The organism is Bacillus sp. FSL R9-9492 (assembly GCF_038007365.1).
Classification (GTDB): domain Bacteria; phylum Bacillota; class Bacilli; order Bacillales; family Bacillaceae_G; genus Bacillus_A; species Bacillus_A mycoides.
This window is the reverse complement of the sequence record NZ_JBBOXC010000002.1, coordinates 1-57,671: the sequence shown is the minus strand read 5'-3', so window position 1 is coordinate 57,671 and position 57,671 is coordinate 1. Positions and strand designations below refer to the sequence as shown.

53 protein-coding genes and 5 pseudogenes (1 of these 58 running past the window's edge) are annotated in these 57,671 nt (G+C 31.5%); 39 read left to right on the top strand and 19 right to left on the bottom strand.

Annotated elements, in window-relative coordinates:
- The 11 genes from MKY70_RS28695 to MKY70_RS28645 form a co-directional block, all read left to right on the top strand.
- On the top strand, nt 1-117 hold the 3' end of the coding sequence (locus MKY70_RS28695; protein ID WP_241139179.1) for a nucleotidyltransferase family protein. The gene continues 519 nt to the left of window position 1, outside the view; 117 of the gene's 636 nt are visible here — the last part of the coding sequence; the start codon falls outside the window, past its left edge; it ends in the stop codon at nt 115-117.
- The gene (locus tag MKY70_RS28690; protein ID WP_241139178.1) at nt 107-577 is read left to right on the top strand and encodes a (2Fe-2S)-binding protein; all 471 of its coding nucleotides are present in this window, start codon (nt 107-109) and stop codon (nt 575-577) included. The genes MKY70_RS28695 and MKY70_RS28690 overlap by 11 nt, the downstream gene beginning before the upstream one ends.
- 226 nt (nt 578-803) lie before the next feature.
- Nucleotides 804-1,850: an XdhC family protein gene (locus MKY70_RS28685; RefSeq protein ID WP_341026528.1), complete on the top strand. Its 1,047-nt coding sequence runs from the start codon at nt 804-806 to the stop codon at nt 1,848-1,850.
- A 4-nt stretch (nt 1,851-1,854) separates the two neighbouring features.
- Nucleotides 1,855-2,121 carry a phosphopantetheine-binding protein gene (locus MKY70_RS28680; RefSeq protein WP_241139176.1) on the top strand — a complete coding sequence of 89 codons (267 nt, stop codon included), beginning with the start codon at nt 1,855-1,857 and terminating at the stop codon, nt 2,119-2,121.
- Nucleotides 2,122-2,123: 2 nt separating this feature from the next.
- Nucleotides 2,124-2,591: a peroxiredoxin gene (locus MKY70_RS28675; protein WP_241139175.1), complete on the top strand. Its 468-nt coding sequence runs from the start codon at nt 2,124-2,126 to the stop codon at nt 2,589-2,591.
- Nucleotides 2,592-2,649: 58 nt separating this feature from the next.
- The gene (locus MKY70_RS28670) at nt 2,650-4,989 is read left to right on the top strand and encodes a xanthine dehydrogenase family protein molybdopterin-binding subunit (RefSeq protein WP_341026526.1); all 2,340 of its coding nucleotides are present in this window, start codon (nt 2,650-2,652) and stop codon (nt 4,987-4,989) included.
- Nucleotides 4,967-5,728 carry an FAD binding domain-containing protein gene (locus MKY70_RS28665; RefSeq protein ID WP_088031205.1) on the top strand — a complete coding sequence of 254 codons (762 nt, stop codon included), beginning with the start codon at nt 4,967-4,969 and terminating at the stop codon, nt 5,726-5,728. The genes MKY70_RS28670 and MKY70_RS28665 overlap by 23 nt, the downstream gene beginning before the upstream one ends.
- Nucleotides 5,709-6,860 (top strand): acyl-CoA dehydrogenase family protein, encoded by a 1,152-nt coding sequence (locus MKY70_RS28660; protein ID WP_341026525.1) that lies wholly within the window; start codon nt 5,709-5,711, stop codon nt 6,858-6,860. Before MKY70_RS28665 ends, MKY70_RS28660 begins: the two co-directional genes overlap by 20 nt.
- A gap of 4 nt (nt 6,861-6,864) precedes the next feature.
- Nucleotides 6,865-7,821 (top strand): 3-oxoacyl-[acyl-carrier-protein] synthase III C-terminal domain-containing protein, encoded by a 957-nt coding sequence (locus MKY70_RS28655; RefSeq protein WP_176280901.1) that lies wholly within the window; start codon nt 6,865-6,867, stop codon nt 7,819-7,821.
- Between the two features lie 12 nt (nt 7,822-7,833).
- Nucleotides 7,834-8,802, top strand: coding sequence for a hypothetical protein (locus MKY70_RS28650; protein WP_341026522.1), 969 nt, complete (start codon nt 7,834-7,836; stop codon nt 8,800-8,802).
- A gap of 25 nt (nt 8,803-8,827) precedes the next feature.
- Entirely contained in the window at nt 8,828-9,994 is a 1,167-nt protein-coding gene (locus MKY70_RS28645) for an AAA family ATPase (RefSeq protein ID WP_341074695.1), read from the top strand.
- Nucleotides 9,995-10,154: 160 nt separating this feature from the next.
- Here the strand turns inward: MKY70_RS28645 and MKY70_RS28640 are convergent, their stop codons facing one another.
- From MKY70_RS28640 to MKY70_RS28600, 9 genes are all read right to left on the bottom strand, one after another.
- The gene (locus tag MKY70_RS28640) at nt 10,155-11,339 is read right to left on the bottom strand and encodes a hypothetical protein (RefSeq protein ID WP_341026519.1); all 1,185 of its coding nucleotides are present in this window, start codon (nt 11,337-11,339) and stop codon (nt 10,155-10,157) included.
- Complete coding sequence (locus MKY70_RS28635; protein WP_088031199.1) at nt 11,336-11,575, bottom strand: acyl carrier protein; 240 nt, start codon at nt 11,573-11,575, stop codon at nt 11,336-11,338. Before MKY70_RS28635 ends, MKY70_RS28640 begins: the two co-directional genes overlap by 4 nt.
- An 18-nt stretch (nt 11,576-11,593) precedes the next feature.
- Nucleotides 11,594-12,574 carry a YpdA family putative bacillithiol disulfide reductase gene (locus MKY70_RS28630; protein WP_149191271.1) on the bottom strand — a complete coding sequence of 327 codons (981 nt, stop codon included), beginning with the start codon at nt 12,572-12,574 and terminating at the stop codon, nt 11,594-11,596.
- A gap of 6 nt (nt 12,575-12,580) precedes the next feature.
- Nucleotides 12,581-13,540: a hypothetical protein gene (locus MKY70_RS28625; protein ID WP_088031197.1), complete on the bottom strand. Its 960-nt coding sequence runs from the start codon at nt 13,538-13,540 to the stop codon at nt 12,581-12,583.
- Between the two features lie 81 nt (nt 13,541-13,621).
- Nucleotides 13,622-14,632: a BtrH N-terminal domain-containing protein gene (locus tag MKY70_RS28620; protein WP_341074691.1), complete on the bottom strand. Its 1,011-nt coding sequence runs from the start codon at nt 14,630-14,632 to the stop codon at nt 13,622-13,624.
- Nucleotides 14,616-15,182, bottom strand: coding sequence for a hypothetical protein (locus MKY70_RS28615; RefSeq protein WP_341026515.1), 567 nt, complete (start codon nt 15,180-15,182; stop codon nt 14,616-14,618). Before MKY70_RS28615 ends, MKY70_RS28620 begins: the two co-directional genes overlap by 17 nt.
- A gap of 126 nt (nt 15,183-15,308) precedes the next feature.
- Nucleotides 15,309-16,031, bottom strand: coding sequence for a hypothetical protein (locus MKY70_RS28610; RefSeq protein ID WP_149191268.1), 723 nt, complete (start codon nt 16,029-16,031; stop codon nt 15,309-15,311).
- Nucleotides 16,015-17,034, bottom strand: a complete 1,020-nt coding sequence (locus MKY70_RS28605) for a hypothetical protein (RefSeq protein WP_201035013.1) — start codon at nt 17,032-17,034, stop codon at nt 16,015-16,017. The genes MKY70_RS28610 and MKY70_RS28605 overlap by 17 nt, the downstream gene beginning before the upstream one ends.
- Before the next feature lie 16 nt (nt 17,035-17,050).
- Nucleotides 17,051-17,986 carry a 3-oxoacyl-[acyl-carrier-protein] synthase III C-terminal domain-containing protein gene (locus MKY70_RS28600; RefSeq protein ID WP_088031192.1) on the bottom strand — a complete coding sequence of 312 codons (936 nt, stop codon included), beginning with the start codon at nt 17,984-17,986 and terminating at the stop codon, nt 17,051-17,053.
- A gap of 166 nt (nt 17,987-18,152) precedes the next feature.
- Between MKY70_RS28600 and MKY70_RS28595 the strand changes: the two genes are divergently transcribed.
- From MKY70_RS28595 to MKY70_RS28525, 15 genes are all read left to right on the top strand, one after another.
- Nucleotides 18,153-19,076, top strand: coding sequence for a 3-oxoacyl-[acyl-carrier-protein] synthase III C-terminal domain-containing protein (locus tag MKY70_RS28595; protein WP_201033394.1), 924 nt, complete (start codon nt 18,153-18,155; stop codon nt 19,074-19,076).
- A gap of 113 nt (nt 19,077-19,189) precedes the next feature.
- Nucleotides 19,190-20,365 carry an LL-diaminopimelate aminotransferase gene (locus tag MKY70_RS28590; RefSeq protein ID WP_341026512.1) on the top strand — a complete coding sequence of 392 codons (1,176 nt, stop codon included), beginning with the start codon at nt 19,190-19,192 and terminating at the stop codon, nt 20,363-20,365.
- 93 nt (nt 20,366-20,458) lie between these two features.
- Complete coding sequence (locus MKY70_RS28585; protein ID WP_088031189.1) at nt 20,459-20,833, top strand: carboxymuconolactone decarboxylase family protein; 375 nt, start codon at nt 20,459-20,461, stop codon at nt 20,831-20,833.
- A gap of 13 nt (nt 20,834-20,846) precedes the next feature.
- The gene (locus tag MKY70_RS28580; protein ID WP_341026511.1) at nt 20,847-21,791 is read left to right on the top strand and encodes a hypothetical protein; all 945 of its coding nucleotides are present in this window, start codon (nt 20,847-20,849) and stop codon (nt 21,789-21,791) included.
- 29 nt (nt 21,792-21,820) lie between these two features.
- Nucleotides 21,821-23,275 (top strand): class I adenylate-forming enzyme family protein, encoded by a 1,455-nt coding sequence (locus MKY70_RS28575; RefSeq protein WP_088031187.1) that lies wholly within the window; start codon nt 21,821-21,823, stop codon nt 23,273-23,275.
- A 9-nt stretch (nt 23,276-23,284) separates the two neighbouring features.
- Nucleotides 23,285-24,628: an ATP-binding protein gene (locus tag MKY70_RS28570; RefSeq protein WP_341026507.1), complete on the top strand. Its 1,344-nt coding sequence runs from the start codon at nt 23,285-23,287 to the stop codon at nt 24,626-24,628.
- A gap of 24 nt (nt 24,629-24,652) precedes the next feature.
- Nucleotides 24,653-26,488 carry an excinuclease ABC subunit UvrB gene (uvrB, locus tag MKY70_RS28565; RefSeq protein ID WP_149191262.1) on the top strand — a complete coding sequence of 612 codons (1,836 nt, stop codon included), beginning with the start codon at nt 24,653-24,655 and terminating at the stop codon, nt 26,486-26,488.
- A gap of 23 nt (nt 26,489-26,511) precedes the next feature.
- Nucleotides 26,512-29,355 carry an excinuclease ABC subunit UvrA gene (uvrA, locus tag MKY70_RS28560; RefSeq protein WP_241139314.1) on the top strand — a complete coding sequence of 948 codons (2,844 nt, stop codon included), beginning with the start codon at nt 26,512-26,514 and terminating at the stop codon, nt 29,353-29,355.
- A 28-nt stretch (nt 29,356-29,383) separates the two neighbouring features.
- On the top strand, nt 29,384-30,250 hold the full coding sequence (locus MKY70_RS28555; protein WP_088031183.1) for an amidohydrolase family protein: 867 nt from the start codon (nt 29,384-29,386) through the stop codon (nt 30,248-30,250).
- A 5-nt stretch (nt 30,251-30,255) separates the two neighbouring features.
- Nucleotides 30,256-31,521: a diaminopimelate decarboxylase gene (gene lysA, locus MKY70_RS28550; RefSeq protein WP_088031182.1), complete on the top strand. Its 1,266-nt coding sequence runs from the start codon at nt 30,256-30,258 to the stop codon at nt 31,519-31,521.
- Between the two features lie 17 nt (nt 31,522-31,538).
- Nucleotides 31,539-32,273, top strand: coding sequence for a hypothetical protein (locus MKY70_RS28545; protein ID WP_149191259.1), 735 nt, complete (start codon nt 31,539-31,541; stop codon nt 32,271-32,273).
- A 5-nt stretch (nt 32,274-32,278) separates the two neighbouring features.
- Nucleotides 32,279-33,430, top strand: a complete 1,152-nt coding sequence (locus MKY70_RS28540; protein ID WP_088031180.1) for an acyl-CoA dehydrogenase family protein — start codon at nt 32,279-32,281, stop codon at nt 33,428-33,430.
- A gap of 31 nt (nt 33,431-33,461) precedes the next feature.
- On the top strand, nt 33,462-33,716 hold the full coding sequence (locus MKY70_RS28535) for an acyl carrier protein (RefSeq protein ID WP_088031179.1): 255 nt from the start codon (nt 33,462-33,464) through the stop codon (nt 33,714-33,716).
- Between the two features lie 37 nt (nt 33,717-33,753).
- Nucleotides 33,754-34,173, top strand: coding sequence for a holo-ACP synthase (gene acpS / locus MKY70_RS28530; protein WP_187770560.1), 420 nt, complete (start codon nt 33,754-33,756; stop codon nt 34,171-34,173).
- Between the two features lie 23 nt (nt 34,174-34,196).
- The gene (locus MKY70_RS28525) at nt 34,197-34,919 is read left to right on the top strand and encodes a winged helix-turn-helix domain-containing protein (protein ID WP_176280899.1); all 723 of its coding nucleotides are present in this window, start codon (nt 34,197-34,199) and stop codon (nt 34,917-34,919) included.
- Nucleotides 34,920-35,795: 876 nt separating this feature from the next.
- Here the strand turns inward: MKY70_RS28525 and MKY70_RS28520 are convergent.
- The gene (locus MKY70_RS28520; protein ID WP_088031176.1) at nt 35,796-36,182 is read right to left on the bottom strand and encodes a RidA family protein; all 387 of its coding nucleotides are present in this window, start codon (nt 36,180-36,182) and stop codon (nt 35,796-35,798) included.
- 212 nt (nt 36,183-36,394) lie between these two features.
- Between MKY70_RS28520 and MKY70_RS28515 the strand changes: the two genes are divergently transcribed.
- The 7 genes from MKY70_RS28515 to sbnB are packed head-to-tail and all read left to right on the top strand — an operon-like array spanning nt 36,395 to nt 43,750.
- Nucleotides 36,395-37,903, top strand: coding sequence for an AMP-binding protein (locus MKY70_RS28515; RefSeq protein ID WP_241139313.1), 1,509 nt, complete (start codon nt 36,395-36,397; stop codon nt 37,901-37,903).
- Between the two features lie 5 nt (nt 37,904-37,908).
- On the top strand, nt 37,909-38,145 hold the full coding sequence (locus MKY70_RS28510; RefSeq protein WP_149191255.1) for a hypothetical protein: 237 nt from the start codon (nt 37,909-37,911) through the stop codon (nt 38,143-38,145).
- Between the two features lie 3 nt (nt 38,146-38,148).
- The gene (locus MKY70_RS28505; RefSeq protein WP_240381052.1) at nt 38,149-39,414 is read left to right on the top strand and encodes a DUF6421 family protein; all 1,266 of its coding nucleotides are present in this window, start codon (nt 38,149-38,151) and stop codon (nt 39,412-39,414) included.
- On the top strand, nt 39,407-40,630 hold the full coding sequence (locus MKY70_RS28500; protein WP_241139312.1) for an argininosuccinate synthase domain-containing protein: 1,224 nt from the start codon (nt 39,407-39,409) through the stop codon (nt 40,628-40,630). Before MKY70_RS28505 ends, MKY70_RS28500 begins: the two co-directional genes overlap by 8 nt.
- Nucleotides 40,623-41,648 (top strand): TauD/TfdA family dioxygenase, encoded by a 1,026-nt coding sequence (locus MKY70_RS28495; RefSeq protein WP_240381054.1) that lies wholly within the window; start codon nt 40,623-40,625, stop codon nt 41,646-41,648. Before MKY70_RS28500 ends, MKY70_RS28495 begins: the two co-directional genes overlap by 8 nt.
- A gap of 1 nt (nt 41,649) precedes the next feature.
- Nucleotides 41,650-42,675 carry a hypothetical protein gene (locus MKY70_RS28490; protein ID WP_088031170.1) on the top strand — a complete coding sequence of 342 codons (1,026 nt, stop codon included), beginning with the start codon at nt 41,650-41,652 and terminating at the stop codon, nt 42,673-42,675.
- A gap of 52 nt (nt 42,676-42,727) precedes the next feature.
- On the top strand, nt 42,728-43,750 hold the full coding sequence (gene sbnB, locus MKY70_RS28485; RefSeq protein WP_201033382.1) for a 2,3-diaminopropionate biosynthesis protein SbnB: 1,023 nt from the start codon (nt 42,728-42,730) through the stop codon (nt 43,748-43,750).
- A gap of 221 nt (nt 43,751-43,971) precedes the next feature.
- On the opposite strand, the pseudogene tnpB reads toward sbnB, so the two are convergent.
- Nucleotides 43,972-45,054, bottom strand: a pseudogene (tnpB, locus tag MKY70_RS28480) (IS200/IS605 family element RNA-guided endonuclease TnpB); the annotation flags it as partial.
- Nucleotides 45,055-45,638: 584 nt separating this feature from the next.
- On the opposite strand from tnpB, the gene MKY70_RS28475 reads away from it, so the two are divergent.
- A complete protein-coding gene (locus MKY70_RS28475) occupies nt 45,639-45,908 on the top strand; it encodes a hypothetical protein (RefSeq protein WP_088031166.1) in 270 nt (89 codons plus the stop codon).
- 491 nt (nt 45,909-46,399) lie between these two features.
- Here MKY70_RS28475 and MKY70_RS28470 read toward each other — a convergent pair whose 3' ends face one another.
- On the bottom strand, nt 46,400-46,642 hold the full coding sequence (locus MKY70_RS28470; protein WP_240381055.1) for a DUF3937 family protein: 243 nt from the start codon (nt 46,640-46,642) through the stop codon (nt 46,400-46,402).
- Between the two features lie 590 nt (nt 46,643-47,232).
- Here MKY70_RS28470 and MKY70_RS28465 point away from each other — a divergent pair.
- The gene (locus tag MKY70_RS28465; protein ID WP_193648235.1) at nt 47,233-47,457 is read left to right on the top strand and encodes a hemolysin XhlA family protein; all 225 of its coding nucleotides are present in this window, start codon (nt 47,233-47,235) and stop codon (nt 47,455-47,457) included.
- 149 nt (nt 47,458-47,606) lie between these two features.
- On the opposite strand, the pseudogene MKY70_RS28460 reads toward MKY70_RS28465, so the two are convergent.
- Both MKY70_RS28460 and tnpA read right to left on the bottom strand, forming a co-directional pair.
- A pseudogene (locus MKY70_RS28460) lies at nt 47,607-47,936 on the bottom strand (RNA-guided endonuclease TnpB family protein); the annotation flags it as partial.
- Between the two features lie 5 nt (nt 47,937-47,941).
- Nucleotides 47,942-48,343 (bottom strand): IS200/IS605 family transposase, encoded by a 402-nt coding sequence (gene tnpA / locus MKY70_RS28455; RefSeq protein ID WP_241139311.1) that lies wholly within the window; start codon nt 48,341-48,343, stop codon nt 47,942-47,944.
- A 323-nt stretch (nt 48,344-48,666) separates the two neighbouring features.
- Here tnpA and MKY70_RS28450 point away from each other — a divergent pair.
- A pseudogene (locus MKY70_RS28450) lies at nt 48,667-49,423 on the top strand (SDR family oxidoreductase).
- Nucleotides 49,424-49,470: 47 nt separating this feature from the next.
- Here the strand turns inward: MKY70_RS28450 and MKY70_RS28445 are convergent.
- Both MKY70_RS28445 and MKY70_RS28440 read right to left on the bottom strand, forming a co-directional pair.
- Nucleotides 49,471-49,683, bottom strand: coding sequence for a DUF3006 domain-containing protein (locus tag MKY70_RS28445; protein WP_088031164.1), 213 nt, complete (start codon nt 49,681-49,683; stop codon nt 49,471-49,473).
- Nucleotides 49,684-49,685: 2 nt separating this feature from the next.
- Nucleotides 49,686-50,558 (bottom strand): annotated as a pseudogene (locus MKY70_RS28440) (ComEC/Rec2 family competence protein); the annotation flags it as partial.
- A 583-nt stretch (nt 50,559-51,141) separates the two neighbouring features.
- On the opposite strand from MKY70_RS28440, the gene MKY70_RS28435 reads away from it, so the two are divergent.
- A complete protein-coding gene (locus tag MKY70_RS28435) occupies nt 51,142-51,420 on the top strand; it encodes an AbrB/MazE/SpoVT family DNA-binding domain-containing protein (protein ID WP_088031163.1) in 279 nt (92 codons plus the stop codon).
- Between the two features lie 296 nt (nt 51,421-51,716).
- Here the strand turns inward: MKY70_RS28435 and MKY70_RS28430 are convergent, their stop codons facing one another.
- Nucleotides 51,717-54,761, bottom strand: coding sequence for a Tn3 family transposase (locus MKY70_RS28430; RefSeq protein ID WP_341026496.1), 3,045 nt, complete (start codon nt 54,759-54,761; stop codon nt 51,717-51,719).
- Between the two features lie 85 nt (nt 54,762-54,846).
- Nucleotides 54,847-55,737, bottom strand: coding sequence for a tyrosine-type recombinase/integrase (locus MKY70_RS28425; protein WP_341026495.1), 891 nt, complete (start codon nt 55,735-55,737; stop codon nt 54,847-54,849).
- Nucleotides 55,738-56,102: 365 nt separating this feature from the next.
- Here MKY70_RS28425 and MKY70_RS28420 point away from each other — a divergent pair, with 365 nt between their 5' ends.
- On the top strand, nt 56,103-56,432 hold the full coding sequence (locus MKY70_RS28420; protein WP_098009161.1) for a PadR family transcriptional regulator: 330 nt from the start codon (nt 56,103-56,105) through the stop codon (nt 56,430-56,432).
- A 1-nt stretch (nt 56,433) separates the two neighbouring features.
- Nucleotides 56,434-57,192, top strand: coding sequence for an NADH dehydrogenase subunit (locus MKY70_RS28415; RefSeq protein ID WP_341026494.1), 759 nt, complete (start codon nt 56,434-56,436; stop codon nt 57,190-57,192).
- A gap of 244 nt (nt 57,193-57,436) precedes the next feature.
- Here the strand turns inward: MKY70_RS28415 and MKY70_RS28410 are convergent.
- Nucleotides 57,437-57,671, bottom strand: a pseudogene (locus MKY70_RS28410) (transposase); the annotation flags it as partial.

Below are 57,671 nucleotides of genomic sequence, written 5' to 3'. Positions count from 1 at the left end.
AAGATATCGGTTAAAAATATAGATAATTCAAATGATTTTCCAATAATAGATATTGATACTCAAGAAGACTATTTAAAATTTATAAAATTAAAAGAGGGGTATGAATGTGACCAATAAAGTCCCTATTGAAATAATGGTGAATGGGGAAAAAATTAATACTGCTGTTTCTTCTATTCAACCGTTAGTACATTTTTTAAGAGATAATTTAAAACTAACAGGTACTCATATAGGCTGTGATTGTGTTTCATGTGGTGCTTGCACGGTGCTACTGGATGATGAACCCGTAAAATCATGTGCTATCTTAGCAGCACAGTGTAACCAAAAACAAATAACTACAGTAGAAGGTTTGGAGACAGATCAGGGATATAGTATATTACAGAAAAGTTTCCAACAGCAATATGCTCTCCAATGTGGATATTGCACGCCAGGTTTTTTGATGATTGGTACTTTTATTACTAAAAATTTTACAGAATTAAAGGATGAAGAAATCGCAGAGCTATTAAGAGGGAATTATTGTAGATGTACTGGCTATACTCCTATTATCAAAGCAATAAAAGAAAGTTTAGGGAAAGAATAGATAACACTCTTCCGAAAGTGAGGATGCTGACAGATATATAGTATAGAACTTAAATATATTCTTGCTACAGGATGTGTATGATAACGAGAGTGAAGTTTGTATTTTAAAACTTAAATAAATACGGGACCGTTAAAGAATGAATTATGCATTTAATACTATTTATGTTTTGTTCTAATAAAATAATTTCATGTATTTATCTAATGAAAAATTTTTAAGGGGTTAATAGATGGAAACCATAGAGAAATTATTAAGTGAAACAATAAAGGGACGAAAAACTGCATTAGCTACAGTTATAAATACTAAGGGTTCAACGTACCGTAAGCGGGGAGCTCAAATGGTTATTAATGATAAAGGAATAGGATATAGCCAGTTAAGTGGGGGGTGCATAGAAAATAACATAATTGATAAATCCTTAGACGTAATGAATAATCAAACAGGTTTTGATATTGGCAGTTATTTAAATCTTTCACAACCAGATCCTATTTTTGGTTTTGATAAAGGTTGTAAAGGCGACATGGATATTCTGATTTTAGATACTAAGCAATTACAACCACATCTTCATACTATATATAATAGTTTAAATAAAAACGAGACTGTACTAGTTGGTACCATTATTAATCATATTGATTTTAGGCTAGTAGGGGAGAGTTTTATCAAATATGAAAATTCGGATTTGAAAGTTCTGAATAATTCTGATTTACTAGATCCCAAAATCAAAGAGACTTTGAATAATGTAGAAATTAAAACAGGTTTGTATCATGATGAGAACAATAAGGTAGGCATATTTATTCAAGCGTTTTATCCCCAAAAAGAAATAATTGTTATGGGGGCAGGAAATGATGTATTTCCTATTATGGAAATAGCAAAAAAATTAAATTTTGAACTAAGAATAAATGATTTTAGGGAGAGCTTAATTAAAAGATTTACTAACAGATGCAAAGAAGTTACTTTACTTTCTAATAACATAGAGAATGTTGAATCCTATTTAACGAATATGAGTAAGAATACACCAGTTGTTATTATGAGTCATAATTTTTCGTTTGACTGTTTATGTTTAAAAAGTGCTATTGATCTAGGGTTTAAGTACATTGGTGTAATGGGACCAAGACATAGATTAAATAATTTAATGACAGAAATTGATGCTACGGAAACCAATTCTATTCATTGTCCAATTGGGATAAATATAGCTGCACAAACACCTGAAGAAATTGCAATAAGCATTTTAGGAGAAATTATAAATTACTATAATGATCAAACAAATACATGGAGGTAATAAAATGGATCAAATTAAAGAGAGAATAGTAAAAACTTTAATTGAAGCTTCTGAAGGAGCATTAGATAAAGAAACTATTATGGAAGTTAAGGATGATATAAGTGCTTTATCTTTAAATTCGTTAACTATTATTAAATGGTTGGTAAGTATGGAGGAGGAATTTAATATTGAGTTAGATATGGAAAAGGTATTACTAGAAAATAAATTAATTTGGTCATTTGAAAAAATAACAAAGTATATAAATACAAAAGTTAATGGGGAGGCTGTTTAATTATGATACTGGAAAATAGAATTCTAGATTTTAAACTTTTAACTTCGAATGGGAAAGAGCTACGTTTAAATGATTATTTAGGTAAATATATTGTTTTGTTTTTCTATCCTAAAAATGGAACACCTGGTTGTACAAAAGAAGCTTGTTCATTTAGGGATAATTATAGTGAGTTTCAAAAACTCGAGGATGTAGAGCTATTTGGAATTAGCGCAGATAATTTAGAATCTCATCAAAAATTTAGTGATGATTACAAATTACCATTTCAGTTATTAAGTGATGAGAATTTTGAAGTTGCTAAACGATATGGTGTGTTTGAAGAGAAAAAGTTTCTTAATAAGGTTATTAAATCAATTAATCGAACCACATTTATTTTAGATAAAAAAGGTATTATCCAAAAAATTTTTACGGATGTTAATCCAAGTAATCACGCAAAAGAAGTGTTGGAAGAATTGGAAAAAGTTAGAAAGTAAAATACGTGGTTTTACTTTCTAACTTTTACAAATTAAATGGGGGGAATGAGGTGGTTATTTGAATACTAAACCTCTGCGGAAAGAAGATAATAGATTTATTACTGGTAAGGGGAGATACGTATGCGATATTAACCTTCCTGATATGCATTATGTTACTTTTGTCAGAAGTACAGTCCCGCATGCGTTTATTGAAGAAATTGATAAAACAGATGCCCTCATAGAAGGGGTAATTGGTATATTTACAAGTGAGGATTTAGATCCTAACCTGGGGGAGATTTCAATTGTATGGCCTGTAGAGAACCTGAAAAATCCAGGACATCCCTTGTTAGCAAAAGAAAAGGTAAGATTCGTAGGAGAGCCTATTGTCATAATAATTGCTGTAAGTAGAGAAATAGCTTTATTAGCAGCTAGTAAAGTTAAGGTAAGATATAAAAAGTTAAAAGCTATTACAAATCTATTGGAAGCAATAGATAACAAAGGTGTATCTGTACATGAAAATATTAAGGAAAACGTAGCTTACAATATAAAAAAAACATTTGGAAATAAGAAAGAGATTGAAAATGCAGTACATTCTTTTGAACAGAGAATCATAATTCCAAGGGTAGCACCTCTACCAATGGAGACTAGGGGAGTAGTAACTTACTATGATGAGTATCAGGATACGCTAACAATGTGGACTTCTACTCAACTTCCCCATGCTTTACGATTATCTTTATCAATTGCTTTAGGACATCCGGAAAATCGTTTGTATGTGAAATGTCCTGATGTAGGTGGGGCATTTGGTTCAAAAATGAATGTTTATAGGGAAGAAGTTCTGTTAGCTTACTTTGCTAAGAAAATAAAAAGGCCTCTTAAGTTTATAGAGACAAGAAATGAAAATTTTTGTACGACTACCCATGGTAGAGATCAAATACATGATGTAAAGGTCTACTATAATCCTGCAGGAAAAATCCTAGGAATAGATTTATTATTACATGCAAATATGGGAGCATATTTGCAAGTAGCTACACCGGGAATGCCTATCTATACTTCAAAGATGTTATCAGGGTGCTACAATATTCCTTATATAAATGTTGATATAAAAGCATATTATACTAATCAAGTAGCCATAGATGCATATAGGGGAGCAGGAAGGCCTGAAGCAATCTATTTATTAGAAAGAATTATAGATATCATAGCTCTAAAATGTGGTATAAATCCTGTAGAAATAAGAATGAGAAATTTCATCAAATCCTATGAATTTCCTAAAAGTGTAGTTACTGGATTGACTTATGATAGTGGTGACTACCATAAATCTTTAATAAAATTAATAAAAATTAGTGAATATGAAAAATGGAAAAAAGAGCAGTTAATGAGAAGGGAAAATAAAAGTAACTATCAGTTAGGTATAGGCCTTTCGAGTTATGTAGAATTTTGTGGAACTGGTCCATCTAAGGAACATAAGGCAATCGGTTTGATGACGAGTGGTTTTGAATCTGCTGTTGTTAGGATTCATCCTTTAGGTACTGTAACTGTTATTTCTGGATCATGCCCGGCTGGTCAAGGACATGAAACTGCATGGTCATTAATAGTATCACAAGAACTAGGAATAAATTTTGAAGATATTGAGGTAATTACCGGTGAGACAAGCAATGTACCTTGGGGGGGAGGGACTTATGGTAGTAGGAGTGCTGCTGTTGGTGGAAGTGCTATATACAAGGCGTGTCAGCAAATTATTAATAAATCAAAGATATACTTATCTGCGATTTGGGACAAAGATATTCGTTCCATTCAATTTGAAAAAGGATTATTCTTCATTAATGAAAAACAGACTATGAGGATTGAAGAAGTGACACAAAAATTATACTTAGCCCATGATCTTCCAGAAGGTGTTGATCCAGGTTTAGAGGCAACGGTATTTTTTGAACCCTCTAGCCTTACATTTCCTTTTGGTTCGCATTTATGCATTGTCGAAATTAATATTTTAACTGGTGAACCCAAAATATTAGAGTATTTTGCAGTGGATGACTGTGGACATATACTTCATGAAGAGCTTGTTGAAGGGCAGATTAAAGGAGGTATAGTCCAGGGGATGGGACAAGCACTATTAGAAGAAGTATGTAATGACGAAGATAATGAAGTCCCTTTTTCACAATCTTTTCGAACATACCAATTACCAAGAGCGATGGATATTCCTAAAATCACACTAGAAAAGACAATCACCCCATCTCCCGTAAACCCTTTAAAAGTTAAAGGAGTAGGTGAAGCAGGTACAATAGGAAGTCCACCGGCTATAATAAATGCAATCGTAGATGCAATATCTATATTTGGTATAGAGCATATTGATATGCCTGCAACATCAGATAAAATTTGGTCATTAATACAGGAGGCTAACAATGGTGGAATACATGGCACCTAAAAGTCTTGAGGATGCAATAAAAGCATTAACTGTAAAAAAGGGAAAAAAAGTAATATTAAGCGGTGGACAAGTTGTAACAAACCAAATAGTAAAAGGAACTCTCTTCCCAGATACAGTTTTAGATATAACAAGAATTCCGGAACTTAAAGAAATTAGAGTAGAAGAAAATGGCGTGTTTTTAGGGGCGTGTCTTACACATACCGATATTTTAAATAATCACATAGTAGTAGAATCTCTTCCAGCTTTTTATCAAGCAGCGGGCACTATAGGAGATTTACAAGTCCGGAATAGAGCAACAATTGGTGGAACAATTTGTGATGCTAATTTGTCAGGAGATTATTGGGGGGGATGGTACCTTACTAATGCTTTAGTTTGGATAAGATCTAAAAATAACTTGAAGAAGGTACCTATAAAAGAGTTAGTAAAGGGACAAAATAAATTATATTTAAAATCAGATGAACTTATTTTGGGAATAGAAATTCCTAAAATACATAATAGTCTATATATTAAATTTTACTTAAAGAGTAGGCAAATGCTTGGTGTCACCATTGTTAATGAAAAAGCTGCTATTACAGGAATTAATGAGTATCCAATAATAATAGATTTATATAGAACTAATATTACTGAGTTATTTGATTATACTAGCATCTCGAAATATAAAAAATATAAAATTTCTATGGTTCAACATATACTAAATCAGTTTAAAGGGGGGCTTAAGGATGAAAATAGACTTATTTAAAAAATGGTTAAACCCATATGCTACAGTTGTAAGAGATCTGGCTTTAGAAAGTGATAGGGCTGGTAAACCTGTTAATACTTTTGTTGAGGATTCCTATTTCAAGCCTCTTCATTTTTTTAAAACACCTTCTAGATATTGGGATGGAATTACTTTAAAGGATGGAAATAAAGTATTCGGTACAACGGCATTAGAGAATGTCATCTTTGTAGAAGAAATAGCTTATGGAGATCCAAGTTTATATTTATCCCTTCCAGGTCCGAATCTTTCGGGAACAATAGTGGATAAAATAGGAACGCAAGAACAAAGGGATAATTTTTTTGAATATTTCATCAATAATAATTCTTGGTCAGCTTTTGCATTAACAGAGCCAACCGCGGGGTCTGATGTAGCCAATATGCTAATGACTGCAGAAAAAGGAGAAAACAATACTTATTTATTAAATGGTCAAAAAAGATATGTAGGAAATGGGGCTATTGCAGATTATATGGTTGTTTTTGCTAAAAAGACAAAGAAAGATTTACCAAAAAATAAAAGTATTTTTTTAGATGCTTTTTTAATTAATAAAAATAATAATTTATCCAATATTAAACAGAGTGTCGATAATACACTCGGATTAAAATCGGCTCGTTTAGGAAAGATTGAGTTTATTGATTTTCTAGTAACGGAGCAAGATATTTTGGGACATGACAAGAGTTCGTTAAAAAGAGGGATAAGAGGAGCGATGGAAACATTTTTACACATGAGACCGGCAACAGCTGCAATTGCTATTGGATTAAGTAAAGCTATTATAGATTATGTACAAACATGCGTGAATCATGAATATAATAAATTTATTTTAGACAGGTTGAAATGGGAAGTTGAAAGAGGAAGAGTATTAACATTGCAGGCAGCTATTACATGTGATGCTGGTAATTTTAACTCATATTATTCATCAATGGCAAAGCAGTATATGAATGGTGTAGTAGTAAAGGTAGTTAGAGAATGCTCAAAATTAATGGGGGACTACGGATTGATAGAGCATCCTCTTTTGGAAAAGTGGTTAAGAGATGCAAGAATGATAGAGTTTATGGAGGGTTCAACCAATATATTGAAAATGGATATCAAAAATAAAATGATGAATGGTAGGTTGTAAGACTATGAATCCTATTGCCTTATCACATATATCTAGTTATATACCTAGTAAGAAAATTGATATTCCTGAAGTTGCAAGAATGATAAATGCTGTTGATTATCCGTTTAGTAAAAGCGATATTGATAGATTTGACAGCAATTTAGGTTTTAAATGTGTACCAATAGAGGAAAAATTAAGTTTGGAGGAGATGCTTTACAAGGCTTGTACTCCAACAATATGTAAATTACAAAAAGAGGGTAAAGCGATAGATAGAATAATATTGACTAGGACTTCTCAGATATATTGGCATGAGCAAAATATATTTCGTAAACTGATGCATGATTATGATTTATTGGACATACCCACATTTTCTGTTGCTCAACAAAATTGCGCTTCTATTCATACTTCTTTATTACTAGCACAACAATTACTTAATTCCAATGAAGAAATGGAAGGGATATTATTAGTAAGTGGAGATAAAGCCTTTCATCCAAGCCTACGACGTATCCCTGATTCATTATTAGGTGATAGTGCTAGTTGTTGTTATTTGAGTAAAAATCTTAAAGGGAACCACCATACAATTCAAATTATAAAAAATAATGTTGATGCGGTAACGTATAATGGCGTGAATTCTACCCCAAATCAGTTAGAATGGTTTAATACAACGTACTATTTTGCTATTAGACAAATAGTGAGGGAAGTATTAAAAGAGGCAAATCTTACATTAGAACAGATCAGCCTTATAATTGGGAGCAATGCTAACTATAAGACGTGGCTAAAAGTATCAGAAATACTTGATTTTCCTATAGAAAAATTCTATACGGACACTATAGATAAGGTAGGACATTTATACTGTTCAGATATTCTATTTAATTTACAAATGATTGATATAGAAAAAAAAATAAAACCAGGTTCTTATTATCTAACTATTACAGTGGGGCTAGGAGGTACATATGGTTGTGCTTTACACCAGTATCTATAAGGAGGTCATAGTGTGAATAGTTTTTTTTTATCAATTTTAAATGTTGAAAATCCCTTATATGCTAATAAGGCAGACTATTTGCAAGATTTTAATAAAAAGCAAACGAACGTAGACAGCGCTTTGGATTGGCTGTTCGAGGATAATATTCATAACATACCGTCAATTCATGATTCAAAAAAACAAGAAGAGTTTCTTTCAAAAACAATCAAAGTACCTACATTCAATGCTCCTCATTCAGATATTTTACTAAAATTAATAAGTGAATCTAATATACCCGCTGATGAAATAGATGTATTATGTTACTGTCATGAAACGTTAGAACAAAGTCATAGTATGTTACCTGTACTTAAGGCTAAGAAGGAATTAAAATTAAAAAAAGCTTTGCCATTTTCAATTGGGCAAGCAGGCAGCTTAAGTAGTATTATGGCTATGGACATAGCGAAAGCTCTATTGAACAATGGGTATAAAAATTTTCTGGCTACTATTGTAGATTCGATGCATGCTCCTTTTTCACGTTCTGCTTTTAATGGCTATACAAAAGGGGATGTGGCAATTTCTTTGCTATTAAATAACCAGAATGGTGATTACAAAATTAAATATTTTAAAGTATATCCTACCTGCCATAATATAAGTCCTGCGCATTGGAGTATCAATGATTATTTAACTGCTGAGGATTTACTAGTTGCAAAATATAGAGAATTATTGGATGATATTAATAATAAAGAACATTCAATTAAATGGATAGTATATCAGAACGTATCCAATAGATTAGATAATATGTTTAAAGAGATAGGATTTAACAAAGGATTAAATTCTTGGAATCGAATAAAATCTCAAGAGATAAATCTATTAAGTAGTGATGTTTTTTTATCACTACTAGATTTAGAGTCTAATAAGAAATTAAAACCAGGAGATGATATATTGCTTGTATCTGCAAGCATTGATCATGGGATTGCAGGGGTAGTTTTAGAAAAAATGTGAGAGAGTTAGAGTGGGGGAAAAAGTAATGGTAAAAATATTAACAGAATTCCTTAGACCTAAAAGTATGGAAGAGGTCCTAGGACAGTCGCATTTAAAAAAGAAAAATCATCCTATTATGAAAATGCTAGAGAATAAAAATCTTAAATCTATCTTACTATATGGTCCCCCAGGTACAGGTAAATCGAGTTTAGCAAAGATTTTAGCAAAATCATCGGATCTGACTTTTGAAGAGATGAATGCAACAGTAAATTCAACTGGTGATATTCGAGAAGTAATCGAAAAGCACTCCAGTTCTTTTGTGCTGATATTAGATGAGATTCACTATTTAAATAAAAGGTTGCAAAGTATTTTATTATCGTATATGGAAGAAGGGAAAGTTATTTGTATTGGTACAACAACTGAAAATCCATATAAAACAATCGCGGATGCTATTCGGTCCAGAATGTTTTTAACAAAAGTATATCCTCCAAACAGAACAGAAGTGAAGTTATTAATCCAGAAAATAAAAAAAATTTTTAATAATATTGAGATTGAGCCTGAAGCAGAAGAATTAATAATGGGTGCGTATGAGAATGATGTTAGAAAGTTTATAACGACCTTAGATTTATTATTTAATATAGAAGAGAATATTATAACCTTAGAGGATGTACAATCAGTTTTAGGAATTACTCAAGGGGATGATCCTTCAAAGTTAATGTCAGCTTTTATTAAATCTCTACGTGGGAGTGATGAGAATGCTTCACTCTACTATCTATGTCGTATGATACGCGTTGGAGTTCCAGGTAGCCAAATATTTAGAAGGCTGTCTATTTTTGCAGCTGAAGATGTAGGACTTGCAAAACCTGATGTTATGCAGTCTATTGCAAGTGCGCAACAATTATATAATAATCTAGGCGATGAAGAATACGACTCAATATTAATATTAGCAAATTTGGTAGTGTATCTTTCTTTAATTCCAAAATCAAGAAGTATTGTTGAAGCTGTACAAACAACATTTAAGGAAATTGAAAGTGGATATTTACCGAGTGTGCCAGAATATTTGTTGAACTATTATAAAGGAAATAAAAAAGCGGGGGAAATAGACACTCCTTTTCTGCCTGAATCGTGTAGAAACAGAGTATTTTTTACGCCATGGGATGTGGGACAAGAGGCAAGTGTAAGGAAGTTTTTGGAAAAGAGAAGGAATAGCTAGATAGATAATTATTAAGGAGGAAATTTTTTAGTTAAGTACAAACATAACAAATACCAATCTAAACTTAGATTGGTATTTGTTATGTTTGTAAAAATATATTAATGCTCATTTTTATATTGAGAATGATAAGGTTGTAATGATAAATATTTAAAATGCATTATTATCCCTTTAAATACTTTGAAAATAATTCTTTAATTTTTTCGGGCCATAGTTGGGTATCTAAACCATACTGAGCCAAGAATGCAAATATCCATCTCTCTAAACCAAATGCCATACAACTCGTAGAGGCAAATTCATTATTATTTTTAATTGAAAAAGCTTGTCCAAAAACATTACCATGGTAATTAGATGAACTTACTGAAATAGAACTATTTAGATAAGGAATCTTGAATTTTAACTCATACTTCATATCCAGATCTCTTTGGAAAAAAGATTTAACTTTATAATCATTTGTAAAAAATGGATCATTAGCATTTTCAAGGAAAGAATCAATTTCCCATATGTTAAGAAATTCTTTCAATAATATAATTGATTTTTCACGCATTGATTTTACGTGTTCGTCACTACCGATAAAGATAATTTCTCTCATTGAAAAATCAAGTAATCTGCCAAAATCTGAATGATTATTTGATTCATATCGGCTACATCTTCCAACAGATGTTATTGTACTCCCCTCATTAGGGACTTCTTTATTTTCTAAACTTTGATAACAATGGTAGCAAACAGCTGGATTTTTAACAAGGCTAGTTGTTCTGACGTCATTAGGTTTAATCATATCTGCATTCAAACCATCGTTCGCTCTTACATTTTTTGTGAACTTATCTATATTCGTTAACTCTTCTTCTAAATGTTGAGTAAATAGTACATGATGCGGGAAAGAAGTGAAGTGATTGGTTTTATTTAAAGTATCCATTGAAATTAATGTAGGATAATATTCATTTACAGCACCTAGTGGTTTTGCAACATAATCAACAATTAATTGGTCTAAAAAAAGGATTAAGTCTGAGAAAGGGGGACGGAATGTGAAGATTCCCTCATGATTTTTCACAATAATATTTTGATCTATAAGTTGTGTAAATATGTCATTTATATAAGGTGGTTGTACCGAATGCTCATGAATAATTTGACTTTTAAAAGGAAGATTCCTTCCTCCTGAAATTCTTTCTGTTAACTTGTGGACTAGTTTTTCTAGATGAATAGTAATTTTTTCAGTATGATCAATCTTAATTTTATCATGATCAATTTTACAAGAGATAATATTATTATTTAAAAAACGAAGCAGGTACTGGAATTGTTGGAATTCTTCTTCATTTTTTGTGAAATTATCAATAATTAGCTCATTCATTTCAAAACAACTCCTTTTTTATTTTGTACAAAAGTTATTATTTTATTAATAGTAGTAAAATTATCTAGTGTTAATTCTTCATCAAATACTTCAAATTCAAAATAAACTTCTAAGTCTACAATAAAATGCATAAATGCAATAGAGTTGAAACCAACGAATAATAAGTCTTGATCATCGTCTGTATTACTATCAATGTGAATTTGTTTTTGAAGCAACTCAATAATAGAATCTCGCATAAAATCTTCTCCCTAATTTTAAATATATAATTTATTTTTATTTAAGATACTCTGAATTATTTTTTCGCCATGAAAGCGTCCGTCTGAAATAGTGATAGTATTAACATCGGATCCTCCAGCGACCACACCACAACAATATATACCTTGGATATTTGTTTCTAAAGAGTCTTTGTTGTATTTTGGTATATTTGTAACTTCGTCGAACTCAACCCCAAGTGATTGGAGTGGAACATAGTTAGGTTGGAATCCAATGAGCTTTAACACAAAATCATTTTTAATATGTTTTACGCCATCTGGAGTATTGATAGTTACAGTATTTTCTGTAACCTCTTGTATGTTAGAATTAAAATAGGCAGTAACTTTTCCTTCATCTATAGCCTTTCGTACAGATGCCAACATCCACCTTTTTGGTGTATAACTGAGATTCGATCCTCTGTGGACAAGAGTAACCTTTGCATCCACAGTTAGTAAATCCATTATGGCCTCCAAACCAGAGTGTCCTGTTCCAACAACAACAACATTTTGATTAGAATATGGATGAGATTCTGTAAAATAGTTTTTTACTTTGTTCAAGTCTTCTCCAGGGATATTTAAATTTCTAGGATTATCAAAGAAGCCTGTGGCAAAAACAACATTTTTTGTATGATAGATTCCTTTATCCGTACGGATTTCATAAGACGTTTGAGTCATTTTATTAACTGAAGAGACATCTAAAACCTCTTCATATTGTTTAATATTCAAATTAAAATATTTGGAAACCTTATAGTAATATCTCATCGAGTCTTGTTTTGTTGGGGGACCATACTTTAAAGAGAAAGGAATAGAATCTATTTCAAAATCTTCAGGAGGTCCAAAAAGCGTAACATATGTAGGGAATTTAGAAATAGTATTTACAATACAGCCTTTTTCAATAACTAGGTAATCAAGTTTAGATTTATGAGCTTCTACAGCTGCAGCAAGACCACAGGGGCCAGCTCCAATGATAATAAGATCCTTCATTTATAATTACTCTCCTTTAGTTAGTTGTTCATATAAGGGTAATATTTCTTTTTTTATTTGGATGATTTCTTGCAAAGTATTTAATGAACGACTAATTAGTGTATCGTTTTTAGTCAGATGGGCTTTTAATATATAATTTGCAACCAATTTCCATTTGTGATCTAATTCGTGGAATGCATTTTCTAATACAGGATGTCCAAAATAAGTATTAATAAAATCTGCATGTTGAGCTCTATAAGATCCCATATGCTTTAGTTTAGAAAAAAGATTTATTACCTTTATATAATCTTGCAAATAGTCATCTCTTTTCTCCAAATCCGTATATAAACTTTCAACTCCTAATAAGCCAGAAGAGTTAGAATTTTTTTGTGTCATATGTTTGTAGTTTGATTGAATTAATTCAGTTAGTGTATTTTGGTTAAAAGTATGTTCAATTTTTTCGATGCTAGCAATAATCATAGGGTGTTCTATATGGAATGCCTTTTTTATAGATTCTTCAATAATATTACGATTAACTTTAGTAAAGGAAGGTGTAGTGAAAAAATCTACAATATGATACTCCTGATTAATAGGATCATATCCTCTAATAAGTAAATAGTGATTTTCATGAAACTTTTGAAAGCATATATTATCATGTGGCAAGTCAAACCTATCAATAAAAACCATTGGTAATCTAGTTTTACTAAGAGAGGAAATAATTATTTGATGATAGTCTACTATAGGTTCCTCTATAGCCGTAAGTTGAATATTAAAATAATCATTAAGAAGTCTATTTCTTTCAAATGGTGAATTAAATAGACTTAATGAGAAGAAAATCAGGGGATCTTTTTTATAATTAAAACGCCAAAAAGATCCTGTTACTTCTTGAAAATTAACTTTACCCAAACCTTTTAAGGCAGCCATACAATATACTGTAATACAATCTGCGAGCTGATTATCCATATGTGCTATTTTTAATTTCTTCATTTTATACTCCTTTTACAGCTTAGTCATATTAGATAGTTTTAATGAAGAGGGATAGAGAACTAAGTAATCAAATATATAGTACTAATTAATACTACTGGATAATTTTATAAGCTGTTTAATATATTGTTCTTCTTTTTCTTTCAATTGAGATACCCTATCAAAAACCTTTTGTGAGAAGTGATCATTACGTACAACATTACGAAGTGCTAGGTTAGCACAAATCTTGTATTCTTGTGCTAAATCTGTAAGGATTTGTACCAAAGTAGTTGTTTCTTTTGAGGTATCATATTTCTCGAGAAATTCTCCAAATACATATCGAGAATTTCCCAATTCATTAAAGTCTTCATAGAGCTCCTCGAGAGTTACTTGACGTAATTCTTCGTCCATATCTTGATTGATTGAATTTAACTTATGATAAATATCTTTAAAGACGTCTAATCCTTGTGAGAAGATATAGGATTCATCAAAAATCTTATATGACACGGGCAAACCAACTTGGTCAGTAGAAAGAAGGCTCGTTAGGTTTATATTTATAGATTTTTGATATGATTGCTTAGCAAAAGACTTATAATTTTTAGTACTTAAAGAATAATACTGATAACTTGATGGTTGTAACAGTTCTTTAGATCCTTCGACAGCTTTTTGAAGATCTTCTTCACTCAGATCGCCTACGAAATGATAGTAATGATCGATTAATTTATAATTAGACTCTTCTTTTTTCCAAATTTCCATCCAGTGAAAATTATGTTGAACTTGGTATCTAGATGAGTAAGGGAGAAAGAAAGTATCGACTGGCGCAATTACTTGTATCCCCTTATCGAGGGTAGAATCTAAACTTTCCCTGTAATCATTAAAGTTGGAAAATGTTTTATGTTCAGGTACTAGGTTAGAAAATTCAGAAATCTCTTCGTTAAAAAAACTCATTCTAGGTATAAACCTTACCGAGTTATCTGGACGTTTAATAGTATAGAGTTGACTAAGAAACCACAGGCCTTCAATTTCTACCTCTTCATGAATTACTCCTGTAACCGTCATAGTTAAGCAATTATGATAGGGATGAGTAAATAGTTTGGATTTATTCAATTGTTTCACCTCTTAATGTAATTGAGAATATATGGATAAAGGGATTGCTACCTAATTTAATTTCATCGAAAGCAATATTAGAAGGCAGTTGTTCCTGATGACAATATATCTTGGGTTGTAAGCTGAATAAATCAAGATTTTTGTTTCTAGTAAAAGGACATTCTAAAATAATTGGATCCCCAAACCAGGAGGTTTCTGAAACAAATTCTGTTAATGCTAATTTAAATGTATAAACTGTTTTGTTATTAAATAGGAGTTGAACATCATCATAAAAGTTACCATTATTTGAAGAACCAAGTATATAGAGGTCAGTAAATTTCCCTTTAGGAACTTGAATAGTTTGATAATCTAAAGTTAAATTATCGAAACCCTCACTAGTCTTCGTTGGAAAAAGAAATGAAGTATTTTCCCAATGGAATTTTTCTCCGTATTTAGGGAGATGTTCTGCTGGATAAAATGAAATTCCTAAGCTAAAACTACTATCACTAATAGGTTCATTTTCACCAAGAATACCATGATTATTAAATAAATCACTTAAATTAAGGTGGTAATCTTTCAATATAAATCCCTCACTTTTTACAATAGTTATTAACATGAGCTTATAATACTTTTGTCTATGTGGACCATAAATCATTTGTTAAGAAAACGTTAGCGTATTATTCAATTAAGAAATGTAAAAGTAATTCTATTCGAGTATATAGACATCTTCTGTATATTTTCTTAGGCGATGTTTATAAGAAAGTATTTTCTTTTGGAAAGATTCGTCATCTTTTTGATCTAAAAGATGTAAGGGCATTTTTAGGTTTAATAATCGATCTGGAATTAATAATCGAGTCATTCCTGGTGGGGTAATATAATGATAGTCTCTCAATTCCTTAAATTCTTCTAATGTAAAAGGCTGAAAAGAAAGATACTGTTTACCAGGTTCTAAAAAGTCTGGCGGTTCTGGAAGTCTTTCAATTTCATCTTTATTTAAATAACTTGAAGATATTTTGTGAAGTATTTCTAAACGTAATTTTAAAGATTTTGGTCCTAGAAATACTGTAGTTTGATTAGAACGAAATAAAGTAAACATCGGAACCTCTTTAGCATAATAATTATTATTAATGATTTCTATATAATCAGGTATGACATGTGTCCATGATAGAATTTTAAGTTTAGGATGATCCAAGTCTACTTTTTGTACTATAATGTTATTGATATTCATCTCTATTAAAGATTTAGCCCTGTGTAATCCATCTAATATTAAATAGGTATTATCATGACAGACAGTTACCATAGGAGGATTATTTAAATATTTTAGGCTATGAATGTCATTTGTAATACGTTTCAATCTATGTGGGTCGTGATCTTCATGAAATCGTAAAGAATCTATTGGAATTAAATCTAAATTATTTAAGATAGACAAAATTATCAGCTCTCTCTTTTTTTAATAGTAATAGTCCAATATGTGAAAGCGGACCAACTTGTAGTAATAAAATGTTATCATTAGCATCTAAAACGCCAGTTTGTTCAGCTTGCTCTAATGAAACTAAACAATCACTAGTCAGAAGATTACTGCTAGTAGCAATGGTCCTTTTGAAGAGTTTTAGTTCGTTTTTTTGAGTATACATTTCTAATGCTTCAATGAAATATTCACTCAAATTTTGTGCGATTATCCATTTTATGGCATGGGTATTAATAAATTCATCTAATAATTTGCTTGTAATAGAAATCAATTTTTCTTCAAATAAATTATAATCTGTTATACTCCACCTTAGCGGTGTAGGAGTTGAAGAAAAAGAATGTAAAGTGTAGTCAATAATGCGATACTGTCCATTGTCTTTACTAAAAATACAGGAAGCAGAACTATCTCCCTTAGGATAAGAGTTGAAAAAAATTCTAGGGTGGGGTGGACATACTTGATCAGTAGTAGTAATGATAGAAAATGTCTTTTTTGAATTTTGCTTGTGCAAAGTATCTAACAGAAATATAGAACTAGTAAAAGCAGCAGAACCTTGGTGACTTATCGAGAAGGGTATAGAACCTTTTAACTTCAGTTTTTTTTTCACTTTTAAAGCAGGAGTTAAATAGATACTAGGCTCGTTTGTATCATGACAATATGCAAAGTATAAGGGGTCTCTTTTTGATGTTTTACCCACTAATTTTTTTGTTGCTTCTAATGCCAAATCAGAAGAAGTTTCATTTAAAGATATTGGCAGTGAATTATTTGGAAGAATAAACTGTAAATTTGTTCCATCATAATTATTATCTAATCCGTATTCTTTGTTCAAAGAATATAATGGGAATTTCCGTTTTTGAGATTCAAATTTCTTAATAATATTCTCTTGATTTATAAGATTATTTTTTTGTATTTTGCGAGAATTGGGAACATAAGTTGTTATGTTCGAAATGAATATATTTGAGTTCATGAATTACACCTCTTGATTAACATTTGAATAAGGTACATCCAAAAGTACCACCTATTCCAGCAGTTAATGTTACATAATAATCTCCTGGATGAATTTTTTTTGAATATATTGCATGGTGAAGATTAAGAATAGGATCAGAATTATGTGCATGTCCAGTATTAGATAAAGTAGGGAAATAGAATTTCTCAATAGGTATTTTTAAAATTTTTCCTATGTTACTCCAAGTTGGGAAGTTTATATTACTTGGAATAATTAGAGTGATATCATCTGAATTGAAATTAGCGTCTTTTAAAAGGGACTTTAGATTTTTTATTATTCCTGTTGAGACACTTTTTAGAAACCAATCAAATTCCTCTGGAGCAGATGCTTCCCCATTAAAAATAGTAGCATCTACATTAATATTAGATGCGATGATTTGATTTTGCTGTGAACCTTTTGAAACCAAGACGGCACAAGCAGCATCTCCCATTACAGAACTTTCCTTGAGATACCTAAAGTCTTCTACAAATGTTTTATCACTTGTTAAAATTAAGACACTTTTTGCGTGATTATTATTTAGTAGCCATGTATGGGAGAGAGATAGTAAAAAATCCATTCCTGCACAATTCAGATTTGCTACTGACATACTGTGTGCATTATGAAAGCCAAATTGATCTTTAATAGCTAGAAGTGGTTCAGATAGAAAAGGTGAAAATTGCAAGATTGTATGGGTAAATAAAATTAACCCAACATCTGTTGAATCAATTTTATTGTGCAACATAAGGTTCTCTATAGCCGCAATTAACATCTCATTAGCATTTTTTTCAGTTTCAACAGCTACTTCTTTTAAGTGATGAGTATTCATTAGTACATCAAGTTCATTTTCAGATAAATATAAGGTACTTGCTAATTCTTTTAAATTTACGCGATTGTTAGGAACGTAAATACCGATTCCCTGAATGCCTATCCTCATCTAGTTCCTCCTAATAGTATTTATTATTAAAGCTAAGGTACAATAAATACCATATTTAACTACATCAATCTAAAGTTAATGACATGTTAAAAATACTGAATATTCTTAAAAAAATACATTTATTGAGTTATTATAAGTTTAAATTTTATTAAAAGAGGTGTATTTAATGTATTTGCATAAGATTTCCACGTATAGACCAGAAAAGAGAGTAGATATTTATGATATTAAAGAATCAGTTGGACTAAGTGATAAAGAATATGAGAGAATAACGGATTTTCATAAGTTAAGATATATTATGGATTCTGGTACAGAGACGTCATATAGTATGGTGAAAAAATCAGTTAAAGATTTATTTGAAACTAACAAAATAATCCCTGATGATTTAGGGGGAATTATATATGGACATGCCATGCAAAGTCATCCTGATGGTAACGTGTTTTTAGAGAAGTTAAAAAAAGAATTTGATTTAGGGGATATCCCAGCATTTACAATTTCAGATTTGAATTGTGTAACACCAATAACAGCTATTGAAATAGCGACTAAATTACTTGAAAATTCCAACAAAAAATATATTTTGCTACTATTTGCTGAGAAGATGTATACTGATTCAATGCGAAAAATTGAGGACATGACTGTATTCTCCGATGGGGCAGCAGCATGTTTAATATCTTCTCAGGGTGATAGTAATAAAATCATATGTGTTAATCAATTTGTAGACTCTAAAGTATCAAGTTTTGGGGAATGGGATGATCAATCATACCGTTGGTTTCAAATGTCATATTTTTTGGGTATAAAGAAAATACTTAAATTGACAGAGAAAAAATCCAATATTAATTTACAAGATATTAAACTCATAATCCCGCATAATGTGAATTTTGATACTTGGGAGTTAGCCTCACGTTCTTTAAACATCCCGTTTGAAAATATATATACAAACAATATAGCTAAATTAGGGCATGTTAGCGGTTGTGACTTATTACTTAATCTTCAGGATTCCTTATATGAATTTGATATCCCAAAGGATTCATATTATTTAATGTTAAGTGTGGGCCTTGGAGGTGCTTATGGTAGTGTTCTAATGAGAAAATAATATTAATATATAAATCACGTGGGATTAACATAGATTTTATGTATTTTGGTAAAATATACTATTATAATTTTACTAAAATAACATAAAAAAATCTAAAAATTCGGAGGAGTTAGATGAATTTCAAAATTTCGAATAGAGTATCTAATTTGCCTAGTTATTTATTTGCACATCTTGAGAATATGAAACAAAAGAGAGTAAAGGAAGGATATCCTGTTATCGATCTAAGTGTGGGAGATCCTAATTTTCCAACACAAAGTCACATTGTCGAAAAAATGAAAGAAGTTTTATCTGAATATGAAACGCATCGATATCCTCCATTTCGCGGTATTGATCAGTTAAAAATCACAATTTCCGAGTGGTATAAAAGGCGGTTTGGTGTGGATATAGATCCGGAGAAAGAAGTATTGATTTTAGTGGGTTCAAAGGAAGGATTATCTCATATATCGCTTTCATATATAGATCCGGGAGAAATAGCATTAGTTCCTAATCCTGGTTATCCAGCATATGCAGGTGGAGTGGCTCTTGCTGGAGGGGAAGTAGAGGAGCTACCTTTACTAGAAAAGAATAATTTTTTTCCGGATTTCTCTAACGTTTCTCCTAGGGTAGCTAAAAAAGCAAAATTAATGTTTTTAAACTATCCTAATAATCCTACTGGTGCGGTGGCAGGTGTTGAGGATTTTGAGCGAGCAGTAGAGTTTGCAAAGAAAAATAATATCATAGTCGCACATGATGCTGCATACTCAGAAGTTTCTTTTGGTAATTATGTAGCGCCTAGTTTTTTAAAAGCAAAAGGAGCTAAGGAGATAGGGGTGGAATTTCATTCCTTTTCAAAAACATTTTGTATGACTGGTTGGCGCATTGGAATGGTGGTTGGGAATGCAGAAGTTATAGATAATATAGCCAAAACGAAAGCATTTGTAGATTCAGGTGTATTTGGAGCTATCCAAAAAGCAGCTTCATTTGCACTAGATTCTTATAACGAAGTTCCTAAAGAAATCAAAGAGCGTTATTTAGAGCGTATGAATATCCTTAAAAGAGGATTAGAGCCTCTTGGTTGGGAAATTCAGGTGCCTAAAGCAGGGTACTTTATTTGGGTGAAAGTACCAAATAATAATAGTTCTATGGAATTTTGTAAGATGTTATTAGAAAAGGCGGGGGTTTTGATGACTCCAGGTGTAGGATTTGGAGGTTATGGAGAAGGATTTATAAGGATTTCCTTAAATGTTGAAGAAGAACAGCTCCATAGAGCAATTAAGTCAATTAATGAAAATATCTATATTCAAAAATAAACACTATAAAATAGTTTTATTAATATTTAATACCAATATAATAAAAAATACAACTCATCTATTTCTAATTATTAAAAATTTGGAGGGTTATATATGAATATGAATGATATTAATCAAATTTATCAAAATCTATTTGGTTTTATTCCAGCTCCAACTGAGGCTAGGCATGAGGTGACTCTTCAAGTTAGGCCAGAAGAGCTTGAATTACATGAAATGTTTAGAAAAAATAGCATGGAATCAAAGTATATTCCAGAAAAATATGTACAAATAATGTTATTTGGTATGTTACTTATGCTAGCTGCACCTGGGGCTAAGGTGCACTTAATTGCCTCAAGAAGAGCTGGCGCTAGTTGGGACGAGTTATTTGATGTAGCTAAGCTAGCATTCTTATTTAAAGGATTATCTGCATTTAATTTTGGTATGTCTTTAATTAAAGAAGTAATGGAAAGTGAAAAAAATAATAATTAGGAGAGACTATAGAATGGAGTTATATATTTCTAACTTAGAAGTACTTTATCTAGATAAATATAAGACTGTAAAGGATTATTTGTGCGATATAAAAGGAGCAGAGGTTAATCCAGATTTTAATGGAATGTTTGAAGCGTATAAAAAGAAGTCTAGTCAAGACAGCAGAGATTTTGGACTAGATTCCTTTAAAAAATATATGTATACAATCCCAATTAGTGATAATAATATTGCGGAAATGTCAGGGGATGTGGTGAGAAAATCTTTAAACGGAAAATCTAAGGAGAATATTAAACATCTCGTTTACTGCCATGAATTTTTAAATCTCCCACAACCTATAACTGTAGCAATGAATATAAAAAGACATGGGGATTTATCTCAAGCGCTACCTTATGCTATCAAAGATCAGGGATCCGTTGTATCTTTAACAGCTATAAATATTGCAAAAATGTTTATAGAAGATAATAAGCAGGAATTTCAAATAGTATGTGCTGATAAATGTAATCTTCCACAAATGCGTGTTAAACATAATCAATTTCCTTATGGCGACGGAGCTGCTTCGTTTACAATTTCTAGAACTACTGGACAATTTAAGATTGTTTCATGGGATCTTCATTCATGGCATGTTAGGGAAGAAAATAATTGTGAAGATGAGCTAATTGTACATATTCAAGAGCAGTTAAAGCACATAAAAGAAGAAAATTTAAATATTATGCCCTACCATGTGATTTTACAAAATTTCTCTTCGAACTTTATAGATAAAATTAAATTAGATTGTAAGGGTTTTTATTTTTATCAACGTGAATATCGAAATACTGCTAACTTAACTACTTCAGATCCGTATTATAGTCTAAAAGAGATGCATCAAAAAGGACAAATCAAAAAAGGGATGCATATTCTACTAATCTTTGCTGGTTCTAAAGGTACTATTGGGACGCTTCATCTAGAATGTATGCAATAACATTATTATATGACAGAGGTGATTAGAAAGTGGAGATATTGGAATACATATATAAATCTGCAGAGAAGTTTCCGGATAAAGAAGCTTTAATGTATAAAGATTATAAATTAAGCTATAAACAATTTGTAAATGAATTTGATAGTATTGGTGAAAAAATAGAGCAAGATATAAGTGGTTTTTCTTATCCAATTGGTATTTATATTAAAAATCATCCAGATTTCATCATTTCTTATTATGCACTTATTAAAGCTAAGAAAGTTGCTCATTTAGTCGATCATAAATGGCGAGAGAATGAGTTAGACAACTTAATAAAGCATGTTCATCTTGGCGGATTTATTGTTAGGACGGAAGAAATAGATGATTTTCCTTTAGTAGAAAAGATAAAACATATTTATAAATATGGAAATATATCACTAATTATTCTTCAACAAAAATATTTGTCTAATGAGATTGCGACGGAGAGATTAGAAAATATAATATCATGCCGTTATTCATCGGGAACGACAGGTATTCCAAAATGTATGATGTACGAAGAGAAAAATGTAATCGCAGCATCTACAAATTGGTTAGAATCAGTTAATTTAAATTCGAATGATATAGTATATTGTGCCGCATATTTAACGCACGGCTTAGCTTTTAATACCTCAATACTTGCTCCATTGAGAGTTGGTGCTACAATTTTACTCCATGATAATATAACCCCAAGAAAAGTAGTTGAAATTATATTAGATAAGAAACCTACTATATTTGTGGCTTTTCCAGTTTTGTATGATTTAATGACTAGAATAAAAAATACAAAGCAATTTAAAAATGTAAGAATGTGTGTATCTTCAGGTACAATTCTTCATGAAAGTATAAAAAGAAAATTCAAAAGGCTGTTTAGTATTAATATTTCAGACTTATATGGCGTAGCTGAAACTGGACTATCAATCTTAAATCAAACGGATGACTATAACAGTGTAGGATATCCACTCCATAATGTTAAAGTGAAAATTTTGGGTAATGATGGTGAAGAGTTACAAAAAGGAGAAGTAGGAGAAGTAGCGTTATATACGGAGTCAAGGGCGAAGGGATATTATAATCTTCCAGGCGAGTTAGAAAAAAGGTTATCTCAAAATTATTATTTGACTGGGGATTTAGGTGAAATGGAGCTAGATGGAAAAGTATATATAAGAGGAAGAAAAAGTGATGTTGTAGATGTAGCAGGTAAAAAAGTAGATCCAGTTGAAGTAGAGGATGTCCTACGACAACATCCCGAAATATATGATGTATCTGTATTTGGGAAAAAAAATCTAGAAAAAAGAACGGAAATTTTAGCAGCAGTTGTAGTTGCTAATGATTATTTAAAAAGGGAAACTGTGGTGAAATTTTGTGAGGAAAGATTAGTTAGTTACAAAATACCACAAATTGTTAAATTTGTATCCGCTATTCCCCGTAATAATAATGGAAAGGTTTTAAAAAATGAACTGCAAAATTTAGTCTAGGAGGAAACTATGTCTTTCTATAAGGAACTAAAGAACAGTCTTAGTGAATCGGGAAAAAATTTTATATGGTTGGGTAATGTTGAAGTAGAACAGCATTGGAAAAAAGAAAACATCATTACAATACCGGGTAGTAATATTTCGAAAGCGCAACCATTGGTTAATAAAATAGGTGAAATGGCATTATTTCTTGCTGGAAAAGAAGACATTGTTTGTCTTAAAGAAGACATTGATGAGGATTATGTACAATATATAGAAGAAACTCGAGGATTTGTTCCGAATGTATTGAATTTCTATTCTGATAACTCGGCAGATAATATTTCGGAAACAATTTTATCTAGCACTAAAAATATTAATAGGCTCCAAAATATTAATAGAGATAATTCGTATTCATTACTACCATATGGTACATCAAACATTGAGGAAAAGGTATCTCAACAAACTTCAATTTCTTTATGTACTCCTGCATCAACTATATGTCGTGAGGTTAATAGCAAGATTTATAGCTGGAAGTTAGCAGATGAATTTGATCTTCGCCAAGTAGCAGGAAAAGTGAGTCATACTATCTCAGAACTTGAGTTTAATTATCATGAAATTAGAAAAAGAAATTTAGAAAATCCATTAGTTTTAAAAGATTCTATGGGAGTATCTGGAAAAGGAATGGTTCTAATTGATTCAGATAGTAAATTTGAAAATATTTTAAACTTATTAAAAAGGATGTCCGTAAAAAAGGGACATGAAAATATAGAAATGATTTTAGAAAATTGGATTGAAAAAGAAAGAGACCTTAACTATCAATTCATCATAGATAAAAAAGGGAATGTCAAATTTACATCAGTTCGAGAAGCGTTGGTACATAAAGGTGTACATTTGGGGCATAAATTACCAGTTCAATTAACAAAAGTTCAGGAAAAAGAACTTCTAGAAAGTTATGAAATTATTGGGAAAATATTAGCGAGAGATGGATTTTATGGTGTAGTTGGTGTTGATGCAATGATTGATAGGAAAGGATTTTTGTACCCTTGTGTCGAAATAAATGCTAGATTCAACATGGCAACATACCAAAATAATATTATTGAAAGATTTTTCAATCCCCATGCGTTCTTTATGGCTATACCTTTTGAGGTTGTCTTGGAAAAAACAGTACCTTTCAAAATAATTAAAGAGGAGCTAAAAGATATTTTATATACCAAGGAAAAAGAGCATGGTGTAATTATTAATGGCTTTTCTACGTTGAATTTGGGAATTAATAAGAAAGGGAGGCTATATACAATTATATTTGGTGAAACTATCAATCAATGTGAAGATATGGTGAAAATTTTGAAGAATAAATTAGGAAATTTAAATGTTACTTAGAGGAGAAATAAAAGGAGATACAATATGAGAAAATCGATAGATTTTCAGATCCAATCATCTATGGAACCTATGGGTGATCAGCCACAAGCCATTGAAAAGCTAGTAACGGGAGTAAAGAATGGCAAAAGTAGGTTGTTATTAAAAGGGGCTACAGGTACCGGAAAGACATTTACTATTGCTAATGTAATTCATCAACTTAATCGTCAAACTTTAATTATCGCTCATAATAAAACATTAGTGGCTCAACTATGGAGCGAATTAAAGGAATTATTCCCTAATAACGCAGTAGAGTATTTTGTAAGTTATTATGATTATTATCAACCAGAGGCTTATGTTCCACATAAAGATCTCTTTATAGAAAAGGACTCTAAAATTAACAGTGAAATTGAAAGAATGAGGCATTCTGTTATGGCCAGTCTATTAAAACGAACAGATGTCATTGTAGTAGCCAGTATTTCATGTTTGTATCCAATGAGTGCCCCCGAGGACTTTAATAGTACTTCTTTCGTTTTATCTGTAAAACCAGATGGGTATTTTGTTTACACATATGAGCAAGTTATTAAGCATCTAATTGATAATCAGTACAAAAGAAATGATATAGAGTTTGAGCCTGGAACATTTAGAATCCGTGGGGGATCAATTGATATCTATCCGATGGGTAAACAGGAAGCTATCAGGTTACAATTTTTTGGAGATGAACTAGAGGAGATCCTTACTATTCATCCTGTTACTGAAGAGATAGTGGATAGTCTAGAGGAAGTTCATATCTTTGCTGCTACAAGTTTTATTACTACAACAAAACAAATTGAAACAGCTCTACCTTTAATTGAAAAGGATTTAGTTGAGCAGTTAAAGTTTTTAAGAGGTTTAGGTAAATTTCATGAGGCAGAAAGGTTGGAACAACGTACATTATATGATCTGGAATTGTTAAAGAATACAGGTCATTGTATGGGAATCGAAAATTATTCTTTATATATGCAAAATAGAGAAAAAGGGTCGAGATGTTTTAACTTGACGGATTATTTTGAAGATGGATATTTAACAGTAGTTGATGAATCTCATGTAACATTACCGCAGTTTCACGCTATGTATGCTGGAGATCAGTCTAGAAAGAAAAATTTAATTGACTATGGATATCGTTTACCTTCATCACTAGACAATAGACCACCTAAGTTTGAAGAATTTATGAACAATACGAAATGTATGGTGTCTATGTCGGCAACTCCTGGAAAACATGAAGTAGATTCTAAAGAGGTTTTTGTGGAACAAGTAATACGCCCTACTGGGCTTATCGATCCAGTTATTGAAGTGAAGAGTAGCGAAAATTACTTTGAGACTTTAATAAATGAAATAAAAAATACTATTAGTCGAAATGAAAAGGTATTAGTTATTGCGTTAACCAAAAAACAAGCAGAAGAAATAACGAAAGAAATTAATAACTTACAAATAAAAGCAGAATACTTGCATTCTGAAGTGGAGAATATAGAGAGATCAGAAATTATTAGAGATTTTAGAATGGGTAATTTTGATGTGCTTGTAGGAATTAATCTTTTAAGAGAAGGGTTAGATTTACCAGAGGTATCGCTAGTAGCTGTAATTGGAGCAGATCAAAGGGGATTCCTTCGATCTAAAAGTGCATTATTACAACTAATTGGTCGTGCTGCTAGAAATATTAATGGAAGAGCACTTCTGTTTGCCGATAGTATAAAAGATAATATTGAAGGTGCTATTGAGGAGACCGAGCGTAGGAGAGAAATTCAAATACAATATAACAAAGATAACAATATTGTACCTAAAACAATTGTAAAAAAAGAACCTGTTTCTTTGAAAAATTTATTAGGTATCCCTGAGGAGCGTTAAGTGGGAACAAGGAGGATTAAGGTATGTCTGACCGGGTAATCAAAGTTCGGGGAGCAAGGGCTAATAATCTGAAGAGTGTAGATATAGATTTAGACTTTAATAGCCTTACTGTGTTTTCAGGTTTAAGTGGCTCAGGAAAATCATCCTTAGCATTTGATACAATCTTTGCAGAGGGACATCGTAGGTATGTTGACTCTTTATCATCGTATGCGAGGCAGTTTTTAGGACAAATGGAAAAACCAGATGTAGATTCTATTGAAGGCCTTACACCATCAGTATCTATTGAGCAAAAAGTTATACATAAGAATCCTCGATCTACAGTTGGAACGATAACTGAGATATATGATTACATGAGAATATTGTTTGCTTCTATTGGTATTCCTTATTGCCCAGAACATAATATTCCTATACAACCCCAATCAATAGATCAAATGATGAATCAGCTTAAAGATTTAAAAGATGGGACAGAGTTGTATATATATGCCCCTCTCATTAAGGGAAAAAAGGGAGAGTTCAAGAGTGTAATTGAGAGAGCTATTCAGAAGAGATTTATTCGAATTAGGGTTGATGGCGAATTATTAAAGATTACTAGTCCCATCGTTTTAGATAAAAATAAACAACATACAATAGAGGCTCTTATTGATAAGGTCACTTTTTCACATGCTAATAAAAGAAGGGTTACAGATTCGATCAAAAAAGCTGCGTTAGAAGCAAAAGGACAAGTATTAATAGAGACGTTGGAACAAAATGGAAAAACAAACAGATACTTTTTTAATAGCTTACAAGCATGTTCCGAATGTGGTTATTCTATTGATGAGCTAACACCTAGGAATTTCTCGTTTAATAGTCCATATGGCGCGTGTGAACAATGTCATGGGTTAGGGGCTACTTTACAAGTGAATCCAAGGCTGTTAATAACAGATTGGAATAAGTCTATAAATGAAGGCGTATTTGAAAATTGGGCTACGAGTACTGCAAAATGGTATCACAATATAATTGATATAGTGTGTAATCATTATGGTATTTCTAAAGAAACGCCATTTAAAAACCTTTCTGATCAACATAAGAATATTCTTCTTTATGGAAGTGGAACAGAGGAAATCCTATTTCAATATGAGTCAGAGCGTAAACAACGAACACATTCAGCGCCTTTTGAGGGAGTAATTCCTAATATAAATCGTAGATACAATGCTAGTAATTCGGACAGTGTGAAGGAAAAATTAGAAGAAGTAATGTCTAGCATTACATGTCAATCTTGTAGTGGTAAGAGATTAAAACAAACAAGTTTAGCTGTATATATTGGTGATACAAATATTGCACAATTATCTAGCATGTCTATTGATAATGTAGCTAATTTTTTTAAGCATATCAATCAAATTCTTACTGAAAAACAAATAGAAATTTCCGAAAGGTTACTTAAGGAAATTAATAGTAGATTACAGTTTTTATTGGATGTAGGCTTAGAATATTTAACCTTAGATAGGGAAGCGAAAACACTATCTGGTGGAGAAGCTCAGCGTATTAGATTAGCTACTCAAATAGGGTCGGCTTTATCTGGAGTGATATACGTTTTAGATGAACCCAGCATTGGATTGCATCAAAGAGATAACATTCGTTTAATAAATACTCTAAAAAAGTTAAGAGAATTAGGTAACATGGTAATAGTTGTAGAACATGATACAGATACAATATTAGCAGCGGATTATATAGTTGAACTAGGACCTGGAGCAGGGAATCAAGGTGGAGAAATTGTAGCAGCCGACACTCCTGAAGCGTTTAAAAAAGGAAATGGTTCGTTAACTAGTCAATATTTATCTGGTGCTAAAGAAATAAAGATTCCTAAAGAAAGAAAAAAAGAAAATGGGAAATATTTATCTATTAGAGGTGCTAAAGAAAATAATTTGAAAGATATTGACGTCGATATTCCCTTAGGGCTACTGACTTGTATTACTGGTGTTTCAGGTTCAGGGAAAAGTACCCTAATCCATGAAATATTATATAAGCATTTAGCTAGAAAAATTCACAGAGCATATAAATTGCTGCCAGGTGATTTTGATGAGATAAGTGGTTTAGAACACATTGATAGAGTAATTAATATTGATCAATCACCGATAGGAAGATCACCTAGATCTAATCCAGCGACGTATACAGGTATGTTTGATGAAATTAGAGATTTATTTGCAAAGACACCAGATGCTAAAGTAAGGGGATTAACTAAAAAGGCATTTAGTTTTAATGTACCTGGAGGAAGATGCGATACTTGTAAGGGCGATGGGGTAGTTAAGATTGAAATGCACTATTTACCTGATGTTTATGTTGTTTGTGATGATTGCCAAGGGCATCGATATAATCAAGAAACCTTAAATGTTCAATATCGAAATAATAATATTTCCGATATTTTAAATATGACTGTAGCAGATGCAACAGAATTTTTTAAAGATCATCCTAAAATAATAAAATATATAAACAGCTTAAATAAAGTTGGTTTAGGTTATATGAAAATTGGACAACCAGCAACAACTTTGTCAGGTGGAGAAGCACAACGTATTAAACTAGCTACAGAATTATCAAGGACATCTACTAGTAAAACCTTATATATCCTTGATGAACCTACTACAGGTCTACATTTAGAAGATATAAACCGACTTTTAAAAGTTATACATCAACTAGTAGAAAAGGGATCATCAGTCTTGATAGTAGAACATAATTTAGAAGTTATTAAAACAGCAGACTATATTATTGATATGGGGCCTAATGGAGGGAAAAATGGAGGACAGGTAGTAGCTGCAGGGACTCCTGAGGAAATATGTAATGTACCCCGTTCGCTTACAGGGGAATTTTTAAAGGGATTTTTAGAACATAATTAATAAATATTTTTGGAAAGGGGGTGATTGTTTGATTGATTTTCATGTTCATGTTGGAGAATTAAAAAGTGAGTACACTGAAGAGTTTGCCCAACAAATGATGGATTCATGTAATAAATCTCATACAAATATGGAAGTAAGAATAGAAAATTTAATCAAAGAAATGGAAGGAGTAGGAGTAAAAAAAGCGGTATTACTTGCTTTTAATGCTAAACGCACATTAGGAGTACATGTTACAAATGAGTATGTTTCAAAATTGTGCGCAAAATATCCAAAATATTTTGTAGGTTTTGCTTCCTTTGATGCTTATGAAAAATCCTTGTGTAAAAAGAGTCTAGAACAAGAGTTAACTAATTATAACCTACATGGATATAAATTAGCTTTTGGATACTTGGGCATTTCACCTAATGATCCGGGCTGGTATCCTCTGTATGAAGATGCAGAGGAGCGTAGCCTACCAGTTTTAGTTCATATGGGGTTTACTCCGATAAAACAAGCAAGTTTACGTTATTGTCACCCTATGCTACTAAATGATGTACTAATTAAATTTCCAAATCTTAATATTATAATAGCTCATATGGGATGGCCGTGGATTAACGATACATTATCTCTTCTTAAAAATTATAAAAATGTATATACTGATTTATCAATTGTATCTTTTTATCAACCAATTGATGAAATGTGTAATATTTTTAAGATGGCAAAAGAACAGGGGGTTATTAATAAGTTAATTTGGGGTACGGATTATCCAATGTGTACAATGGAGGAAAGCATTAATCGCTTTAAGAATATAAAAAAGCGCTTAGAAGAACAAGGAGTTCATATCACAGAAGAAGAATGGGATCAGATTTTTTATAAAAATGCAGAAAAATTATTGCAGTTGAAGAAGGGAGTTTAATATAAATGATTACCACAAACAAACTGAATATTGAAAAAAATAACCTTTTAGAAGTGGTAAAAAAGATAGGTACACCAGCTTATGTATATGATGCTAGTGTTATTCAAGAGCAAGTATACAAGCTCTTGAACCTTCACAAGGCAATTCAACTATTTTATTCCCTAAAAGCAAACCCTAATCCATCTATTGTAAAGTTAATTTATGACTTAGGGGCCAATTTAGAGATTTGTTCACTAAAGGAATTAGAGATAATAAAAAAAATAGGAGTTTCTCCTGAACGAGTTTTATATTTGGGACCAGGAAAAACTGAAGAAGAAATTAGAAAAGTATTTGAGTACGGAGTTAAATATTTTATTGTAGAGTCACTACAAGAGATGCAAAAAGTAAATAATATAGCTCAAGAAAAAGAAGTAACCGTTAGAGTTGGTATTAGAATTAATCCAAGTGTATCAGCAAAGGGTTCAAAATTAACTATGGGTGGAAAACCAAGGCAATTTGGTATGGATGAAGAACAGCTGGAAAATATATTTGAGTTAGAAGAAAGATTATCAAATCTCAAGATTGTAGGGATACATGTATATAATGGCACACGCATTCTATCTAGTGATGTGTTCATAGAAAATACAGCATATATTTTAAATTTGGCAAAGAAAGTTCAAGAACAATTTCATGTTAAATTAGATTATATAGATATCGGTGGTGGAATGGGAATACCGTATTTTTCTAATGAAAGCACGCTTGATTTGGATGATATTTCTGATAGATTACATGCTATGATTCAGGAGTTTTATAGTAGCTTTGGTGAAGAAATCCCGATATTTTTAGAGTCAGGTAGATATGTTGTAGGTGAAAGTGGGATTTATGTTACAAAAGTATTATATGAAAAAAAATCTAAAAATTGCGATTTTTTAACGGTGGATGGAGGAACACATCACCATATGGCCGCTGGTGGAATGGGGAATGCTCTAAAGAAAAATTTCCCAATCAAGGTTCTTAATAAATGGAGTGATGAACCTAATACCGAATATTATATTTCTGGCCCTTTATGTACCCCAAACGATTTAATTGCAAAGAAAATAAGCCTTCCTAAATCCCAGCCCGGTGATTATATTGGCATTTTGAATGCTGGAGCATATGGATTGACTGCAAGTCCTGTATTATTTTTAAGTCATCACCTTCCTACTGAAGTATTGGTGAAAGATGATAAGTATATAGTCATTCGTAAGAAAACAGAATATGATCTGCCAGTAGTACAAACATTTGAAAGTTAATAGGAGGTAGTTTATACATGAAAACACTGAAATCTCCATCTTTTTCAACAAGAATAGATAGCATAATAGATAATATAGATGAAAATACTCTTTATAATGAACTACTTAAAGAAGAACAAAAATTATTACAAGAATTAAAAGAAGTCAAAGTAAGCTTGGGATGGAAAAATCGAGATTTATATTTGTTTGCCGGAAAGCATCAGGATGGTTCTATTCTATACCTAGACAACAATGTCTGGTGGAAAATGAGTTTTGAAGATAGTGTGAAAGTTTACAGTTTAGATGAGGAGGAGTTGTCCCTTAAAAAGGTTGAACAGTATAAAAACGTTATAAAAGTTCCCTCTCATCAACAAAAGAAACTATGGATTTATGGACTTCGATATAAAATAATTTTAGCATCTTTTGTTTTGAAATTCAGTAAATTGATATTACAATTTTGTAAAGATTATATTAAAGAACGTAAAACTTTTGGCGTACCAATAGCTAAACACCAAATGGTTTATGATACATTTGTCATTGCAAGTAGTGAAATTGAAGGGAATATACTGTTTTTAAGGGAACTATCAACAAAATTTAGTATAGATGAAGCAGAATATAGTAAGTTCTTTAAACAGATTAATTTTATGTTGGAAAATAGTACTCAAATTATAGATAAGATATTACCTGTTTTGGGGGCATTTGGATTAGAGGATCCTTTCATTATAAAAAACTTTCTCAAAATACACCATATTTCAATGTTGAAGGGGGTCTAATTAATATGTTTGAATCACTTAGAACTGAATTAAGAGTATACGGGGAATCATTAAGGGAATTTGCATTAGAAGCAGATAAGAGTCGAGGATTACCACCCACTTATCTTCAGCAAGATTCATTTTACCAGCCTTTATGGCGTTTAGGTGTCCCAAAGGAGTATGGTTATACTGGTATCAGTGGACGAGATAATCAAATCTATTATGGAGATTCCTCTTTGGAGTTAGCGATATGGACTGAGGAGTTAGCATATGGAGATCCAGCGATGATGTTATCTTTACCTGGACCACAATTATTAGGACCAATATTAAAAGAGCTAGGGACTCAGGAACAACAGGATAAATTCTTCAACTCCTTTATGGGGAGGAATCCGGTTTGGACGGCTTTCAATTTAACGGAGCCTAATGCTGGATCAGATATAGCAGCTATTGAAACGGTTGCAACCAAAAAAAATGATAGAACGTATCTATTACAAGGAGAAAAAAAATATATAGCTAATGCAGAAAGAGCGCAATGGGCACTTACTTTTGCTAAGATGGGCCATAAAAATAACACGTTTGCAATTCAAAGTTTTTTAATATATGAAGATCAATTTAAAAATTCGGATACTGTAAATAGAGATTATGGTCGGACTTTAGGAATGCATGCAGCTAGGTTAGGTCATACAGTCTATAACAATTTAGAAGTAGATAAATCTCAAATTATTGGTTTAAATAAACCACCTCTTCAAAGAGGATTACGGGGAGCTATGAAAGTGTTTTTTAGAATGCGACCTTCGACATCTTCGATTGCAATTGGAACATCGAGAGCCATGGTAGATTACGTGAGAGAAAATATTAAGTTGAATTTAAATGAAGAAATTATACTCGATGAACTTCAATGGAAAATTGAAAGAACTAGGAGATTAGTTTATCGGGCAGCTAAAGAAGTTGATAGGGGTATTTATAATGCAGGTACTTCTTCCATGGGAAAATGGATGGCAAATAATTTGGTATATGAAGTAACCAGACGAATTAATCAGGTTGTAGGATCGGAAGCTATTATTGACCATCCATTATTAGAAAAATGGCTAAGGGATGGAAGAATGATAGAGTTTATGGAAGGATCAACAAATATTCATAAACGGGAAGTTGCTCAAGAACTACTGGGAATTAATTAATAATAAAATTAAATAATCGGGGGTTAAGTATATGAATAAGCTAAATAATTTAATGGATGTAGTTACTGAAATTCTTGCACAGCAATTAGAACTTGCTGTAGCAGATGTGAAAGTAGATGCAAATATTTTTGAAGAACTAGGGCTTGATTCAACAGGTATAATTGAACTTTTATTAGCTCTTGAAGAGAAATGTGAAATTGAATTTGATATGGAAGAGTTGGATCCTTCATATTTAGAAAGTGTTACTACCATTGCAAATTATATTATGGAGTTGAAAAATAGCTAGAATAATAAAAAATTTTATTCGGGAGTCGATGTATACCATGAAACAGGGAAATTCAATCTTATCCGTGCCTAATGTATATGGTATAGGGATTGATATTCAAGATATTACTGAGATTCAATCTGCAATAAAAAAATATGACCTCAAATTTTTAAATAAAATTTTTGTTCCAGAAGAAATTGAATATTGTAGAAAAAAAAGTAACCCATCCCAACATTTTGCAGCAAGATTTTCTGCAAAGGAAGCCCTTTTTAAAGCATTAGGTACAGGGATTGGTAATGGATTCTGTTTTACAGATGCTGTTATACTTAAGAAGAAGACGGGCGAACCGTATTTTAAATTCTATAATACGACTGAACAAACGATTAAGAAACAAAAGTTGGAAGCTTTTGTATCACTTTCTCATTCCAAAGACTACTCTATCGCACAGGTAGTCTTGATATCTAATTTTACCAAATAAAAAATATTATGGAGGAATGGGAAATGAAAATTGTCGTTATTAGTCCTGAATTATTTTTACCAAAGTTAGCTCGGAGATCTGCATACTATCCCAATTGGGAAATTATACATGTGGGAGATATTACTTCTCTAAATTATATTTTAAAAGATAAAAGAAACCATTTTGATGGGATAATATGGAGATTAAAAAGCTTAGATTTTGAAGAGGTAAAACAATTTCGAAATATAAAAAAAGAGTTAGAAAATATCCCAATATTAATATTATTTGATGAAGATATTAGTACTAATAAGGCAGGATTAGAACTTTTGAAAAAAAATTCTACAATGTCTTTTGAAATTCATACTCATCAACAAATACAGGAGTGCGTGAGTCATTTTTATAAACATATTGTCCAATTGAATAGAAATAAGCAGCACAACAAAAATATTGTTGAACTTTATCCAGGTATATTTGTGAATGTAGATATGCATTATCTAGATAATGCAGGTGAAATTTTTCCTTTAGCTGGAAAAGAGTATGAAATGCTCATGTTCTTTATAAACATGCGAGACAAATTTGTCACAACAGAAGATATCCTACTTGCTATTTGGGATGAATATACAACTACTGAAACAGTTAGACAATATATTTATAAGCTCAGAAAAAAATTATATACTAGTCAGAAAAATTTTAATCTTATAGTCCACCGAAAAGGAGTTGGTTATACCTTAATTGGTAAAGGAAACGAATTTCTTGTAGGGCTGTAATAACTTATTAAAAAGAGGCGTGTTAGAATTGCTTATTTAAAATAAGAAGAATTCTACATGTCTCTTACGTATGTATAAAATTAATTTTTGAATTTTTAAACCTTTTAGATACTATTCTCCTTAGGTTGAATTATATCCTTCTAATTTGACTATTTTTTTTGAATGATAGTAATATTTTTGAACTTAAATTTATATTATTATATATGTATATTATGATTTTTTAAGCGAGTTTAATTTCCACTTCAAGTACTGTGAAAGTCATAATTCGGTGATAAAAGTGGGATGAAAGTTACTATTAAACCTTTTTGGATTTAATTTATTATCAAATGGAGGTAAGGTAAGTTTTCAGCCGAACTAAAATGATTAGTTAAATCTTGAATTTTTACCATGATTAAAAAAGTGTATCCTTATCATCAAATTCGACAAAAAGAGTTATAAATGCTAATTAATGTATGAAAACAATTAAAGTTGCTTCCTTATTTAAATTTCTGACAAAGGAAAAACCTATGATAAGTTATACATTATTAAATGCCTTACTTAAGGATATATTTGATACAAAATAATGTGTTTGAATTTATATATTTATAAAGTGATTATTAATAAAAGTTTCTTTTCTAAACTGAAGATCCTATTCAAAATCACGTAGAATAGTGATTTTGAGGAAGACTTGTAAATGAGAGGTGTACAGAGCTAAGAGAAAACTTTCAAACACTAATAATCCGACTGAAAGATTTTATATAAAGTAGATTCAAATACATTTGCAAATGGAACAAAGGGATTGCTGCAAGGGAATTTTGTGAACCAACTTGAGTTGATTTTTTCGTGGACAATCCATAAAAATCTCCCACCTTAAGTCTATGCTTAGGTGGGATAGTATTATAGCAGACAGTCAGCTTCAACTTCTACAAGCCACTCTTCCTTTATAAATCTATTTACTTCAAAAACTGTACAAGCTGGTTTGATTTTTGAAAAATATTCTTTATGGGCTTTAGCTGCTTCATGCCACTTATTCATATCTGTAATATAAATTTTTGTTCTAACAACATCCTCTAAAGAAGAACCCATTTTTTCTAAAGAACTTTTGATTACATTAATACAACTTTTTGTTTGTTCATAAACATCAGAGGTTGTGGTCTCTCCATTAGTATTTAAGGGGGCTGTGCCTGCAACTACAATGATATTTCCTTTTTTAATTGCCCTAGAAGATCCTAAAAAGTCTTCAAATGGGGAATTAGAGCTTACTACTGTTTTTTCATTTGACATAAAAATCAACTCCATAAAATAGTTTCTTTAATTGTAATACAAGCCCTTACATTTCTACATATCGTATTTGTATAAGAGGGGTTAGTTTAACGTTACTTAACAAATATGTTTTTTAATTTTATTACAAACTAATGTGAATTTAACATTGGTTTTATTCTGAAAATTAAAACTTCGTGAGAGGATATATATAGGTATTAAAAGGGGGAGATGCTTTGAAAGTATGCCTTAAAACAATGCTTAATAATACGATTGAAAAATATAAAGATGAAATAGCTTATAAAACAGATACAGAAAATTATTTGTATAAAGAAATTGATAATGTATCTGGTCAATTGGCCAATGCTCTATTGTCAAAAGGTATTACCGTTGGAGAAAGAATTGGAATTTTAAGTACAAATCCAATACACAACGTAATAACTTATATAGCAGCTCTAAAAATAGGGGCTGTAAGTGTGCCGCTAAATCCAGATGAACAAGTGAAAATCTTTGAAGATAGTATTAAAAGCGCTCAAATAAAATGCTGTATAGTTAACAAAAAAAATGCTATAGATTCTAAATTGAATTTTGTAGAAGACCTATTATTATTCTCATTGGATCTATGTAAACCTCAACAAAATTTGTTTGATCTAGCATATGTTAAGTCTATGGAATCAAATGTTGATGTTGGTAGAATAGATGATAGTCTTGAATCTTTTATATTTTTCACTTCAGGTTCGACAGGTATGAAAAAAGGGGTAATTTTAGCAAGAGAAAGTTTTCGTGCCTTTATTAGCTGGGGAAGCGAGTTTGTTGGAGCCACAAATGCGGATAAATTTTTATGTCATGCGCCTTTATATTTTGACATGTCTATATTCTCTTTATTTATCCCTTTTGCTGTAGGTGGTTGCTGTGTACTTCCTTCAAGTGAAAAGAGGAATAATCCGCGATATATTAATCAATTGATTGAAGAGGAAAAAATTAACATTTTGCATTTGGTTCCTTCATCAATTAAATTGCTTCTAAATGAAAAAATCAAAAATTATACTTCTGTTCGTTTTTTGGGATTAGCGGGTGAAGCTTTACCTTTCGGCGATGTGAAATTGGTTAGAAATTGTTTTGAAAATGCTAATGTTGTGAATTTTTATGGTAATACAGAGGTTAATGAGGCATTATCTTATTTGTTTCCTCAAGACATAGAGGCATTAAAAATTCTTCCTATTGGCAGACCATTAAAACATGTACAATTACAGGTTTTAGATGCTGATTTGCTACCATGTGGTGAAGGAGAAGTTGGAGAGTTATATGTGCATTCTTCGACGATGTTAAAAGGGTATTTGAATAAAACAGACAATGAGACCTTTAAAATGAATGATTCAAATAACTTAAAATACTTTCCAACTGGTGATTTGGTTAAAAAGGAAAATGGTCTGTATTATTACATGGGCCGTATGGACGACATGGTTAAGATTCAAGGGAAAAGGGTTTATCTTTCAGAAGTCAGGAATGTAATTTCTAAACATAATCTTATAGATGAGGTGTTTATTGTAATGAACAATGATGGTCTTACTTGTTATATTCATTCTAAAGCAACTTTAAATTCCTTAGATATTAGAGAGTATTGCTCTGAGTTTTTAGATGCTTATGCAATTCCTAGTAAGTTTATTTTTACAGAGCATAAATTACCTAAAACTAGTACTGGCAAAATTGATCGAAAGAAACTAATGGGATATACGGAGGGATAAAGTGCATGCTGGAAACGGAATTAGAAGATTATATAAAAAGAGAATTATTACAGGATGGAAGTATTGAAAGTATCCCACATGATCTAGATTTAATAGGGACAGGTATACTTAATTCTTTAAAAATTATGGAGTTAATTACTTATTTAGAAAATGTACAACAGGTTCAATTCATGGAGTCTGAAATTTCATTTGAAAACTTCAATTCAATTAGTTCGATAACACAATTATTAAATAGGAGGTAGTTTATGTTAATTTCAAGTGATATGGATAATTTGAAAAATTTGTTATGGTATAACAGTGCAGAAGAGTTAGTTTTAGAAGTTGAAAAATTAAGAGTACATCAAAATTATTTAGGTCAAATTAATAAAGAAGATTCATATTGTGAAGAAATTATTGAACGTATTATACTCATTTTAGAAAAGTTAAAGATCCATTTTGATGAAGGCTTAGTAAAAGCAATTATAAAAGATTTGATTGCATGGAAAGAATCTGGTATTAATAATACACCCAAATTTGATTTTACTTTTGGGAAATACAATAAAATTGAGAATAAAGAATTTGGTATGTTCTTTTTCCCTGTGAAAAAAAATAAAATTATTAATTTTGAAGCATGCTTTTATTATCGGAATGAACCAGAAGCTATCACACATTTAAGAGAAGAGTTACCATTTGATACTTTTATGGGCGTAGAATTAATCTTGGGAACGAAGGGTATTTTAGAAGCTAATGTATTTAGCTTTTTCCCAGAAGCAATTGTAACAAATAGTAGCATAGAACAAGATAAATTTTCTTTGTTCTTTATAAACAAGTACTTACAAGTGTTCCATCAGATTACTAAACCTATTAGTGAAGAGGTCTTAAAAACACCTCTATCAATATTTAAAGCTAATCTTAATGATATTTATACGGCAAGAATGCTACTTTCGTACTTACATGATTACTATCATTACAAAGGAGTATTACCTTTAAATGTATTCTTTAAAGAAAAAAGTTCACTGCTAGGAAGTTCATTTGAAGAAGTTAGAGTAGATATATCAGCATATTTGTATTTATTAAATAAGGACTCTTATATTGATAAACTAGCAAAAGAGATATTTCTTGTGGAAAGACTATTTCGTTATAGCTATGCTGATGATCCTAAAAAAAGTTTTGACTGTCTAACAAATTATATTTTATTTGAGTACCTTTTAAAGGCTAGAGCAATTACATTTAAAGATTTTAAAATTGAGTTGGATATTATGAAAATCAAAGAAAATCTAAGTATGTTATTAGATGATATTACAGACCTTGAGATACGTATCTTAAATTCTCCAAAAGATGCAGTTCCAGATGTAATCAAAGAATGGTTCAGTGTTAACTTCGACTTTTATAGAAATTCAGAAATTGTCACCACAGTATTTGCTAAATGGATTATAGAATTTGGAAGGGGATTGAATATTCCTCGTAATATAAGATATTTTAACAATAAATTAATCGCAAAAAATGAAATAGGGACTAATTTATATGAGTAAAATATATGGTCAATTCCAAGAACTATTGCCTTTTAAAAATGAAAAAGCTGTACTCTTGTTTTCTGGTGGACTAGATAGTTTTTATACAGCTTATGAATTGAAAAAATACGATATGGATATACATGCCGTTTTAATTGATGTTGGACAAAACATTTCTGATGAAATTATGGAATTATCTCAAAAATTAGAATTGAAACTTCATATTATTGATGCTTCAGAAGATTTGTGTAATAGCTATATATCACATGGGATAATGGCCAAAGCTTTATATAACAACCATTTCCCTATTTCTTCTAGCTACACACGTCCGTTACTTGCTAAATTGGCATGTGAGTATGCTAAAGATATTGGAGGATCACTAATTGTTCATAATTCAACACCATATCAGAATTCTGCTATGAGATTTAACCTTTCTATAATGGCCAATTATCCAAATGTTAATATATTTTGTCCGGCTATAGGAGAATATACTACACGTGAAGATAAAGCGAGAATATTGAAGAAAGAATTAGGTATCGATTTCCCTACCAAATCTAAATATTCTATTGACGAGAACTTATGGTGCAGAGTTATAGAGAATGATACTTTAGAGTATACTGAGTTAGAAATTAGAGATAACGTATTTGAGTGGACAAATAAAATAGAAGAAAAAGAAATTCTATACCTAGATATAACGTTCAAAAATGGTATTCCGTTTAAGATTAATAATGATAAGAGGAGTTTAAAGGAGATAGTGATTTTATTAAATGATCTCTTATCGGATTATAAAATTGGAAGATATGCAGGTTTAGAAGATAGTTGTTTTGGTGTTAAGAATCCAGAAATTCGAGAAGCTCCAGCAGCAATGTTAATACATCAATCTCATTTATTATTAGAAGAAATGGTATTAACTAGAGATGAACTAAGAGTAAAGTCCTATATTGATAGAGAATGGACTAATCTAGTAGTAGGTGGAGGATGGTTTAGTCCTCTTAAGTCCTGCTTAGATGAAAGTATAAGAGCTTTTAATAAAAGTTTAAATGGGACTATCAAATGGAAAATTACAAAAGGAAATATTTTTTGTATTGCTAAAACTGCAAGTAACAGCCTTAGTTTTTCGAATTTTGGGAACTTTATAGATGAATTTAAACCATATTCTATTAATAGTTTTTTTCAACAAAAGGCTCGGGAATTAAGGATCGGCATAGGAAAGGAAGGAGAGGAGTTTTATGATTAATTATTCCAGTAATTGGGAAGTATATTTAACCGAGGAGGAGAAGAAACAATTAAAGCATTTAATTAATGAGCTTCCATTACTTGATATAACCAAGATGGATGATAAATTATTAAACGAATTAGATATTATTAAAAGTAAGTTACCTATACGTATTTTAAAGGAATTAGTTACATTTAAAAGGTTTTCTAATTTATTTGGGACTTTAAAATTCTCTAATTTACCAACAGATCCAATTCTTCCGAATACACCAGTAAAGGGTCAGTTAAGTGAAGATAAACAAACGGCCATTAGTGAGTATATCTTATTTTTATTTATGCTTTGTTTAGGGGAACCACTTGCATATGAAGATGAAAAACAGGGGTTATTAGTTCAAAATATTTGCCCGGTAAAAGGACAAGAAAAAAAGCAAGAGAATACAGGATCTGATATCTTAGAGTTCCATACTGAAGATGGGTTTCATCCATATAAACCTGACTTTTTAGCTTTATACTGTGTAAAATCTGATAAAGAAGCTAAGGCAAAGACAATTACTTCCTCAATCCGAAAAGTTTTATTTAACTTATCTAATGATGTAATAGAGATATTAAGAAAACCTTTATATAAAATTAATGCACCATCATCATTTTTAGAAAATGGGGATGAAGACAGTTATCATACTACTATACCTGTGTTAAGTGGACCTTTATTAGATCCGGATATTTGCATGGATTTTTATCTAATGGAACCTCAAACACCTATGGCTAAGTGGGCGCTAGAATATTTGAAAAAGCAATTGTTAGAGAACTGTATACAAGTCGCTCTTAAACCAGGTGAATTATTAGTTGTGGATAATAAAAAAGCTATTCATGCTCGGACAGGTTTTACTCCAAAATACGATGGAAATGATCGGTGGTTACAGCGAATGTTTGCAGTAAGGAACATTAAGACGTCTGAATTATCAAGACATCCAGGGAAATTAGTATGCTCTCCTGTAAATGTTCTTTTTGAGTTTAGTGAAAACGCAAAGGAAGTTTTATGAGATGCTTAATGAAAGGTATAGCTATTTGAGAAGAGGTGTCAATTGTTATTGGAATAGTATGTCTTTGTTATTGGAGCAATTTGGTTTAGAGCCATTAATTTTAAAGCATTTAAATTTTGGATATGTATATAGTAATCCTAGTTTAGATATTACTTTTGAGCTTGAGGCGGAACAGCCTAATACTCTTGGATGGTTGCAAAATTATATTGGCACTAGTAAATCTAAGGTAGCTCCTCATAAATTAAGAGAGTTTCTTCATAATAATACTGAATCATTTTTATTATGCGTAGATGTTAAGGTTCTTTCAACTATGTATCCAACCTTTCCACCAGTTCATGATTATCATTATTTGAACATAGTAGGAGTAGAGAACGAAAATGTTCATGTTAAAGATCAATATTTTGGTTATCATGGTCCGATACCTATTGACTTAATTAATAATTCTATTCAGTCTAAAAAGATTAAACAAGCAGGCGAAGTTATTAAGTTAAATATAGAAACTGCACGAATTAATAATTTTAATGATGAAATGATAAAATGTTTGAAATATGAGTTTTTATTGAAATTATCTCAGTATTTACAGGGGCATTTTCAATTCGACGGTGTTAGTTATTATACAGGGACAACAGCAATTTCTAAACTATATATGGAGATAGATCAAGTATTTTCAAATGCAATGAGTAGACAAGAAAGTATACAGGATAATTGGAATTTTTTAATTCGTAGATTTAATACTTGTTTTCTTTATAGTAGAGAAGGGATGCTATATTACTTAAATAAATATCACCATATAGTTTCTCTTGATATGGAAAAGTTGATTAATTATTTGGGATATTCCCTTAGCATTACACGGAAAATTTCTTTTATTATAATGCAGGCAAATTTAAAGAATAAAGATCCTCAACAAATTATACCTACCCTTCAATTGAAATTGGAAGAGCTAATGTCTGTTGAGAAGGATATTCATAAGGAAATAGATACTGTATATCAAAAATTAAACATAATGGAGAGAAGTATTACAGATTGACTAGTACTTATAATATTAGTAATATATGAAAATACAATAAAGGGTGATATGAATGACTAATAAAGCTGTTGAGCCGAAAATTCTTTATCTTAGTAGAGCAGATGTTCATAAGTTAGAAGAAAATAGTTCTGATATTTATATTAAGGGCGTAGAACGTGCATTAATCCTACACTCTCGTAAGGATTTTAGTCAACCACTGAAACCATACTTAAAAACTAACAAAAAAGATGAACATATTGCTGATAGGATTATCGCTATGCCTGCACATTTAGGTGAGCCGTCTATCTCTGGTATTAAATGGATTGGAAGTAAGCATGATAATCCATCTTTGAGAAACATGGAACGGGCAAGTGCATTAATTGTTTTAAATGATCCTCAAACAAATTTCCCGATTGCTATTTTAGAGGGAAGTTCTATAAGTGCAATGAGAACAGCAGCTGTTTCTGTAGTTGCTACGAGACATTTAGCCAATAAAGACTTTAGAAATCTATCTATTGTTGGTTGTGGCTTGATTGCTAAAATGCATGTAATGTCTATGTTAGAAAATTTCAAAAGTATTAAGAATGTTGTACTATACGATGTGGAGCTAAATAAAGCACAAGAACTAATAAAAGAGTTTCAGTCAAAATATAAAAATATATCATTTCGGGTTGCCGATAAAGTTCAGGATGCTGTTGAAAAAGCAGAAGTATTAGTTACATGTACAGTAGCGAATAAGCCATATATTAAAGCAGAGTGGATTCAAAAAGGAACATTTATTAGTAATGTATCTATTATGGATTTAGAAAGTGAATTATTTATACAAGCGGATAAGGTAATTGTAGATGATTGGGATCAAGCAAATAGAGAAAAAAAAGTAATAAATCAATTGGTTTTAGAAGGTAAATTTTCTAAAGAGATGCTACATGCTGAATTAGGGGATATTATTACTGGATTAAAAGCAGGGAGAGAACATAAGGATGAATTAATTATCCTAAACCCCATGGGAATGGCTATTGAGGATATTTCATGTGCATATGAGATTTATGAGAATGCTCTAAAAAATAACATTGGTAAATACTTGGATTTATATTAATTTGAAAATATTATAATTTTTTAGTCAGTGAGATGCTTTCGAGCATCTTTTTTTATTTCAAATGTTTTTTGAATAAGATAGATTAGTATTATCCTTGGTAATGTAATGAGATATAAGTGTATTTCAAAACTGTATTTGAACCACTCACTACTTAACGTTCTAACGGAATGTTTGAAGCGGGAGATTTCTAAGTATAGAAACTTAACTAGGTTATCACCGTAGTTTCTAAGATTTAGTCCTGTGTTAATATCTCTATCGTGATGTGTGCCACGAGGAGGAAAATGACACTCACGAAGATTTATACTTTTAATATCTTTATTTTGGTAACCACAACTCGAACATAGCTGACTAGCAGTAAATATTTTTGAGACAACTACAACTTGCTTCCTGTACCATTTTGCTTTGTATTCCAACATATTTTGAAATTATGACCAAGATACTTCACTGATTGCTTTGGCAAGTTTCCCGTTTTTTAGCATATTGCTTACTTGTAGATCCTCAATACCAATTACATCGTGGTTTTTGATGATTTCGGTAGAGATTTTATCCAAGTAATCTTTTCTTGCATTAGTAATATGTTCATGGACTCGTGCCACTTTCACACGTTGTTTACTCCAGTTCGAAGAACCTTTCGTTCTTCTGGAAAGGATGCGTTGTGCTTCCGCTAATTTTTTTTCTAATGTACGAAAGAATTTAGGGTTTTTGTATGTAGTGCCATTTGAAAGAATAGCAAAATCCTTTAATCCCATATCAATCCCAACAGAAGATCCTGTTTTCGATAATTCTTTTACTTCTGTCTCAACTAGCAAAGATACAAAGTATTTACCACTTGGATTCCGTCTAATGGTAGCATTTAGAATACGTCCCGTTACCTCACGGCTCTTTGCAAACCTCACAAGTCCGATTTTAGGTAGTTTTATTCGATTACCTATCACAGCGATATTTTCATTTGTTTCTTTCGTTGTGTAAGATTGGATTTTATTTCGTTTGGACTTGAATCGTGGAGGATCATTCTATTTCTTGAAAAAGCGTGAAAAAGCATCTACCAGATTTTTTAATGTAGATTGAAGCGCAATACTATCTACTTCTTTTAACCATATCGTATCATTCTGTTTTTTTAATTGAGTGAGCTCGGCAGAGCAAGAATTATATGTTAATCCTTTCCCTGTTTCTTTGTAAGTATTGTTCCACATAGTAAGGAACCGATTGAACACAAATCGACTACAATCAATCGTTTTCGCAATTAAGATTTCTTGTCTTTTATTCGGGTAAATACGAAATTTATATGCTTTATTTATTAACATTGATTGCGCCTCACTTTCTAGCATTCTTCTTAATAGTATACAAAATAAGTAGGCTTACGCCTACCGACATTCATCTCCCACCTAAAATTGGTGTTTCACACCTTCACATTTTTGAGGAAGGAGTCTTCTGTCGGAAAATGATAAATTTAAGGGTCCAGTTTGTTCAAAATCAGAAGAATTCATCGATCAATTGTTTGGAGACTTATGGCATTAAATTCGAATCCGCTGGTAATCTGCTATCAATCGCTTTCTTCTGTAATTATTTACAGAAGAACCCTTTTCTTTATTCATAAATTATGTCTTTAATTTTCCATAAATAGTTTTATTTTTCATTTTCAAAATCTAATTAATTATTTTTTGATTATCTTTGTTATACTTAAGTCAAGAAGAGGATGTATACTTTAAAAAAAAGAACATAGTAGTAATTTAATATATTGAGGGATAATATAAAAAGAAATAAGTTATCAAGAGTATTGATTATAATATTCTTTAGCAAATTGAAAGATAATAAGTAAATGGCAGTAAATTTAATAAGGTTATTCTGAAGTAGTTATTTAGATTAATATCTGAAGGAGTTGTTTATAGTGTGGCAGGAAAAGGTATTAAAAGAACTCATAATTAAAATGATAGAAGCAGATAGAGAAAATTTAAAACTTATTTCAGCTTTAATGGATTTGGATATACACGTAGAAAATAAAGCTTTTTTTTCTATTTATAAAATCTTGAAAGAAATAATTGATTTAGAGTTTCTATTACAAACTACAGAGAGTTACGAGAAGGAAGAAATAACAGTACAACAGCTAGGAGATATTTTATATGGACATATAGAAAAAAATAAAGCTAATAAAGTATAAATATACGTATTAGAAAAGAGCTGTTGTTGATGGATGAACAACTCTCTGTCAAGTAGGTAGCGAAAATATCTTTATATAATTTTTTATTTACGTGTAGTACGTTCACTGTTAGCAATAATAACATTTGTATTGTTATTATTAGTGAGTAGGGATCTGTTGTGGTGATAGTGAATTTTCTGATTTCCAGTATACGTAATTAGAAAGTAAATATAAGGCGTATTTCTATCGTGTATTTTACTTGTACTTTAACACTATATCTTTTGTTTGTCACAGTTTATACACGTTCTTTGGAAATATAGTAGTTTTACATGTATACCAAAACTTCTCTGATAATGTTCCTTCAGTTTTTTTTGTAAAGCAATCAGTAATAAGAGAAGCATTAGAAAGTAGTCATAAATGTTGAATTTGGAAGTGTCATATTATTTCAAGAAATAATAAGGGACTATAGTCACATTTAGTGAAGATTTATGTGGATTTCATTTATCAATAGTTCACCGAAAAAAAGCACCTACAAAGATGCATTTTCGTTCGGTGATTTTTTTGTGAATTGATATATGAAAATTGCACCTGAAATAACAAAATATTCCTTCAGGGACATCTAGTAATGTTATTCGCAATGTTTTAGAGATTAACACCTCATTGCCTGTAGTAGGTCTATAATCTCTTTGATTATAACTAATAGTAAATTCAACAACATTTAAAGTAACAAATAACCATAAACAAAATAGAATCATTTTTTGCTTTTAAACATAAAGCACCACTGTACATCTAATTTAACGTTGGAGAAAAAGAGGATGTTAGATTGTGAGTATGACCTTAATAATTCGGATTGGCAAAATATAAATGGAGATATAACTCAGAGGAAAATAAGAACCATTTCGAAACAGCATATAAAGAGTGTTCTAGATACTAGGATTGGAAGACGTAATTAAAGTAGAAAAATCCGTTCTTTTTTCATATCAAATAGAAAAAGGAATCACTAAGGATTCCTCTTCTAATTCCGACTTATCTAAATCACATATAAGCAAAGATTTAAACACTCATATATTTATATGTAGATAAATATATGAGTGTTTTAGGAAATACAGTGGAGTAGCTAAATATGGATAGGAGAAGAGGCCCAGATTGTGAAAAAGAACTTGCAAGACTGCGGATTATCCTACTAATAATTTTAATATGTAAGCACGGAAAGATGTAAGTAATTCAATTAGGTTTTACCAAAGGATTTGGCGTGTGAATATGTGGAATGCATTCACAGTTAAGAGGGTTGTCTCATAATATACATATAGATTTCTCTATTAAGATGAACAGATGGTGTGAATATATGGAAGATGTATACGCTAAAATTGACAGTCTAAAAACGGAACAAAAAGAAATCATGAGAGATATTCGTAATTTAGAGATGCGTACAACTATTAATGAGAAAGACATAGCTACAATCAATAAGCAATTAGAAAAAATAAGTACAAACACAACCTGGATTTTGCGAATCATTATTAGTGCGATAGTTATGTCAGTTTTAGGATTGATATTAAAAGGTATTATTTAACCTTGTGAAATAGTGAGATGTAATTGTAAGAGGGGCATTTGTCCCTCTTTTTATTTTGTGAACGAGAAGATCCCCTCCTCTAAGCGCGGAGTGAAGGTGGAGGATGAATCGTTTTTTTCTGATAAAAGGAGCTAAAACAATGTGCTAAACGGAATTGAGATGTGTGTGAAGTCAAATGAATAATTTTGGTTATTCCATACGCAAACGGGTTTCTTTAAAATCGGAACGATTTGGTATTTACTTTTTTTCACCTTTGTAGAAAACACATTTTTCGCATCTTTAATCGCTTGATTCTTAACCGCACTTAGTAGGTTAGCAAGAACATCTTTTGTACTTTTCTTAGTGCTTTTCTTTGCTTCAACCATTTCAGATACAAGTTCATTAATGACTTTGATATATTCGTGGCTACTTTGTTCCAATAAACAGATTTGTTCTTTTGTTGGAAGCAATTTAACTTTAACTGTTATGGTTTGAGACATAAGTTTCACCCCCTTGTTTTTTGATTTTCAACATAATGTTTTATTGTCTCACTTGATACATTTCCAGCAGTAGAAACAAAATAGGAACGTGTCCATAGACTTGGCAGGTGCATGAGATGGGGAAATTCTTCTCTCAAATACTTTGATGTCACTCCTTTAATTTTTGCCATTGTATCGGCGGGACTAAGTGTTGGCAGTGTATTTAAAAACAAGTGAACGTGGTCTTTTTCACATTCCATTGCGATAATAACAATATCCAGTTCATTACATATTTCTTGAACCAACATTTTGAAGCATTCTTCTACTTTTGTATTTAGAAAAATCTTTCTTCTGTATCGTGGACAAAACACAAAATGATAGTTAATGAATGATACGGTTGTTTTAGTTCTTCTATAATCATTTATCATAGTTACATTGTGTTAGTTTGTTCAATTAACTGCAACAAAAAGGATGAAAAATAAAAGATACCAACACTTTGGATACTTAAAGTACCACAAACCTTGTGATTTTTAGTGGTACTCCTTATCCAACCTCACTTTCATCCCATGCCTAAAGGCAATGGGCTTTCTCGTTCGAAAAGGGCTGTAAAGCCAATGTATGTGTGAAGTGAAAAGGCCGACTCTTATGAGATGTTTTTTTTGCTGTTTTATGGATGCCAAATAAGAGCGCAACATTTCAAAGGTCATCTTGTGATATAACTAGGATGAGTTTTAAACAAGGGGCTGAAGAAATGAATACATTAAAGGGAAAAGTCGCGTTAGTAACTGGTGCAAGTAGGGGGATAGTGCGAAATATTGCGATAAATTTGGCACAGGATGGTGCGTTGGTCGTAGTTCACTATGGAAAAAGAAGAAGCAGAAGAAGTGGTGCATAAAATTAAAAAAGATGGTGGTTCCGCATTCATAATTAGTGCGGATTTAAGCACTCTTAACGGTATCAATAAATTGTATCCAATGATGGAGAAATCCCTTCAAAAACATATAGGCGATACTACGGTTGATATTCTTGTAAATAATGCTGGAATCGGGCGGATTTTAACATTAGAAGAATCCACAGAAGAGTCTTTTGATGAGATTATGAATATTAATGTTAAGGCTCCATTTCTTATTATCCAACAGGCTTTACCACGATTAAAAGATGGAGGACGGATCATCAATATTTCATCGTTTGTTACATGTGTCACCTCGACAAGTGTTTTTGCTTACAGTATATCTAAGGGGGCAATTAATAGACGCACTCATACTTTAGCACAACAAAATTGGTTACCGCGGTATTACGGTAAACGCCATTCTTCCTGGCATAATTAATGCAGAAATGAATGCTGGAACATTGGGAAATCAAGATGGACAGAAATATGCTGCAAGTTTTTCGACCTTTAATAGATGGAGCCTAAAGATATAGCTGATATTGTAGCTTTTCTTGCTTCATCAAACAGTCGCTGGATAATTGGGGAATTAATCGATGCAAGTGGCGGATCTTGTTTATAATAGCAATGGAAAAAGCCAGCTTATATTGAGCTGACTTTGAAAATCTATTATTCAAATAGCTTATCCATTAAATTTTGAATTTCACATCTTCTTTTATCTGTTTCATGATTATCAATTGTATACGTATCATTTTCAATTATAAGAACGTCCCCTTCTTTTACATTAGAAGGAAGTTTGGATCTGGGTACATCAATTGTTATGTTATTGATTTCAATAACTGCTAATGCTCCTTCAAAACGGTCAATAATACCTCTTTGCATCGTTATCTCTCCGTTCTTACTGAAATATCTGAACCATCACTATTAATAACTACAGTTCCATTTAAATCAGTTCTATATACCTTAACAGACATTGAAGATAACTTGGCTAACGTTTCTTGTGTAGGATGTCCATATCTGTTACCTGCACCTGCACTGATAACAGCGATATTTGGTTTAACTGCATCTAAAAATGGCTGAGAAGAAGAAGTCTTGCTTCCATGGTGACCTGGTTTTAATACATCAGATTTTAGGTTTGAACCATGTGCTGCAATCATATCTTTTTCGCTTTTTGCTTCAGCATCACCAGTAAATAAGAATGATTTGCTGCCGTGCGTTACTTTTAATACAGAGCTCCATTCGTTTAAGTCATCACCATATTCTTTAACAGGGGCTAAGAATTGTGAATCTAAACCATTGATTGGTAAATTTAAACCAGATTTTGCTTCTTTAATTGTTAATCCTTTGTTGGCTACCGCAGTTAAAAAGTCTTTAAATGTTTGGGTAGTATGGCTTACTTTAGGTGCATACACATTTTTTACGTTCATAGAATTTAGGACTTCATCTAATCCACCTACATGATCAGCATCAGGGTGTGTAGCAATCATATAATCAATGGTTTGGAATCCTAGTCCTTTTAGATAATTTGCCACTACCTTACCTTTGCCATTGTTTCCTCCGTCAATGAGGATTGTTTCTCCACTTGGAGATTTTATAAACGTTGCATCACCTTGTCCTACATCAATATAATGAACTTCTAAATTGCCCTCTGGTTGAGGAAGGGGAGGACGGAAGCTTGGTTCTAATACGCGAGCTAAGAATGCAGCAGACTGCTCACTTGTTACTTTTACGTCTGCACCAAATGTACCATCAGGGAAAGATTTAGCACTTGCAAGATTAGGGATAAATAATGCAGCAATCATTAGAAATGCCGTTAGTAATAAACTGAGCTTTTTCAAAAATATCGCCTCACTTTGTATATTTTTTTAACTTATTTAACTTTAGCATTTCTTACCAATAATTCAAAGCCTAATAGAGTAATATATTTGGTTACACTAGTAACGGAAAATGAGAGGATTAAAGTATGTATTAAAAAAATGAGGTTTAATTTAAAAACGACTCTTCAGATTTGTTTATTTTGTGTTTCGATGGACAAGTTAATGCAATAGGTCTTGTTCATTTTAAAAACATATGAAAAGGCAGATAAGGAATTTTCATGTGTTTTTTTGGGTTTTTAGGGGGAATAAAAAGGATAGTCATTATTTAAGACTTAACGCTTTCTCTACGAGCTGACGAATTGCTTCATTTCAATTACTTATCTTGTTATCGTGCCAAAAATCCTCTATTTATTTTACTTGTTCTTTTGTAAATGCAAATAAATTTTCATGTATGGGAAAAGCTTGTTACAATAGTAAAGAATAACTTGGGTACAATTGATAATGAAATGGGGAAAGATATTAGATGAAAGCAACCGGAGTAACTAGAAAAATAGATGAATTAGGGCGTGTGGTAATTCCAAAGGAACTTAGAAATACGCTAGGTATTAAAGAAAAATCACCATTAGAGATCTTTGTAGAAGGTGAAGATATTGTTTTACAGAAGTATCAGCCGGGTCGTGTTTGTGCATTAACAGGAGAGGTGTCAAATCGTAACATAGCATTAGCAAATGGTAAGATAACATTAAGTCCAGAAGGTGCGGAACTATTAATAAAAGAAGTAAAACAGTACCTTGTGAAATAAGTGGCTCCTTAAAAGGGGCTTTTTTAAAGATCAATAAAATAATTTCACGTACCGTAATTATTATAAAAAATAACAACACAACGAACTAGTCTACATTTAACTTTTGCGACATAAATATCTTTGATGTTACGATATTTATATATTCGTTCTGAAAATAAAAGGGCTGAATGAAGATGAAAAATCATGTAGGGGTAGCGTCACATCTCTATCAGGGGCACGGCAACGATTACTTCTTTTTGGGGCCACTTAATAAAATAGCCACAATCTATTTATAAATAGACTGTGGCTATTTTTGTTTAATTTGCAGCTTTTAATCCATTAGGTGAAATGGCCATATCAAATTGGATATCGGGTGGTTGACGATTATCGTCCAATCCATATTTCCCGAATCGATTTATATGAAAGGTAAGGTATGGACTCAAATCAGATAGTACTTCTTCGTCTAATTCATTTCCTTCTTGGATGTATTCATGCAGGATACGAGTAAGTTGAAAGACGTTATAAAAAATGACACAATTTGCAATTAGATGATTGTATTTTATAATTTTCCGTTGTCTTTCTCGATGATTTTCTGCAATAATTCCATCTCCTCCGAAGAATAACCATTTTGTAAATCCATTAAAAGATTCGCTTTTATTTGTAGCCGCTTGAATTGTACTTCTTAATTCCTCGTCCGATAAATATTTCAATAAAAATAATGTACGGATTGCACAACCTAATTCACGGAATGCTTGATATAATTTGTTTTTCTTGCTATATGCACTGAGTTTATTAAGAATAGTAGAAGGATGAATACGTCCCATTTTAATTGACATCACGACACGTAACATATCCTCATAATGATCTTCAATTATGTTCCAATTTACCGAAGTTGTAAATAGTTCATTAATATGCTGATAATTAGAGTTGTTATGTGGCCTTAATAATTTTAAATTTTTCCAATTTCGAATCCGGGGCATAAGTTGGATTCCTAATAAATAGGATAATCCAAATATCGGTGCATTTTGTCCTTGCGTATCAGAATGCAGTGTATTAGGTTGAATATCAGATTGATTTTTCATTAGAATATCCAAAATATAAACACCTTCCCAGACACCACAAGGTATAAAGTGACTGAATAAGGCGATATAATTATCTGAAACATGGTAATATCCAATTCCACCATACCCACCGTAACGAATATGATTTTCAGATAATAAATTTTGTTCATAGAGATCCCACTTTGTTCCATCAGCTGACGCACTATTTCCAGTTCCCCAATATTTCGGTAGATTAAATTTATTATAAGCATTAATTAACCATTCAATGGCTTTCTGGATATTGTCTTCAGTAACGTGTCGTTCATTAACCCAAGAAATCTGTCTTCGATCCACTGTACCAAGGGAACGGGCTGCTTGAGTAGGACCTAAATTACAACCATAACAAAAAGCGGTTGTTAGATAACGTTGAGAGGGTTTAGCGATCTTGGCATCATAACCAGAAATAGGACCGAAAAATCTTGTCCAATTTAACCAATACTCTGTGTCACTCAATAAATCTAAAACATTAATAGGTACCATTTTCTCTTCAATTCGTTTTCTAACAGCCTTTAATAACGGAGATATTTTTTTCTTTTTTAATTTTGTTATAAAAGGTTCTCCATTTCGAATGGTAACAGCTTTATTCTTTGGAAAAGAAATATCTACTTTTTTCGCAAGTGCTTCAAGCTTATCATACACCTGTTTTTTAAATTCCCCAGCTGTTGTTGGAAGGCCTGCTTGTTCACAAAACGTATGTAGATTTTGGCGACATTCATCCCAAGATATTAATTGCTCTCGATAATCAGCGTATTGTTCGCTACCTTCAATACATAAATCTCCGGATTTTAATTCATTTCTAACTTGATAAAATACACAAGATTCAAAGTGTCGTCTATTAATTTTGTTTGGATATACATTTTTTCTACGGTTAGAGCTAATCCAACGCCACCAGCCTTCAGGAATCCAGGTTAAATCAACAAGAGGAACTGATTCCCAATCATTTTTATTCATTCCATTCTTACGCGTGTAGATAGTTGAAATCCATTCAGATTTTTTATGTTTATTTTTTAATAGGAAAGAAATAGCTTGTTCTAGCCCTTTATTTTGTGTAGTTGATTTAAACTTTAATGACTCCAGCATCTTAATTAATTCAGAACGATTACTTTTTAAATATTTCCACATAAAAGAATAATAGTTATTTCCAGTATAGGATAAGTGTTCTTCACAGTTCTCTAGAATTTGTTGCCCACGATTTCCACCAATTAGTGTTTCTAATAACTGTAATCGTGTTTCAGAAGAACCTTCTAGTTGATAAGTAGTGATGGTATCGCGTAATGTCGTAATGAGTTCGTCTGTTTGTTTTTCTCGTTTTTCTTTCAAAACATAAAGAGCTCTTTCCGCTTTATTTTCAGCTTTGGCAATTCGTTTGATATACATTGTTCCAATATCATCAATCGTTTTGGCGTATTGAACATGTAATAAAGCTATAGCTAGTGTATATCGTTTATGTTGTTCAAGTTCTTTCATACGGGCCGCATCTAATGTTTTTGCCTCTGCAGCTAATCTTTCTATTTTAGCAGGTGGGATAAGTAGATTTTGAAAAAATTTACTTCCCAGCTGTCGGTCACTAATCCAATTTTTTCGTGCAATCCATGTTTTGATTTGTTCTAGTGTAGGACGACCTGGGTCTCGTTTTATCGCATACCAATCAGAATAAGTAGCCCCATCAATCTGTTGAAATAGTTTATCTGTTTTTTCTTTTTCTTCATTGCTTAATGAATCTGCAACTCGTTTATATAAAGTACGATAAGCCATACTATGGATATGGTCTACAGATTTTACTAACGTCTGAAATGCAGGTAATTCATAACTATGTTTGACTAATTCGTCAATCGCAATATTCACAATATCACTTTTCGCATCTTTCTCTAACACTGCTTTTTCCATTGCTGTTAACATAATTTGACGGGCTTGATTATCAAATAATTTTGCTTTTCGATAGTTCCGAATCATGGTGATTTGACGTTTTCCGGTTCCCGTCCGATGATAAAAATCCCATTTTTCATTACCAGAAAGAGTAATATTAGATGTTCTAGCAATATGCTTGATAATGACAAGGGGAACATCTGTAATCGGAACAAAATAGTTTAAACACTGAAAAGTTTTTAGCAAAATTAAAAAGTTCAACTGAGAAGATGGATTACGAGAATGTGTTTTTGTCCAATTTAATTCTTTTAATGAAGGAGAAAATAGCTTATCTAGTTCTTTGGGTGTAGGATTACTTTTTAACCTTGGATAAGCTGTTTCTTGAATAGTAAGCATGTCATAACTCCTTTCTAGTTATAGGAACTCCCAATTTCAAATTTACATTTGTCTAAAAATATGATGTATAATCTCTACGAGATTTTTATCTTTCTTCACTAAGCTTCTGTAGTATATTCCATTGTTCTTCTGCAGATGGAGTAACATATCGACGTGTTGTTTCAATAGATTCATGTCTGGCCATTTGTGCAACTAACACAAGATCACCACCACTAACTTCTAAAAGACTTTTACAATATGTATGTCTAAGACTGTGTGTTGTCATTCCGCCTTTTGGTGAAACTTGCTCTAAAAGTGGTTTCACTTGTTTATGAATAGCTTGTCTGGTCATTTTTTTCTTATGAGTGGAAAGAAAAAGTGTAGTGTTATCGACAGATTGTCCGCGAACTTCAATCCACTCATCGAGGGCGCGACAAATATCTTTTACTGCTTTTACTACATCAAGCTTACCACCTTTCCCTTCACGAATTGTAATAGTTCCTACACTACCAATTTTTCTATAATCCTCTATCTCTAAATTTACTACCTCACTAATCCGAAGGCCCGCTTGTAACATTAAACGAACCATGGCCATATTTCTTTTTCGTTTCCATTCATTTTCTTCTCGTCGAATCAAGTTAAGTAATTTCACTTGTTCCATGTCATTCAACCAACGTGGAGTGTCTTCTAACCTAGAAATACGTTTTATCTTTATTTTTTTGGTGGGATCATATATTGCAATCCTTTGTTCAATAAGATACGACCAGTATACTTTTAATGAGGCAATTCTTTTATTAATTGTAGACTTTGCCACTTTTTCAATGGTCTGCATATGATGAATCCATTCATGAATAACTTTTGCACTTATTTCATCAGGATTCCAATTTCGTTCATGTGAAATTTGTAACCATTCCATAAATTGACGGACTGAACGAACATACACTTGAATTGTTTGCTCTCGTTTCCCTTCATTTTTTAACCAGGTTTTAAAATCCATTGTTATCCTTCTTTCTTCAATTGTGTTCCGTAAACTTAATTTATCATCGATTTTAAATGTGTTCCGTAAACAATATCTATTATATTAAGTTTAATAAGTTAACGGAAGACATCTTCTGTTAACAAAAAAATATATCAAGGAATATTTATGTTAAAAGATAAAGCATAAGAAGAAGTTAAAAATAGATACTATTAAAATCGTTCTGTTTTTGTGAGTGGTAATTTTAAAGGTAAATCCATATACCTTGCATTACAAGTTATTGTGTGTTATTTTTATATTCATAACACTTGCATTGCAAGTTATTATTGTGATCATTTACCTTGTATTACAAGTTACTAGAAAATATGTATGAAAAGGGGGATGAAATGGCAGACTCAACGCAAATGTTAAAAGGTATTTTAGATGGATGTATTTTAGCCATTATTCAAGAAGGGGAAATATACGGTTACGAATTAACGGAGAAATTGCATAGCTATGGTTTTCATTCGTTTAGTGAAGGAACGATATATCCATTATTATTACGTATGCAAAAAGAAGGATTAGTTACGAGTGTATTAAGGGAATCTACGGCTGGTCCAAAACGAAAATACTACCTGTTATCAGAATTAGGTGAAAAAGAATTGGATAGTTTTAAAGAGCGTTGGATCGATTTAAAACTATCTGTTGAAAATGTGATTAATAAAGGGGGAAAATAGCATGTTATCAACGAAGTCTGAACAATTTTTAGTCGAACTTAGAATGTATTTATTGCAACGAGGAAAAAAAGATGAAGATATAAATGGAATCGTGGAAGAATTAGAAGTCCATTTAATAGAAGCTGAAAACAAGGGGAAAAGTGTAGAGACTATTATTGGCAAAAGCCGAAAACAACATATGAAGAATATTGGAAAAGAACTACCTGTAGATAAAGAAGGATTGTTCGTATTAATTCCTGCAGCAATTCTAGTTATTCTCGCTTATATGTGCTTTGCTCCAGCTATTAGAGGACATTTCAAAATTTCACAAAACATATTGTTATTTGGATCATTACCCCTATTTCTGACCCTTTCTGTATTTGCAATTACACTATTCAAAGGAATTCCTAGAGTATATCCATCTACAAAAAGTTCACTATTTCTTGTAATGTTAGCTAATTTTATTGCTATCGGAGTCTGGGTAGGATTCTATTTTTGGATGAATAAACAAATTGATACTGATTATTTTGTGGCAACTACACTACAAAATTATAGTATTGCGGCTGTTTGTATTCTGATTTTTATTATGTTTGCGTTGTATACAAAATCGTGGATTACGATTTTTGTAGCATTTTCAATGTGTATAGGCCCAATCTTAGAAAGGGTAATCCCAAGTGAAATAAATAAAGACCCACTGTATATTACAGTAACGATTATCGGTTGTGTTGTCATAGGTATTTGTTTAGGGATATATTTCTACAAAAAAAAGAAAAAATCATGAAGCAAGCCATTAAACAGGATGAAGCTTGGGCGATGTACAAAATCCTAATTTGGATTGTATTCATTTAAGCGTCTATTATATATCTCTATTTTTCGATAAGTATTAGCATAAAGGAATACATTTTGGTTAATCTTCTTTCAAAATGTATTCCTTTTATTTGTTGTAAAATGCGTGTTTAAGTGATATTTCGATTAAATTACAATCATGAGTGGCCCCAAAAAGAAGGAATCGTTGCCGTGCCCCTATTTGACTTGATACGAGAGATATAGTAGGCCTCTTTATCTTGTATATATTGAAGGTCTTTTAAATGAAAATAACCTAAATCTCGGATACATAAATCATTCGCTGTCACAGTTGGAGCACACAGAGAGCCGTAAGTGCGATCATGTTGTTTACCTGGACCTGTATGAATATGAAGGAACTGTCCACTTAACAAATCATACTCAAGTTGAATTTTTATCCCAGCTGTATGGCTGCAG

Excerpts from the sequence above, each read along its gene's own strand:
- MKY70_RS28685 (WP_341026528.1), top strand. The coding sequence starts at position 804 with ATGGAAACCATAGAGAAATTATTAAGTGAAACAATAAAGGGACGAAAA.
- MKY70_RS28680 (WP_241139176.1), top strand. The coding sequence starts at position 1,855 with ATGGATCAAATTAAAGAGAGAATAGTAAAAACTTTAATTGAAGCTTCT.
- MKY70_RS28675 (WP_241139175.1), top strand. The coding sequence starts at position 2,124 with ATGATACTGGAAAATAGAATTCTAGATTTTAAACTTTTAACTTCGAAT.
- MKY70_RS28665 (WP_088031205.1), top strand. The coding sequence starts at position 4,967 with ATGGTGGAATACATGGCACCTAAAAGTCTTGAGGATGCAATAAAAGCA.
- MKY70_RS28660 (WP_341026525.1), top strand. The coding sequence starts at position 5,709 with ATGAAAATAGACTTATTTAAAAAATGGTTAAACCCATATGCTACAGTT.
- MKY70_RS28655 (WP_176280901.1), top strand. The coding sequence starts at position 6,865 with ATGAATCCTATTGCCTTATCACATATATCTAGTTATATACCTAGTAAG.
- MKY70_RS28645 (WP_341074695.1), top strand. The coding sequence starts at position 8,828 with ATGGTAAAAATATTAACAGAATTCCTTAGACCTAAAAGTATGGAAGAG.
- MKY70_RS28640 (WP_341026519.1), bottom strand. The coding sequence starts at position 11,339 with ATGAATGAGCTAATTATTGATAATTTCACAAAAAATGAAGAAGAATTC.
- MKY70_RS28635 (WP_088031199.1), bottom strand. The coding sequence starts at position 11,575 with ATGCGAGATTCTATTATTGAGTTGCTTCAAAAACAAATTCACATTGAT.
- MKY70_RS28630 (WP_149191271.1), bottom strand. The coding sequence starts at position 12,574 with ATGAAGGATCTTATTATCATTGGAGCTGGCCCCTGTGGTCTTGCTGCA.
- MKY70_RS28625 (WP_088031197.1), bottom strand. The coding sequence starts at position 13,540 with ATGAAGAAATTAAAAATAGCACATATGGATAATCAGCTCGCAGATTGT.
- MKY70_RS28605 (WP_201035013.1), bottom strand. The coding sequence starts at position 17,034 with ATGAACTCAAATATATTCATTTCGAACATAACAACTTATGTTCCCAAT.
- MKY70_RS28600 (WP_088031192.1), bottom strand. The coding sequence starts at position 17,986 with ATGAGGATAGGCATTCAGGGAATCGGTATTTACGTTCCTAACAATCGC.
- MKY70_RS28595 (WP_201033394.1), top strand. The coding sequence starts at position 18,153 with ATGTATTTGCATAAGATTTCCACGTATAGACCAGAAAAGAGAGTAGAT.
- MKY70_RS28590 (WP_341026512.1), top strand. The coding sequence starts at position 19,190 with ATGAATTTCAAAATTTCGAATAGAGTATCTAATTTGCCTAGTTATTTA.
- MKY70_RS28585 (WP_088031189.1), top strand. The coding sequence starts at position 20,459 with ATGAATATGAATGATATTAATCAAATTTATCAAAATCTATTTGGTTTT.
- MKY70_RS28580 (WP_341026511.1), top strand. The coding sequence starts at position 20,847 with ATGGAGTTATATATTTCTAACTTAGAAGTACTTTATCTAGATAAATAT.
- MKY70_RS28570 (WP_341026507.1), top strand. The coding sequence starts at position 23,285 with ATGTCTTTCTATAAGGAACTAAAGAACAGTCTTAGTGAATCGGGAAAA.
- uvrB (WP_149191262.1), top strand. The coding sequence starts at position 24,653 with ATGAGAAAATCGATAGATTTTCAGATCCAATCATCTATGGAACCTATG.
- uvrA (WP_241139314.1), top strand. The coding sequence starts at position 26,512 with ATGTCTGACCGGGTAATCAAAGTTCGGGGAGCAAGGGCTAATAATCTG.
- lysA (WP_088031182.1), top strand. The coding sequence starts at position 30,256 with ATGATTACCACAAACAAACTGAATATTGAAAAAAATAACCTTTTAGAA.
- MKY70_RS28545 (WP_149191259.1), top strand. The coding sequence starts at position 31,539 with ATGAAAACACTGAAATCTCCATCTTTTTCAACAAGAATAGATAGCATA.
- MKY70_RS28540 (WP_088031180.1), top strand. The coding sequence starts at position 32,279 with ATGTTTGAATCACTTAGAACTGAATTAAGAGTATACGGGGAATCATTA.
- MKY70_RS28535 (WP_088031179.1), top strand. The coding sequence starts at position 33,462 with ATGAATAAGCTAAATAATTTAATGGATGTAGTTACTGAAATTCTTGCA.
- acpS (WP_187770560.1), top strand. The coding sequence starts at position 33,754 with ATGAAACAGGGAAATTCAATCTTATCCGTGCCTAATGTATATGGTATA.
- MKY70_RS28525 (WP_176280899.1), top strand. The coding sequence starts at position 34,197 with ATGAAAATTGTCGTTATTAGTCCTGAATTATTTTTACCAAAGTTAGCT.
- MKY70_RS28520 (WP_088031176.1), bottom strand. The coding sequence starts at position 36,182 with ATGTCAAATGAAAAAACAGTAGTAAGCTCTAATTCCCCATTTGAAGAC.
- MKY70_RS28510 (WP_149191255.1), top strand. The coding sequence starts at position 37,909 with ATGCTGGAAACGGAATTAGAAGATTATATAAAAAGAGAATTATTACAG.
- MKY70_RS28505 (WP_240381052.1), top strand. The coding sequence starts at position 38,149 with ATGTTAATTTCAAGTGATATGGATAATTTGAAAAATTTGTTATGGTAT.
- MKY70_RS28500 (WP_241139312.1), top strand. The coding sequence starts at position 39,407 with ATGAGTAAAATATATGGTCAATTCCAAGAACTATTGCCTTTTAAAAAT.
- MKY70_RS28495 (WP_240381054.1), top strand. The coding sequence starts at position 40,623 with ATGATTAATTATTCCAGTAATTGGGAAGTATATTTAACCGAGGAGGAG.
- MKY70_RS28490 (WP_088031170.1), top strand. The coding sequence starts at position 41,650 with ATGCTTAATGAAAGGTATAGCTATTTGAGAAGAGGTGTCAATTGTTAT.
- sbnB (WP_201033382.1), top strand. The coding sequence starts at position 42,728 with ATGACTAATAAAGCTGTTGAGCCGAAAATTCTTTATCTTAGTAGAGCA.
- MKY70_RS28470 (WP_240381055.1), bottom strand. The coding sequence starts at position 46,642 with ATGATTCTATTTTGTTTATGGTTATTTGTTACTTTAAATGTTGTTGAA.
- MKY70_RS28465 (WP_193648235.1), top strand. The coding sequence starts at position 47,233 with ATGGAAGATGTATACGCTAAAATTGACAGTCTAAAAACGGAACAAAAA.
- tnpA (WP_241139311.1), bottom strand. The coding sequence starts at position 48,343 with ATGATAAATGATTATAGAAGAACTAAAACAACCGTATCATTCATTAAC.
- MKY70_RS28445 (WP_088031164.1), bottom strand. The coding sequence starts at position 49,683 with ATGCAAAGAGGTATTATTGACCGTTTTGAAGGAGCATTAGCAGTTATT.
- MKY70_RS28435 (WP_088031163.1), top strand. The coding sequence starts at position 51,142 with ATGAAAGCAACCGGAGTAACTAGAAAAATAGATGAATTAGGGCGTGTG.
- MKY70_RS28430 (WP_341026496.1), bottom strand. The coding sequence starts at position 54,761 with ATGCTTACTATTCAAGAAACAGCTTATCCAAGGTTAAAAAGTAATCCT.
- MKY70_RS28425 (WP_341026495.1), bottom strand. The coding sequence starts at position 55,737 with ATGGATTTTAAAACCTGGTTAAAAAATGAAGGGAAACGAGAGCAAACA.
- MKY70_RS28420 (WP_098009161.1), top strand. The coding sequence starts at position 56,103 with ATGGCAGACTCAACGCAAATGTTAAAAGGTATTTTAGATGGATGTATT.
- MKY70_RS28415 (WP_341026494.1), top strand. The coding sequence starts at position 56,434 with ATGTTATCAACGAAGTCTGAACAATTTTTAGTCGAACTTAGAATGTAT.